The organism is Mesorhizobium sp. WSM4832 (assembly GCF_055811115.1).
This window is the reverse complement of sequence record NZ_JBVVQH010000004.1, coordinates 247,039-302,288: the sequence shown is the minus strand read 5'-3', so window position 1 is coordinate 302,288 and position 55,250 is coordinate 247,039. Positions and strand designations below refer to the sequence as shown.

The 55,250-nt window shown below is 64.6% G+C and carries 55 protein-coding genes, 1 tRNA gene, 1 pseudogene and 1 riboswitch (1 of these 58 running past the window's edge); of the genes and pseudogenes, 32 read left to right on the top strand and 25 right to left on the bottom strand.

All coding sequences use genetic code 11. The features are described 5' to 3' along the window. The first annotated feature begins 46 nt into the window (after positions 1-46). From ilvN to AC0L2L_RS08430, 9 genes and pseudogenes are all read left to right on the top strand, one after another. Positions 47-622 (top strand): acetolactate synthase small subunit, encoded by a 576-nt coding sequence (gene ilvN / locus AC0L2L_RS08470; protein WP_027169049.1) that lies wholly within the window; start codon positions 47-49, stop codon positions 620-622. A 111-nt stretch (positions 623-733) separates the two neighbouring features. After that, on the top strand, positions 734-1,330 hold the full coding sequence (locus tag AC0L2L_RS08465) for a LysE family translocator (RefSeq protein WP_473577481.1): 597 nt from the start codon (positions 734-736) through the stop codon (positions 1,328-1,330). 213 nt (positions 1,331-1,543) lie between these two features. After that, positions 1,544-2,830, top strand: a complete 1,287-nt coding sequence (locus AC0L2L_RS08460) for an efflux RND transporter periplasmic adaptor subunit (RefSeq protein ID WP_473577479.1) — start codon at positions 1,544-1,546, stop codon at positions 2,828-2,830. Beyond that, entirely contained in the window at positions 2,827-5,985 is a 3,159-nt protein-coding gene (locus AC0L2L_RS08455) for an efflux RND transporter permease subunit (RefSeq protein WP_473577478.1), read from the top strand. The genes AC0L2L_RS08460 and AC0L2L_RS08455 overlap by 4 nt, the downstream gene beginning before the upstream one ends. A 64-nt stretch (positions 5,986-6,049) precedes the next feature. Beyond that, the gene (gene nthA / locus AC0L2L_RS08450) at positions 6,050-6,655 is read left to right on the top strand and encodes a nitrile hydratase subunit alpha (protein ID WP_473577476.1); all 606 of its coding nucleotides are present in this window, start codon (positions 6,050-6,052) and stop codon (positions 6,653-6,655) included. Next, the gene (gene nthB / locus AC0L2L_RS08445; protein WP_473577474.1) at positions 6,652-7,311 is read left to right on the top strand and encodes a nitrile hydratase subunit beta; all 660 of its coding nucleotides are present in this window, start codon (positions 6,652-6,654) and stop codon (positions 7,309-7,311) included. The genes nthA and nthB overlap by 4 nt, the downstream gene beginning before the upstream one ends. Beyond that, positions 7,280-7,645: a nitrile hydratase accessory protein gene (locus AC0L2L_RS08440; protein ID WP_473577472.1), complete on the top strand. Its 366-nt coding sequence runs from the start codon at positions 7,280-7,282 to the stop codon at positions 7,643-7,645. Before nthB ends, AC0L2L_RS08440 begins: the two co-directional genes overlap by 32 nt. 132 nt (positions 7,646-7,777) lie before the next feature. Then, positions 7,778-8,653: pseudogene (locus AC0L2L_RS08435) on the top strand (translation factor GTPase family protein); the annotation flags it as partial. A 167-nt stretch (positions 8,654-8,820) separates the two neighbouring features. Then, entirely contained in the window at positions 8,821-9,948 is a 1,128-nt protein-coding gene (locus tag AC0L2L_RS08430) for an ATP-dependent DNA helicase (RefSeq protein WP_473577470.1), read from the top strand. Between the two features lie 12 nt (positions 9,949-9,960). Here the strand turns inward: AC0L2L_RS08430 and AC0L2L_RS08425 are convergent, their stop codons facing one another. Further along, positions 9,961-10,362 carry a SpoIIAA family protein gene (locus AC0L2L_RS08425; protein WP_473577468.1) on the bottom strand — a complete coding sequence of 134 codons (402 nt, stop codon included), beginning with the start codon at positions 10,360-10,362 and terminating at the stop codon, positions 9,961-9,963. Between the two features lie 103 nt (positions 10,363-10,465). On the opposite strand from AC0L2L_RS08425, the gene AC0L2L_RS08420 reads away from it, so the two are divergent. The 4 genes from AC0L2L_RS08420 (at position 10,466) to AC0L2L_RS08405 (ending at position 16,401) form a co-directional block, all read left to right on the top strand. Beyond that, the gene (locus tag AC0L2L_RS08420; protein WP_473577467.1) at positions 10,466-11,206 is read left to right on the top strand and encodes a pyridoxine 5'-phosphate synthase; all 741 of its coding nucleotides are present in this window, start codon (positions 10,466-10,468) and stop codon (positions 11,204-11,206) included. A gap of 86 nt (positions 11,207-11,292) precedes the next feature. Further along, positions 11,293-13,206: a potassium transporter Kup gene (locus AC0L2L_RS08415; RefSeq protein ID WP_027169039.1), complete on the top strand. Its 1,914-nt coding sequence runs from the start codon at positions 11,293-11,295 to the stop codon at positions 13,204-13,206. Between the two features lie 145 nt (positions 13,207-13,351). Next, complete coding sequence (locus tag AC0L2L_RS08410) at positions 13,352-15,268, top strand: potassium transporter Kup (RefSeq protein WP_473577466.1); 1,917 nt, start codon at positions 13,352-13,354, stop codon at positions 15,266-15,268. A 92-nt stretch (positions 15,269-15,360) separates the two neighbouring features. Continuing rightward, a complete protein-coding gene (locus tag AC0L2L_RS08405) occupies positions 15,361-16,401 on the top strand; it encodes an SDR family oxidoreductase (RefSeq protein WP_473577465.1) in 1,041 nt (346 codons plus the stop codon). Between the two features lie 35 nt (positions 16,402-16,436). On the opposite strand, the gene AC0L2L_RS08400 is transcribed toward AC0L2L_RS08405, so the two are convergent. After that, the gene (locus AC0L2L_RS08400) at positions 16,437-17,330 is read right to left on the bottom strand and encodes an SDR family oxidoreductase (protein WP_473577463.1); all 894 of its coding nucleotides are present in this window, start codon (positions 17,328-17,330) and stop codon (positions 16,437-16,439) included. A 134-nt stretch (positions 17,331-17,464) separates the two neighbouring features. On the opposite strand from AC0L2L_RS08400, the gene AC0L2L_RS08395 reads away from it, so the two are divergent. Both AC0L2L_RS08395 and AC0L2L_RS08390 read left to right on the top strand, forming a co-directional pair. Then, entirely contained in the window at positions 17,465-17,875 is a 411-nt protein-coding gene (locus tag AC0L2L_RS08395) for a winged helix-turn-helix transcriptional regulator (protein WP_473577462.1), read from the top strand. Positions 17,876-17,921: 46 nt separating this feature from the next. Continuing rightward, positions 17,922-19,178 carry an FAD-dependent oxidoreductase gene (locus tag AC0L2L_RS08390; RefSeq protein ID WP_473577461.1) on the top strand — a complete coding sequence of 419 codons (1,257 nt, stop codon included), beginning with the start codon at positions 17,922-17,924 and terminating at the stop codon, positions 19,176-19,178. Here AC0L2L_RS08390 and AC0L2L_RS08385 read toward each other — a convergent pair. Together AC0L2L_RS08385 and AC0L2L_RS08380 are read right to left on the bottom strand one after the other, a co-directional pair. Then, complete coding sequence (locus tag AC0L2L_RS08385; protein ID WP_473577460.1) at positions 19,132-19,866, bottom strand: glutathione S-transferase family protein; 735 nt, start codon at positions 19,864-19,866, stop codon at positions 19,132-19,134. The genes AC0L2L_RS08390 and AC0L2L_RS08385 overlap by 47 nt on opposite strands. A 1-nt stretch (position 19,867) precedes the next feature. Next, positions 19,868-20,173: a Rieske (2Fe-2S) protein gene (locus tag AC0L2L_RS08380; RefSeq protein ID WP_473577459.1), complete on the bottom strand. Its 306-nt coding sequence runs from the start codon at positions 20,171-20,173 to the stop codon at positions 19,868-19,870. Positions 20,174-20,269: 96 nt separating this feature from the next. Between AC0L2L_RS08380 and AC0L2L_RS08375 the strand changes: the two genes are divergently transcribed. From AC0L2L_RS08375 to AC0L2L_RS08360, 4 genes are all read left to right on the top strand, one after another. After that, positions 20,270-20,725 carry a MarR family winged helix-turn-helix transcriptional regulator gene (locus tag AC0L2L_RS08375; protein WP_473577458.1) on the top strand — a complete coding sequence of 152 codons (456 nt, stop codon included), beginning with the start codon at positions 20,270-20,272 and terminating at the stop codon, positions 20,723-20,725. A 133-nt stretch (positions 20,726-20,858) separates the two neighbouring features. Further along, positions 20,859-21,530, top strand: a complete 672-nt coding sequence (locus AC0L2L_RS08370) for a TetR/AcrR family transcriptional regulator (protein WP_473577535.1) — start codon at positions 20,859-20,861, stop codon at positions 21,528-21,530. A gap of 18 nt (positions 21,531-21,548) precedes the next feature. Further along, the gene (gene ilvC / locus AC0L2L_RS08365; protein WP_473577457.1) at positions 21,549-22,568 is read left to right on the top strand and encodes a ketol-acid reductoisomerase; all 1,020 of its coding nucleotides are present in this window, start codon (positions 21,549-21,551) and stop codon (positions 22,566-22,568) included. Between the two features lie 237 nt (positions 22,569-22,805). Beyond that, a complete protein-coding gene (locus tag AC0L2L_RS08360; protein WP_473577455.1) occupies positions 22,806-23,078 on the top strand; it encodes a hypothetical protein in 273 nt (90 codons plus the stop codon). 18 nt (positions 23,079-23,096) lie between these two features. On the opposite strand, the gene AC0L2L_RS08355 is transcribed toward AC0L2L_RS08360, so the two are convergent. Then, the gene (locus AC0L2L_RS08355) at positions 23,097-23,381 is read right to left on the bottom strand and encodes a PilZ domain-containing protein (protein WP_473577453.1); all 285 of its coding nucleotides are present in this window, start codon (positions 23,379-23,381) and stop codon (positions 23,097-23,099) included. A 172-nt stretch (positions 23,382-23,553) separates the two neighbouring features. Further along, on the bottom strand, positions 23,554-24,141 hold the full coding sequence (locus AC0L2L_RS08350; protein WP_473577451.1) for a BA14K family protein: 588 nt from the start codon (positions 24,139-24,141) through the stop codon (positions 23,554-23,556). A 179-nt stretch (positions 24,142-24,320) separates the two neighbouring features. Between AC0L2L_RS08350 and AC0L2L_RS08345 the strand changes: the two genes are divergently transcribed. Together AC0L2L_RS08345 and AC0L2L_RS08340 are read left to right on the top strand one after the other, a co-directional pair. Then, positions 24,321-25,433, top strand: a complete 1,113-nt coding sequence (locus tag AC0L2L_RS08345) for an endonuclease/exonuclease/phosphatase family protein (RefSeq protein WP_473577449.1) — start codon at positions 24,321-24,323, stop codon at positions 25,431-25,433. Positions 25,434-25,437: 4 nt separating this feature from the next. Next, positions 25,438-26,154: a hypothetical protein gene (locus tag AC0L2L_RS08340; RefSeq protein ID WP_473577447.1), complete on the top strand. Its 717-nt coding sequence runs from the start codon at positions 25,438-25,440 to the stop codon at positions 26,152-26,154. A gap of 23 nt (positions 26,155-26,177) precedes the next feature. Here AC0L2L_RS08340 and AC0L2L_RS08335 read toward each other — a convergent pair whose 3' ends face one another. From AC0L2L_RS08335 to AC0L2L_RS08325, 3 genes are read right to left on the bottom strand one after another with little or no spacing between them, the layout of a single operon-like run. Continuing rightward, positions 26,178-27,395: an ABC transporter permease gene (locus AC0L2L_RS08335; RefSeq protein WP_473577445.1), complete on the bottom strand. Its 1,218-nt coding sequence runs from the start codon at positions 27,393-27,395 to the stop codon at positions 26,178-26,180. Then, positions 27,392-28,096: an ABC transporter ATP-binding protein gene (locus tag AC0L2L_RS08330; RefSeq protein ID WP_473577444.1), complete on the bottom strand. Its 705-nt coding sequence runs from the start codon at positions 28,094-28,096 to the stop codon at positions 27,392-27,394. Before AC0L2L_RS08330 ends, AC0L2L_RS08335 begins: the two co-directional genes overlap by 4 nt. Positions 28,097-28,099: 3 nt before the next feature. After that, positions 28,100-29,386: an efflux RND transporter periplasmic adaptor subunit gene (locus tag AC0L2L_RS08325; protein WP_473577442.1), complete on the bottom strand. Its 1,287-nt coding sequence runs from the start codon at positions 29,384-29,386 to the stop codon at positions 28,100-28,102. A gap of 132 nt (positions 29,387-29,518) precedes the next feature. Here AC0L2L_RS08325 and AC0L2L_RS08320 point away from each other — a divergent pair, with 132 nt between their 5' ends. After that, the gene (locus AC0L2L_RS08320) at positions 29,519-30,421 is read left to right on the top strand and encodes a PhzF family phenazine biosynthesis protein (protein ID WP_473577440.1); all 903 of its coding nucleotides are present in this window, start codon (positions 29,519-29,521) and stop codon (positions 30,419-30,421) included. 103 nt (positions 30,422-30,524) lie between these two features. Next, a tRNA-Lys gene (locus tag AC0L2L_RS08315) sits at positions 30,525-30,600 on the top strand. 176 nt (positions 30,601-30,776) lie between these two features. On the opposite strand, the gene AC0L2L_RS08310 is transcribed toward AC0L2L_RS08315, so the two are convergent. The 8 genes from AC0L2L_RS08310 to cbiE all read right to left on the bottom strand — a co-directional run bounded on the left by AC0L2L_RS08310 (position 30,777) and on the right by cbiE (position 37,786). Next, positions 30,777-31,109, bottom strand: a complete 333-nt coding sequence (locus AC0L2L_RS08310; RefSeq protein WP_473577438.1) for a hypothetical protein — start codon at positions 31,107-31,109, stop codon at positions 30,777-30,779. A gap of 242 nt (positions 31,110-31,351) precedes the next feature. Further along, positions 31,352-32,377, bottom strand: coding sequence for a nicotinate-nucleotide--dimethylbenzimidazole phosphoribosyltransferase (gene cobT, locus AC0L2L_RS08305; protein ID WP_473577437.1), 1,026 nt, complete (start codon positions 32,375-32,377; stop codon positions 31,352-31,354). Between the two features lie 23 nt (positions 32,378-32,400). Then, a complete protein-coding gene (locus AC0L2L_RS08300) occupies positions 32,401-33,168 on the bottom strand; it encodes an adenosylcobinamide-GDP ribazoletransferase (protein ID WP_473577435.1) in 768 nt (255 codons plus the stop codon). After that, the gene (locus tag AC0L2L_RS08295; RefSeq protein ID WP_473577434.1) at positions 33,165-34,481 is read right to left on the bottom strand and encodes a cobyrinate a,c-diamide synthase; all 1,317 of its coding nucleotides are present in this window, start codon (positions 34,479-34,481) and stop codon (positions 33,165-33,167) included. The genes AC0L2L_RS08300 and AC0L2L_RS08295 overlap by 4 nt, the downstream gene beginning before the upstream one ends. Next, positions 34,478-35,293 (bottom strand): uroporphyrinogen-III C-methyltransferase, encoded by an 816-nt coding sequence (gene cobA, locus AC0L2L_RS08290; protein WP_473577432.1) that lies wholly within the window; start codon positions 35,291-35,293, stop codon positions 34,478-34,480. The genes AC0L2L_RS08295 and cobA overlap by 4 nt, the downstream gene beginning before the upstream one ends. After that, positions 35,290-36,054 carry a precorrin-4 C(11)-methyltransferase gene (cobM, locus tag AC0L2L_RS08285; protein WP_473577431.1) on the bottom strand — a complete coding sequence of 255 codons (765 nt, stop codon included), beginning with the start codon at positions 36,052-36,054 and terminating at the stop codon, positions 35,290-35,292. The genes cobA and cobM overlap by 4 nt, the downstream gene beginning before the upstream one ends. Beyond that, positions 36,051-36,548 carry a cobalamin biosynthesis protein gene (locus AC0L2L_RS08280; protein WP_473577430.1) on the bottom strand — a complete coding sequence of 166 codons (498 nt, stop codon included), beginning with the start codon at positions 36,546-36,548 and terminating at the stop codon, positions 36,051-36,053. The genes cobM and AC0L2L_RS08280 overlap by 4 nt, the downstream gene beginning before the upstream one ends. Continuing rightward, a complete protein-coding gene (gene cbiE, locus AC0L2L_RS08275; RefSeq protein ID WP_473577428.1) occupies positions 36,545-37,786 on the bottom strand; it encodes a precorrin-6y C5,15-methyltransferase (decarboxylating) subunit CbiE in 1,242 nt (413 codons plus the stop codon). Before cbiE ends, AC0L2L_RS08280 begins: the two co-directional genes overlap by 4 nt. Position 37,787: 1 nt before the next feature. On the opposite strand from cbiE, the gene AC0L2L_RS08270 reads away from it, so the two are divergent. Then, positions 37,788-38,555, top strand: coding sequence for a cobalt-precorrin-6A reductase (locus tag AC0L2L_RS08270; RefSeq protein WP_473577426.1), 768 nt, complete (start codon positions 37,788-37,790; stop codon positions 38,553-38,555). Here AC0L2L_RS08270 and AC0L2L_RS08265 read toward each other — a convergent pair. The 8 genes from AC0L2L_RS08265 to AC0L2L_RS08230 form a co-directional block, all read right to left on the bottom strand. Continuing rightward, positions 38,519-39,283 carry a precorrin-3B C(17)-methyltransferase gene (locus AC0L2L_RS08265; protein ID WP_473577424.1) on the bottom strand — a complete coding sequence of 255 codons (765 nt, stop codon included), beginning with the start codon at positions 39,281-39,283 and terminating at the stop codon, positions 38,519-38,521. The two genes, AC0L2L_RS08270 and AC0L2L_RS08265, sit on opposite strands and share 37 nt — an antisense overlap. Beyond that, a complete protein-coding gene (locus AC0L2L_RS08260; protein WP_473577423.1) occupies positions 39,280-40,038 on the bottom strand; it encodes a precorrin-2 C(20)-methyltransferase in 759 nt (252 codons plus the stop codon). The genes AC0L2L_RS08265 and AC0L2L_RS08260 overlap by 4 nt, the downstream gene beginning before the upstream one ends. Further along, complete coding sequence (locus AC0L2L_RS08255) at positions 40,035-40,667, bottom strand: precorrin-8X methylmutase (protein WP_473577421.1); 633 nt, start codon at positions 40,665-40,667, stop codon at positions 40,035-40,037. Before AC0L2L_RS08255 ends, AC0L2L_RS08260 begins: the two co-directional genes overlap by 4 nt. Positions 40,668-40,669: 2 nt before the next feature. Continuing rightward, positions 40,670-42,160 (bottom strand): precorrin-3B synthase, encoded by a 1,491-nt coding sequence (cobG, locus tag AC0L2L_RS08250; protein ID WP_473577419.1) that lies wholly within the window; start codon positions 42,158-42,160, stop codon positions 40,670-40,672. Beyond that, positions 42,157-45,741 (bottom strand): cobaltochelatase subunit CobN, encoded by a 3,585-nt coding sequence (cobN, locus tag AC0L2L_RS08245; protein WP_473577418.1) that lies wholly within the window; start codon positions 45,739-45,741, stop codon positions 42,157-42,159. Before cobN ends, cobG begins: the two co-directional genes overlap by 4 nt. Before the next feature lie 17 nt (positions 45,742-45,758). After that, positions 45,759-46,811 (bottom strand): cobalamin biosynthesis protein CobW, encoded by a 1,053-nt coding sequence (cobW, locus tag AC0L2L_RS08240; protein ID WP_473577416.1) that lies wholly within the window; start codon positions 46,809-46,811, stop codon positions 45,759-45,761. 2 nt (positions 46,812-46,813) lie between these two features. Then, positions 46,814-47,239, bottom strand: coding sequence for a DUF1636 family protein (locus tag AC0L2L_RS08235; RefSeq protein WP_473577414.1), 426 nt, complete (start codon positions 47,237-47,239; stop codon positions 46,814-46,816). Between the two features lie 41 nt (positions 47,240-47,280). Beyond that, positions 47,281-47,485: riboswitch (cobalamin riboswitch) on the bottom strand. Between the two features lie 27 nt (positions 47,486-47,512). Further along, positions 47,513-48,712 (bottom strand): winged helix-turn-helix domain-containing protein, encoded by a 1,200-nt coding sequence (locus tag AC0L2L_RS08230; RefSeq protein ID WP_473577412.1) that lies wholly within the window; start codon positions 48,710-48,712, stop codon positions 47,513-47,515. A gap of 334 nt (positions 48,713-49,046) precedes the next feature. On the opposite strand from AC0L2L_RS08230, the gene AC0L2L_RS08225 reads away from it, so the two are divergent. From AC0L2L_RS08225 to nuoG, 8 genes are all read left to right on the top strand, one after another. Continuing rightward, on the top strand, positions 49,047-49,412 hold the full coding sequence (locus AC0L2L_RS08225; protein ID WP_027169002.1) for an NADH-quinone oxidoreductase subunit A: 366 nt from the start codon (positions 49,047-49,049) through the stop codon (positions 49,410-49,412). After that, positions 49,403-49,984 carry a NuoB/complex I 20 kDa subunit family protein gene (locus AC0L2L_RS08220; protein WP_126054018.1) on the top strand — a complete coding sequence of 194 codons (582 nt, stop codon included), beginning with the start codon at positions 49,403-49,405 and terminating at the stop codon, positions 49,982-49,984. Before AC0L2L_RS08225 ends, AC0L2L_RS08220 begins: the two co-directional genes overlap by 10 nt. Positions 49,985-49,988: 4 nt before the next feature. Continuing rightward, complete coding sequence (locus tag AC0L2L_RS08215) at positions 49,989-50,591, top strand: NADH-quinone oxidoreductase subunit C (protein ID WP_027169001.1); 603 nt, start codon at positions 49,989-49,991, stop codon at positions 50,589-50,591. Next, on the top strand, positions 50,592-51,782 hold the full coding sequence (locus AC0L2L_RS08210; RefSeq protein WP_473577410.1) for an NADH-quinone oxidoreductase subunit D: 1,191 nt from the start codon (positions 50,592-50,594) through the stop codon (positions 51,780-51,782). Beyond that, positions 51,782-53,107 (top strand): NADH-quinone oxidoreductase subunit E, encoded by a 1,326-nt coding sequence (locus AC0L2L_RS08205; RefSeq protein WP_473577409.1) that lies wholly within the window; start codon positions 51,782-51,784, stop codon positions 53,105-53,107. The genes AC0L2L_RS08210 and AC0L2L_RS08205 overlap by 1 nt, the downstream gene beginning before the upstream one ends. Positions 53,108-53,117: 10 nt before the next feature. Continuing rightward, the gene (gene nuoF / locus AC0L2L_RS08200; protein ID WP_473577407.1) at positions 53,118-54,422 is read left to right on the top strand and encodes an NADH-quinone oxidoreductase subunit NuoF; all 1,305 of its coding nucleotides are present in this window, start codon (positions 53,118-53,120) and stop codon (positions 54,420-54,422) included. Between the two features lie 75 nt (positions 54,423-54,497). Further along, the gene (locus tag AC0L2L_RS08195) at positions 54,498-55,172 is read left to right on the top strand and encodes an NADH-ubiquinone dehydrogenase (RefSeq protein WP_473577406.1); all 675 of its coding nucleotides are present in this window, start codon (positions 54,498-54,500) and stop codon (positions 55,170-55,172) included. 73 nt (positions 55,173-55,245) lie between these two features. After that, positions 55,246-55,250, top strand: the 5' portion of a protein-coding gene (gene nuoG / locus AC0L2L_RS08190; protein WP_473577404.1) for an NADH-quinone oxidoreductase subunit NuoG. It continues 2,077 nt past the right edge of the window; 5 of the gene's 2,082 nt are visible here — the first part of the coding sequence; its start codon is at positions 55,246-55,248; its stop codon lies off the right edge, out of view.

The following is a 55,250-nucleotide window of genomic DNA, read 5'->3' as shown; positions in this document are numbered from 1 at the left end:
CGCAAACAGAGAATTAGCTCAAAAGTCTGAAATCGAGATTCACCTCATGAACGCACAGCACCTTCAACCGACCGGTTCCGCCTACTTCATCGCCAAGGAAACCGAGAAGCCGGAAACGCACACGCTTTCCGTGCTGGTCGATAACGAGCCGGGCGTGCTTGCCCGCGTTATCGGCCTGTTCTCGGGCCGTGGCTATAACATCGAAAGCCTTACCGTTTCCGAGACCGAGCATGAGAAGCATCTGTCGCGCATCACCATCGTGACGCGCGGCACGCCGCATGTGATGGAGCAGATAAAGCACCAGCTCGAACGCATCGTGCCGGTGCACCGGGTCGTCGACCTGACCGTCCGCTCGCATGAGCTTGGGCAGGAGCGGCCGCTGGAACGCGAGCTCGCGCTGGTCAAGGTCGCCGGCACGGGCGATGCCCGCGTCGAGGCGCTCCGCCTTGCGGATGCTTTCCGCGCCTCGGTCATCGACGCCAACACCGAGCATTTCATCTTCGAGATCACCGGCAAGGGCTCGAAGCTCGACCAGTTCATCGCCATCATGAAGCCGCTTGGCCTGGTCGAGATCTGCCGCACCGGCGTGGCCGCGATGAATCGCGGTCCGCAGGGAATGTGATCAGGACGATCGGCACCAGCCGTTTTCAACTTTTGGCCCGGCGGTTGCTTGCTTCTGGCTTTTGCGCGTTTGCTAACAGGACAGTAAGCCTGACATATCTGGGAGGATACCATGTCGGTTGACGCATTCCTCGCACTGTTGGTCTACGCCTTAGTGACTTCGATCACGCCGGGGCCGAACAACCTGATGCTGCTGGCTTCCGGCGTCAATTTCGGCATCGCCAGGACGGTTCCGCACATGCTCGGCATCAGCATCGGCTTCCTGGTCCTGCTGCTGGCCGTTGGCTTGGGGCTCGGCGCGGTGCTGACGGCCGTCCCGGCGCTGCATACGGCGCTGAAAATCGCGGGCGCCGCCTACCTGCTCTACCTCGCCTGGAAGATCGCCATGTCGCGCTCGATGAGCGATGGAAAAGGGGCGGAAGGGCAGCCGATGCGCTTCATCGATGCCGCGGCCTTCCAGTGGGTCAACCCCAAGGCGTGGGTGATGGCGATCACCGCCATGGCCGTCTACACCAATCCCGATCACCCGTTCGTCTCGGTGGCGCTGATCGCGATCGCCTTTACCATCGTCAACCTGCCCAGCGTGTCCATCTGGGCCGGCTTCGGCACGGCGCTGCGCGGCTTCCTGTCGGATCCGGCGCGGCTGAAATGGTTCAATATCGCCATGGGTGTGCTGCTCGCCGCGACGCTGTGGCCGATGCTCCGCTGAGCTCATTTTCGGACCGATGGGCGGCCCGGTTGCGGCACGCTAGCCGGCTGCCCAACGATTGTGCACTGCACATTAAATCTTCGTAATGCCGCGGTTTGACCCTTTTCCGCCAAAGCCTTGTCCTATCTATTCGGCGAAAATCGCGGCACAGGGTCGTGAATCGAGCTAAAATGGACCACCGGGATCGGCGTGTCGGTTAGAGGGCTGTTGTCGATGCGCGGAAAAATCGCCTTTGCAGTTGTAGCGGTCGCCTGCCTGGCGGGCGCCGGCCTCTACTTTTCGCCGACGACGTTGGCCAAGGTCCAGCAGCTGGTTTCGGGCAAGCAAGCTGACGCGGCCAGCACGGACAAGGCGGCGAGCGGCGACAAGACGGCCAACGCCTCGGATAATGCGAAAGGCGGCGGCGCGCGCTCCGCCTCGATCGTTTCCGCCACCGCAACGACCGCCGATTTCCCGATCCGCCGCTACGCCATCGGCTTCGTCTCTTCCCCGGCGGTGGTGAGCATCAATGCCCGGGTTTCCAGCCAGATCGTGTCGATCGCGGTCAAGGACGGGCAGATGGTCAAGGCGGGCGATGTCCTGCTTTCGCTCGACGATCGCGCGCTGAAGGCGCAACTGGCCAAGGACCAGGCGGCGCTGGCCAAAGACCAGGCGATGCTGGTGAGCGCCCAGGCCGATCTGCAGCGTGCCAAGGATCTCGTCGCCAAGCAGGCGGGCACGCAGCAGACTTACGACCAGGCGCTGGCGGCGCAAAAGTCCGCGGCCGCGACCATCGATGCCGACAAGGCCACGATCGATGCTGACACCGTGCAATTGAGCTATGCGACCATCCTGGCGCCGATCTCGGGCCGGTTGGGCGCCGTCAACGTCTCGGTCGGCGATCTCGTCACCACCAGCAACGGCAACTCGAGCAGCACGACGCCGCTTGTCACCATCACGCAGATGGATCCGCTGCAGGTGAATTTCACTCTGCCGGAAAGTGACCTTGCCTTGCTGCACAAGGCGCTCGCCGACCCGCAGCAAGGAGGCGTGACGCTGACCAAGGACGGCGATCCGACGCCGATAGGCAAGGGCGCGCTCGACTTCGTCGATTCCAGCGTCGATACGGCCTCCGGCACCATCGCCACGCGGGCGAGCATACCGAACGCGGATCTTTCGCTGTGGCCCGGCCAGTATGTGAACGTCGTGCTCGACGCCGGCACGATGCCGCAGATGACCTCGGTTCCGACGGTTGCGGTGCAGCCCAGTCAGAAGGGGCCGTTCGTCTATGTCGTCAAGCCGGACAACACCGTCGAGATGCGTCCGGTACAGGTGGCGCTGACGGACGGCGCGAACAGCGCCATCAGCGGCGGCCTGAAGAGCGGCGAGAAGGTCGTCGTCGAGGGCCAGACCAGATTGAAGAACGGCGCGCCGGTGCATGAAGGCAACGCATCCGGATCCGGTGACAAGGCATCGCCCAAGGTTGCGGAGGCCGACAAGGCCGGCGGGGCTGCCCAATGATCTCTGCATTCTGCATCCGCAAGCCTGTCGCCACCCTCCTGATGTCGTTCGCCCTCGTGCTGGGCGGAATCTTTGCCTACAAGTTCCTGCCGGTCGCAGCGCTGCCGAGCGCCGAGTTTCCGGTGGTCAACGTCTCGGCCCAACTGCCCGGCGCTTCGCCGGAGACGATGGCGACTTCCGTGGCGACGCCGCTGATCAAGCAGTTCTCCACCATCGCCGGCATCGATTCGATCTCGACCACCAACTCGCTCGGCCAGACCTCGATCGCCATCCAGTTCGTGCTCAACCGAGACATCGACGCGGCGGCCGCGGACGTGCAGGCCGCGATCGCGCGCACGCAAAGATCGCTGCCGCCCGAGATGACCGCGCCGCCAAGCTATCGCAAGGTCAATCCGGCCGACGCACCGATCCTTTTGATGTCGCTGGTCAGCGACACGGTTCCGCTCACCGATCTCGACGCCTTTGCTGAAAACGTCATCTCGCCGTCGCTGTCGACCATCGACGGCGTGGCGCAGGTCTCGATCTTCGGCCAGCAGAAATACGCGGTGCGCATCCAGATCGATCCGACAGCGCTCGCCGCGCGCGGCATCTCGATCGATCAGTTGCAGGCGGCGGTCGCCTCGGCCAACAGCAACACGCCGCTCGGCGTGCTGCAGAACGACAAGCAGCAGCTCACCATCACCGCCAACACCCTGCTCGACAATGCCGCCGGGTTCTCCAACCTGATCATCGCCACCAAGAACGGCCACCCGGTGCGGCTGGGCGAGGTGACCCGTGTCGTCGATTCGGTGCAGACCACGACGACCGCAAGTTGGTACGACGGTACCCGCGCGATCATCATGGCCGTGCAGCGCCAGCCCGACGCCAACACTGTCGACGTCGTCGACAAGGTCAAGGCGATGCTGCCCACCTTCCAGGACCAGATGCCGGCCGCCGCCCAGATCAAGCTGCTCAATGACCGCTCGACCTCGATCCGCCAGGCTGTCGATGACGTTCAGTTCACGCTGCTTTTGACCATCGCGCTGGTGGTGATGGTGATCTTCGTATTCCTGCGCAGGGTAACGGCGACGATCATCCCGGCAGTCGCGGTGCCGATCTCGCTGATCGCCACCCTCGGCGCGATGTTCCTGTTCGGCTTCTCGATCGACAATATCTCGCTGATGGGCCTGACGCTCGCGGTCGGCCTCGTCGTCGACGACGCCATCGTCATGCTCGAAAACATCTTCCGCCACATGGAGGAGGACGGGCTGTCGGCCTTCGACGCATCGCTGAAGGGCGCGCGCGAGATCGGCTTCACCATCATCTCGATCTCGATCTCGCTGGTGGCGGTGTTCATCCCGGTGCTTCTGATGGGCGGTGTCATCGGCCGCATCTTCAACGAATTCGCGGTCGTTGTGACCGTCGCCATCCTGGCCTCCATGTTCGTATCGTTGACGCTGACGCCGATGCTGTGCTCGCGGCTGTTGTCGGTGACCAAAGCCGATCGCGAGGCGCATGGCGCGGGCCACAGGCACGACATCGTCACCCGCATTTATGACTGGCTGCTGAGCTTCTGCCTGCGCCACACCTTCCTGATCTTCCTGGTCTTCATCGCGACTGCCGCGGCGTCGGTGTGGGTGATCCAGGTCTCGCCGAAGGGCTTCTTCCCGCAGGAAGATATCGGCCAGATATCGGTGACCACCATTGCGCGCCAGGACATCTCGTTCGACGCCATGGCAAAGCTGCAGGGGCAGGTGGCAAATGTGTTCTCGAAGTCGCCCTATGTCGACCACGTGGCCTGGTCGGCAGGCAGCGGCAACAACGCGCTCAACCAGGGCCAGCTCTTCGTCCAGCTCAAGGGTAAGGATCAGCGTCCCAACATCGAGAAGGTGCTTTCGGATCTGAGGCGCCAACTGGCCGGCGTGGCGGGCATCGAGGCTTATATGCAGCCGGTTCAGAACCTGAGGCTGGGTTCGCGCTCGTCCGCCAGCGCCTACCAGCTTGTGGTTCAGGGCCTCGATACCGGGCAGACCGATATCTGGGCGCAGAAGCTCAATGACGCGATGGCGGCGGACCACACGAATTTCACCGACGTCACCAGCGACCTGCAGAACAATGCCTTGCAGGCGAGCCTGGTGGTCGACCGCGACAAGGCCGCGCAGCTTGGCGTCGACACCAGCACTCTGCGCTCGGCCCTCTATGGCGGATTCGGCACCGACCAGGTTTCGACCATCTTCGGTTCGGCCGACAGCTATGAGGTCATCACCGAGCTCGATCCGAAGATCGCGTGGTCGCCGGAGCGGATGCTGGCCATCCAGGTGAGGACGGCGAGCGGCAGCCTGGTGCCGCTCGGCGCCTTCGCGCATGTCGATCGCACGGCAGGCGCGCTGACCTTGAACCAGCTCGGCCAGCTGCCGGCGGTGACGATCTCCTACAATCTGCCGCAGGGTGTCTCGCTCGGCGACACGGTGACCCGCATCGAGCAGTTGAAAGAGCAGATCGGCATGCCGACGGCGATCTCGACGACCTTCGCCGGCACCGCCAAGACCTTCCAGGATTCGCTGGCCAACCAGGGCCTGTTGATCGGCGGCGCCATCCTGACGATCTACATCGTGCTCGGCATACTCTATGAGAGCTTCATCCACCCGCTCACCATCCTTACCGGCCTGCCGTCGGCGGTGCTGGGGGCAGTGGTGGCGCTGCGCTTCGCCGGCATGGATCTGTCGGTGATCGCGGTGATCGGCATCCTCATGCTGATCGGCATCGTCAAGAAGAACGGCATCATGATGGTCGATGTCGCGCTGGAACTCAGGCGACAGGGCATGTCGGCGAAGGAGTCCATCCACAAGGCCTGCCTGATGCGCTTCCGGCCGATCATGATGACGACGCTGGCGGCGTTGATGGGCACGTTCCCGATCGCGCTCGGCACCGGCGCCAGCGCCGAATTGCGCCAGCCGCTGGGCGTTGCCGTGGTCGGCGGCCTGCTCGCCTCGCAGGCGCTGACGCTGTTCGTCACGCCGGTGATCTACGTCTATTTCGAGAATTTCTCCGGCTGGCTGCTCAGCTTCTCGTCGAGGAAGAGCCGGCCCGCGTTGCACGCGGTCGAAAGCAGCGAGCAGGGTTCGCTGTTCGATGCCGAGGAAGAAGCCGAACCGAAAAAGATTGCGGCCGAATAGGCAGCTGCTTCTGGCCTAAGGCGCGGCGCTTGCGAGGGCAGGCCGGCAATCGTAATCTTGCGTCATGTCGCACGATCATGACCACGACAACGAGCTCGACCTGTTCGCGGCGCGCGTGCGCGCGCTGGAGACGATCCTGACCCAAAAGGGCCTGATCGATCCAGCGGCCATCGACGTCATCGTCGATACATACGAGACGAAAATCGGTCCGCGCAACGGCGCACGTGTGGTGGCGAAGGCGTGGAGCGATCCGGCTTACGCCGACTGGCTGAAACGCGACGCGACGGCGGCGATCGCCTCGCTTTCCTATACCGGCCGCCAGGGCGAGCACATGCAGGCCGTGTTCAACACCGAGGAGACGCACAACCTCGTCGTCTGCACGCTCTGCTCCTGCTATCCGTGGTCGGTGCTCGGCCTGCCGCCGGTCTGGTACAAGGCGCCGCCTTACCGTTCGCGGGCGGTGATCGACCCGCGTGGCGTGCTGGAGGAATTCGGGCTGACATTGCCTAGGTCCAAGAAGATCCGCGTCTGGGATTCGACCGCCGAGCTTCGCTATCTCGTGGTGCCGATGCAGCCGAAGGGCACGGAGGGCTGGAGCGAGGAGCAACTTGCCGATCTGGTCAGCCGCGACGCGATGATCGGCACGGCGCTGGCCAAGGAGCCGATATGAACGGGCCGCAGGATCTCGGCGGGCAGATGGGTTTCGGGCCGGTCGCGCCCGAGAAGGACGAGCCTTATTTTCACGCCGCATGGGAGAGACGCGCGCTTGGCGTCACGTTGACCGCCGGCGGCATGGGGGCGTGGAATATCGACGAGAGCCGGCATGCGCGGGAATCGCTGCATCCCGCCGATTACTATTCCTCGAGCTACTACCAGATCTGGATCAAGGCGCTGGAAACGCTCCTGAAGCGCCACGGCTTCGTCACGGAGCGCGATCTTGCAGCCGGCAAGGCCGTCGATCCTGCCGCGACGCCGAAAAGGGTGCTGAAAGCGGCCGACGTGCCTGAGGTGCTGGCCAAGGGCGGGCCGTGCGACCGGCCCGTCGCCACGCCGGCGCGTTTTCGCGCTGGCGACCGCGTACGGACGAAGAACTTCAACCCGACCGGGCATACGCGCCTGCCGCGCTACGCGCGCGGCAGGAACGGGACGATCGAGGCCGTGCGCGACGGCTTCGTCTTCCCCGACAGCAACGCGCACGGCCGGGGCGAGAACCCGCAATGGGTCTATACGGTGGTGTTCGACGGGGCCGAAATCTGGGGCGAGGGCGCCGACCCGACGCTCAGCGTCTCGATCGATGCCTGGGAGAGCTATCTTGAGCCAGCGTGAGGCCGAATTGCCGGCGGGTTTCGACGAGCCGGTGTTTTCTGAGCCGTGGCAGGCCGAAGCCTTCGCCCTGACCGTGGCGCTGCACGACAAGGGCCTGTTCTCGTGGAGCGAATGGGCCGAGGCCTTATCCGCCGAAGTGAAGAAGCCGGGCGCGGCGAGCGACGGGCATGACTATTACGAGCATTGGCTGGCGGCGCTGGAAAAGCTTTTGTCCAGGAAGGGTGTCGTCCGCAAGCGCGAGGTCGATGAACTCGCCGCCGCCTGGGAACGCGCCGCGCATGCGACGCCACACGGCAAGCCAATCCTGCTGGAGAATGATCCAGGGCCCGGATAACAGGCTGCGGCAGCCGGCCCAAATAGGTCAGTTTAGCCTTCTGTTACCTCAGTCCGGATTTCGTTCTGGCACTTGGTTGCAAATATTCGGACCGCCTGCGACCATGTATTCATGACAAAAATATCTGGCGCACCATGGCCTTTGCTGCAAATCGCGATCGAGCCGAAGTCTAAGGCCGACGAGGAAAAGACGCGTATTGCCTTGTCGAAGCTAGCCGACGAGGACCCCGACTTCCGCGTTACATGGGACGAGGAATCCGGCCAGACGATCATCGCCGGCAGGGATGAAGATCAGCTGGGTATCATCGTCGACCGCCTGCGCGATGAGTTCGAGATAGGCGTGAATGTTGGTGCTCCGCAAGTGGCCTATCGCGAGACGATCACCCGCGCCCGCGAACAGGATTACACGCACAAGAGGATATTCGCCGGCCAGAGACAGTTCGCCCGCGTCAAGATTGCGTTCGAGCCGAACGGGCAGAATGCTGACCTCGTCTTTGGGTCCAAGATCGTCGGTGGTGCGGTTCCCGCCGAATATGCAGCAGGGGTCGAGACCGGGCTGCGAACCATGCTGCGCGCGGGTCCTTTCGCGGGCTTCCCGATGATCGGCATCAAGGCGACGTTGGTTGACGGCGCCTGTCAGGATTCCGACTCTTCGGCTTCCGCTTTCGAGATAGCCAGCCGCGCCTGTTTCAAGGAGGCAGCGCCGAAGCTTGGCGTGCAGTTGCTGGAGCCGATAATGAGGGTCGAGGTGGTGACGCCGCAAGATTATGTCGGAGACATCGTCAGCGATCTCAAGAACTGGCGCGGCAAGATCGAGAGCCAAGAAACCAGGGGCATGGAGATCGTCGTCGATGCGCTTGTGCCGCTCGCAAACATGCTCAAGCTCGAGGATACGCTCCGGTCGCGTTCGCAAGGGCAAGCGCGTTTGATTGTCAGCTACGCCGGATACGCTCCGGTTCCCCTGCCGCCCGACGATCGCGACCCGCCGGCCGCGATGGTTGTTGCCTGATTTCCACGCCGCTCGAATCCAACTCACGCACGACAAGGTTCGTTCCCTTTACGTTCTCGCTGGCGCCTGATAGTTTAAGGCGTCGGAGGCGCTGAGTTCGCCACCGGCGGCGGCCGATATGGTGGGGCTGTCTTGTCTTTCCTTTGCGAATCCGGTCTCTCGCGCTGATGGAATTCTCTCCCCAACAGGACGAGGCTTTGAAAGCGGTCGCCCGCTGGCTCAAGGAGGGCCAGCCGCAGGTCTTCCGTCTGTTCGGCTATGCCGGCACCGGCAAGACGACGCTGGCGCGCTATTTCGCCGAGCATGTCGACGGGCAGGTGCAGTTCGCCGCCTTCACCGGCAAGGCGGCGCAGGTGCTGCGTTCGAAGGGCGCGGTCAACGCCCGCACCATCCATTCGCTGATCTACCGGCCAAAGGGCGAGGAATCGGTTGCCGACGAGGTCACCGGCAAGACCTCGATGTCGCCGACCTTCGCGCTCAACCGGCAAAGCCCGATCGCGCGCGCCAAGCTCGTCGTCATCGACGAGTGCTCGATGGTCGACGAGCAGCTCGGCCGCGACCTCCAGAGTTTCGGCACGCCGATCCTGGTGCTTGGGGATCCGGCGCAGCTGCCGCCGATCTCGGGCGGCGGCTTCTTCACCGAGCATGAGCCTGACGTTCTGTTGACCGAGATCCACCGCCAGGCGCGCGACAATCCGATCATCCGGCTGGCGCTCGACGTGCGCGAAGGCCGCGAATTCATGCGTGGCGATTACGGCACGGCGCAGGTGATCGGCAGGGAAGACGTCAACCAGGAGCTGGTGCTCAAGGCCGACCAGGTGCTGGTCGGCACCAACCGCACGCGCCGGCGCTACAATCAAAGGCTGCGTGAGCTGAAGGGGTTCAATGCCGATTTCCCCCAGGCCGGCGACAAGCTGGTCTGCCTGCGCAACGACCCGGCCAAGGGACTGCTCAACGGCTCGCTGTGGAAGGTGATGACCTCGTCGCGCGAGACGGTGAAGCCCGGCATCAACCTTCTGGTTTCGCCGGAAGAGGACGATCCCGATCGCGGCGTCGCCAAGATCAAGCTGCTCAAGGCGGCCTTCGAGGATCCGGATGCCGAGATCCCGTGGCAGCAGAAGAAGCGTTTCGACGATTTCGACTATGGCTATGCGCTGACCGTGCACAAGGCGCAGGGCTCGCAGTGGAACGATGTCGTCCTGTTCGACGAGAGCTGGGCCTTCAAGGAGACCAGGCAGCGCTGGCTCTATACCGCCATCACCCGCGCCGCCGAGCGGCTGACGGTCGTGCGTTGACGTTTGCCGATGTCATGTTGGCCTCGCGCCAAGCCACTGCCAGGCGGCTTCCTCATCGTCCACGCCAAAGCGTCTGAATTCGAAAGGCAGCGTTTTCGGAAAGATGCCGGCGACGATAGAAGTCCATCCCGGTTCTCCTATGACCGCGCAACGAACGACATGTTGCAGCGCGTCGGCGACGCCTTGGCGAAGCGTGTCTTTCGAAATATTGGCCCAGTCCACGCTTTCCTCGTCGGTCAGTCGCACCAGCACGTCGATCCTGGGATGGAGCGCGTAGGCGGCCTCAAGCAGGCCGAACAGGTTTTCCGCATCGGCCGGCGTGACATCGCCGACGACGTCGATGGCGAAGAGCGCGTCGCGATTGGTCTCGATGCGGCGGATCGCCGGCACGGCTTCGAGGAAATTCAGTGGCAAATCCTTACGTTAGCCTCCATCTATCCCCTGGAACACCCGAAACCCTCTATCTGTTCCCTGCAAAGGCGGTATAGATGCCCGCCGATCCACTGGACCCCAGTTCATGCCCGCCAAGCTTTCGGTCAATCTCAACGCCGTCGCCATGCTGCGCAACCGCCGCGACCTGCCATGGCCGAGCGTCACCGGGCTTGGCCGCATCGCCCTTGCCGCCGGCGCGCACGGGCTGACGGTGCATCCCAGGCCTGACGAGCGGCACACAAGGCATTCCGACCTGCCCGAGATCAGGGCACTGATCGACGATGAGTTTCCCAAGGCGGAATTCAACATCGAGGGCTATCCGACCGAGGATTTCCTGGCGCTTGTCGAGAAGAACCAGCCCGAGCAGGTGACGCTGGTGCCGGACGACCCGGCGCAAGCGACATCGGACCACGGCTGGAACTTCGTCGCCCAGGCGGCGTTCCTGACACCGATCGTCAAGCGGCTGAAGAAAGGCGGGTTCCGTGTGTCGCTGTTTTCCGACGCGGATCCTGCGGGTGTGAATGCGGCTCGCGACACCGGCGCCGACCGCGTCGAGCTCTATACCGGCCCGTATGGCGGCTTCCATTCCGATTCCGCAAAGGCGGCGAAAGAATTGGAAAGACTGGGAAAAGCCGCTGATGCCGCATTCGCGGCCGGGCTTGGCGTCAATGCCGGCCACGACCTGACCGTTGACAACCTGCCGGCACTGGCCAAACGCATTCCGGCATTGGCCGAAGTATCGATTGGACATGGGTTGACAGCGGATGCGCTGGAGTATGGCATGGCCGGCACGGTTGGGCGGTTCTTGAAGGCCTGCGGATGGTAGGGTGCCTTGCGTAGCTCCGGCTGTTTCGGCGGATCCCGCGCGTTGTGGCGACCTCGGAGCGTGGCGAATCTGATAAAATGGGGTTCATGGTGCTAGCCAACGCCAGCGAAACAGAATCCCTCGAACGCTCGAGCCATGCCGAGACCGAGCGGCAGCACAGCACCAAGGTGCTCATGCTTGGCGCGCTGGGCGTCGTCTACGGTGACATCGGCACGAGCCCGATCTACGCCTTCCGCGAGGCGCTGCATGCGTCGTCGAGTTCGGTTGCCCGCCATGATGTGCTCGGCGTGCTGTCGCTGATCGTCTGGGCGCTCACCATCATCGTCACGATCAAATATGTCGCCTTCGTGCTCAGGGCCGACAATAAGGGCGAGGGCGGCACGCTGTCGCTCATGGCGCTGGCGCGCAGCGCCTACCCTCCAGGCTCCAAACTCATCCTGGTGATCGGCCTTTGCGGCGCGGCATTGTTCTTCGGCGATTCGATTATCACGCCGGCGATCTCCGTGCTGTCGGCGGTTGAAGGCCTGAAGGTCGTCACACCGGCGCTCGATGCCTTTGTGGTTCCGATCACGCTGGTCATCCTGGCGGTGCTTTTCGCCGTGCAGCGCTTCGGCACGGGCAAGGTGGCGGCGGTATTCGGACCGATTACGGCGATATGGTTCGTGGCGATCGGCGCCGCCGGCCTCTACCACATCGTCGATGATCCATCGGTTTTCCTGGCGATCAATCCGTATTACGCGATCTATTATCTGGCCACCACGCCAACCGGGGCCTTCGTAACCGTCGGCGCCGTTTTCCTGGCGGTCACCGGCGCCGAGGCGCTCTATGTCGACCTTGGTCATTTCGGCCGCAAGCCGATCGTGATGGCCTGGTTTGCAATCGTTTTCCCTTGCCTGCTGCTGAATTATTTCGGGCAGGGCGCCTTCGTGCTCTCGCATGGCGGCAAGCCCACCAATCCGTTCTTCCAGATGCTGCCCGAATGGGCGCTGATGCCGATGGTCGGCCTGGCGACGGCGGCCACCGTCATCGCCAGCCAGGCCGTCATTTCCGGCGCCTTCTCGCTGACCCGGCAGGCGGTGCAGCTCAATCTTCTGCCCCGCATCGAAGTGCAGCACACTTCCGAGATGCAGAGCGGGCAGATCTATATGCCGAGGGTCAATCTGCTGGTCGCGCTCGGCGTGATGCTTCTGGTCGTCGGTTTCGGCAGCTCGAGCGCGCTTGCCGCCGCCTATGGCATTTCGGTGACCGGCGAGATGCTGATGACGACGATCCTGTTGTTCGTCGTCATGCGCTGGCTGTGGAAATGGCAGCTGGCGCCGGCACTGGCGCTGGCGATGCTGTTCGGCGTCATCGATCTCGGCTTCTTCTCGGCCAATGTCGTCAAGATCGTCGAGGGCGGCTGGGTGTCGATCACGGTCGCTTGCCTTATGGGCCTGATCATGTGGACCTGGATCCGTGGAACCCGCTACCTTTTCGATAAGACGCGCCGCAACGAGATCCCGCTCGACTTCCTGGCGACGAATCTCCTGAAGAAGAAGCCGCAGCTCGTATCGGGCACGGCCGTGTTCCTGACCAGCGATCCGCTCAGCGCGCCGACCGCGCTCATGCACAGCCTGAAGCACTACAAGGTGCTGCACGAAAAGAATGTCATTCTCTCCGTGGTGACGGCGCCGCAGCCGGTGGTGCCCGACAGCGAGCGCGTCAAGATGGAGACGGTCAACGAGCTGTTCATGCGGGTGACGCTGACCTTCGGCTATATGGAGCAGCCCAACATTCCACGGGCGCTGGCGATATGCCGCAAGCAGGGCTGGAAGTTCGACATCATGACCACGTCGTTCTTCCTGTCACGGCGCTCACTGAAGGCTTCGCCCAATTCCGGCATGCCGGTCTGGCAGGACCGGCTGTTCATCGGCCTGGCGCGCTCGGCTGCGGATGCGACGGAATATTTCCAGATCCCCACCGGGCGCGTGGTAGAGATCGGCACACAGGTCGCCATCTGACGAGCCGGATTTGCGCCGGATGAAGAGGCCGGCTGTTCCGTGCACGGAAAGCCGTGCGTCGGCGACATGGGAGCCCTTACGTCAGGGCACTTGATATTGCACTGCAGCAAGCGTAGAGCACCGCGCGTTTATCGGAGTGTCGTCCATGGCCCTTGCCAATGGCGCTGAGGCAGAACCCGTCGACCAATCGAGCCACCCGGAAATAAAGCAACACAGCACCAAAGTGCTGATGCTGGGTGCGCTGGGCGTCGTCTATGGCGATATCGGCACCAGCCCTATTTACGCGTTTCGCGAGGCCTTGCATGCCTCGTCCGGCGGCGATGTGGCCAATCGGGCCGACATCCTTGGCGTTTTGTCGCTGATCATCTGGTCGCTGACGATCACGGTTACCGTCAAATACATCATGTTCGTGCTGCGCGCCGACAACCGCGGCGAGGGCGGCGTGCTGTCGCTGATGGCGCTGGCGCGGGGCAGTTTCTCGACGCGCTCGGCGATCATCCTTGGCATCGGCATCATCGGCGCGTCGCTGTTTTTCGGCGATGCCGTTATCACGCCCGCGATCTCCGTGCTGTCGGCGGTTGAAGGCATGAACGTCGTCACACCTGCCTTCCAGCCCTATGTCGTGCCGCTGACACTGGTCATTCTGGCCATGGTGTTTGCCGTGCAGAGGTTTGGCACCGGCGGCGTAGGCCTGGTGTTCGGCCCAGTGACAGCGGTCTGGTTTCTCGCCATCGGGCTGTCCGGGCTCAAGCACATCATCAATGACCCTGAAATCCTCTTGGCAATCAGCCCGCATTATATCGTCGCCTTCCTGATCAATTCGCCCGACGTGTCCTTTGTAACCATCGGTGCCGTCTTCCTGGCCGTCACCGGTGCCGAGGCGCTCTATGCCGACCTCGGCCATTTCGGCCGCAAGCCGATCGTGCTGGCATGGCTGGCGATCGTTTTTCCCTGCCTGCTTTTGAACTATGCCGGGCAGGGCGCCTATGTGCTGGCCAAGGGCGGCACGGTTGGCCATCCCTTCTTCGAAATGAACGAGGGCTGGGCGCTCATCCCCATGGTGGTGCTGGCGACGGCAGCGACCGTGATCGCCAGCCAGGCTGTCATTTCCGGCGCCTATTCGCTGACCAGGCAGGCGGTGCAGCTCAACATGCTGCCTCGGCTCGAAATCCTGCATACGTCGGAAAGGCAGTCCGGGCAGGTTTATATGCCGCGCGTCAACATGCTCCTGGCGCTGGTGGTGATGCTGCTGGTGGTCGGCTTCGGCGAGTCCAGCAGGCTCGCGTCGGCCTATGGCATCTCGGTCACCGGCAACATGCTGGTGACGACGGCGCTGTTGTTCGTCATCATGACCCGGATCTGGAAATGGCCGCTGTGGCGCGCTGTGGCGCTGACGGTGCTGTTTGCCTTCATCGACATCGGCTTTTTCGCTTCAAACATCGTCAAGGTGTTCGAAGGCGGCTGGGCTTCGCTGGCGGTGGCTTTCGCCATCATCCTCGGCATGTGGACCTGGGTGCGCGGCAGCCGCTATCTGTTCGACAAGACGCGCCGCAACGAGATCCCGCTCGACTTCCTGGCGGCGAATCTCTTGAAGAAAAAGCCGCAGCTCGTCTCGGGCACGGCCGTGTTCCTGACTAGCGATCCGCTGAGCGCGCCGACGGCGCTGATGCACAGTCTCAAGCACTACAAGGTGCTGCATGAAAAGAACGTCATCCTGTCGGTGGTGACGGCGCCGCAGCCGGTCGTGCCCGACAGCGAGCGCGTGAAGCTGGAGACGGTCAACGAGCTGTTCATGCGGGTGACGCTGACCTTCGGCTATATGGAGCAGCCCAACATTCCCCGAGCGCTGGCGATATGCCGCAAGCAGGGCTGGAAGTTCGACATCATGACGACGTCGTTCTTCCTGTCGCGGCGTTCGCTCAAGGCCTCGCCCAATTCCGGCATGCCGATCTGGCAGGACAGGCTGTTCATCGGCCTGGCGAAAACGGCGTCGGACGCGACGGAGTATTTCCAGATTCCCACCGGGCGCGTGGTGGAGATTGGCACGCAGGTCGCGATCTGAAAGACTGCGCCGCATAGGGTAGTTCAGCGTTACGCAATCCCTGACGGACAGCGCTGCGCGCCGCCCCCGGATTGCCCTGGAGGGAGGCGGGCATGAGCGGCGAATTGGTGCTTGTCACCGGCGGGTCCGGCTTCCTCGGAGCTCACTGCATCCTGGCGTTGCTCCAAGCGGGCTATCGCGTGCGCACCACGGTGCGCTCCGCCAAGCGCGAGGCCGATGTTCTTGCGATGTTGAAGGTTGGCGGCGTCGAGCCAGGCGATGCGCTTTCATTCGCCCATGCCGATCTGATGACCGACAAGGGATGGCCGGAAGCGGTGGCCGGATGTCGGTACGTCCTTCACGTTGCCTCGCCGTTCCCGCCCGGTGTGCCGAAACATGAGGACGACCTGATCGTCCCGGCCAGGGAAGGGGCGTTGCGCGTGCTGCGGGCCGCACGCGATGCCGGTGTCGAACGCGTCGTGCTCACGTCTTCCTTTGCCGCCATCGGCTATGGCCAGGCGCCGGTCGCCGGCCATCCGTTCACGGAAGAGAACTGGACCAATCTGTCGCAGAAGGTGAGCGCCTATGTGAAATCGAAGACGCTTGCCGAGCGGGCGGCTTGGGACTTCATCGCCAGCCAGGACGGCGCGCTGGAACTGGCGGTCGTCAATCCGGTCGGTATCTTCGGACCGGTCCTGGGGCCGGATCATTCGACGTCCACCGAAATCATTAGGCGCCTGATGAATGGCGAGATGCCGGGCCTGCCGCGCATGGTGTTCGGTGTGGTCGACGTGCGCGACGTCGCGGACCTGCATCTGCGCGCCATGACCAATCCCGCCGCCAAGGGGGAGCGGTTCCTGGCCATCAGCGGCGATTTCATGACGATGCTTGAGATCGCGCGGACGCTGAAAGCGCGGCTGGGCAATGCGGCGTCACGGGTTACGACCAGGGTGCTGCCGGACTGGCTGGTCCGGATCGTCGGGCTGTTCGACGGGCAGGCGGCCCAGATCGTGACGGAATTGGGCAAGCCGAGGAACGCGACGAGCGCCAAGGCCATGCACATGCTCGACTGGACGCCACGATCGCGCGAGGATGCACTGGTTGCCACCGGCGAAAGCCTGATCCGGCTTGGGCTGCTGAAAAAGTCGAGATAGCGCGCCCCGGACGAGATGCCCAAGGCGCGCTGATTTTAGCCAGCCAATGCGGCCTTGTTGGCCTCGAGGAACTGCTTCAGCGTCTTTGGCGTCCTGCCGGAAAGCGTCTCGATCGCGTCGGTCACCATGGCGATGCGGCCGGAGCGCGTGTTGGCGTCGAAGGACACGACGACCTCGGCGAAATCCTCGGGAACGCCTGATGCCTTTACCCCTTCGGTGAGCGCTTCATCCGGAACCTGCACGACATCGAGCGGTTTGCCGGTGACCTCGCTCACCAAGGCGGCGATTTCGGCCGTGGTGTAGGCGTGCGGACCGGTCAAGGTGTAGGTCCTGCTTTCGTCTGAGGCGCCAGCGAGGCCGGCGGCGATCGCCGCTGCCATGTCATCGCGTGCGCCGTGCGCAATGCGGCCTTCGCCGGCGGACGTATACCAGCGTCCCGAGGCAATTGCGTGCGGCAGCGCCAGGAACAGGTTCTCCTGGTACCAGCCGTTGCGGAAGATCGTGTAGGGGATGCCGCTCGCCTTGATGGCCTGCTCGGTGCTGTAGTGGTCATCGGCAAACAGGACCGGCGACCCCGGCTCCGGATTGGGCATCGAGGTGTAGAGCAGATGCGAAATGCCGGCGTTTTTGGCCGCGGCGACGGCGTTTTCGTGCTGCTTCAGGCGCCTGCCGCTTTTGAGATCGAGATCGCCGGTCGAGATGATCAGCACCTTGTCGGCGCCCTTGAATGCGGTTTCCAGCGAGGCCGCGTCGTTGAAGTCGGCGGCCCTGACGACGACGCCGCGCAGCGCCAGATCGGCAACGCTTTCTGGATTGCGTGTGGTGGCGATGATCATTGCCGGCGGAACTTTGTGCGTGTCCAGGAGATGGTTGATGACGCCGCGGCCGAGCTGGCCGGAGGCGCCGGTAACGAGGAGGGTTTCGGTCATGGGGGATCCTGACATTGCGCCGCAAAAGCGGTCGAGTGGTAGTCTCAGAAAGAGACCAGCACTAAAATAGGAATTGACCCGGTGCCGTAAAGAAGGCAGTTTTTCGGGAGGTAGGCACAGACAGGGAACCAGCCATGGACGGCAAGATCATCAATCTGAAATCGAAGATGGAGATCTACAAAGCGATAAGCGGGGGCGGCAACATTGCCAATTGTCCGGTTCGTGAAGTCATCCAGGGCGTCAGCGGCAAATGGAGATCGCTACTGATGATGGCGCTGGCTGAAAGACCCTATCGCTTCGGCGAGTTGAGGCGCCTTGTGCCCGACATTTCGCAGCGCATGCTGACCCAGACGCTGTACGATCTCCAGCGCGATGGCTACGTGCATCGTGAGGTGTTCCCGACCAAACCGCCGAGCGTCGAATACAGCCTGACCGATCTCGGGCGCTCGATGTTCGGCGCCTTTCATCAATTGATTCTGTGGGCCGAACTCAACCATGATGCGGTGCGCGCGGCGCGCGCCGATTTTGATGCCGCCCAAGCGTAAGCCTCTGGACGGCGCCGCGACTTGATTTCGCCCGTTGGCTGAAGGATTGTCCCGGCCGGTTCGGCTTGGGGGCATCGGCATTTCCTACGATATCGCAATTGCAGGCGCGGGTCCGGCAGGGCTCGCCATGGCGCTCTATCTCAAGCGTGCCGGGCACAGGGTCACCATCTTCGAGCGCTTCGAAGAGCCCAAGCCCGTCGGCTCCGGGCTGATCCTGCAGCCGACCGGCTTGACGGTTCTGGCCGATCTCGGCCTGCTTGACGACATAGTTGCGCTCGGCGCTCGCATCGATCGCCTGCATGGCGCTGATGCCTCGACCGGCCGCACCGTGCTCGAAGTCCGATACGACGCGCGGCGCGGCCGCCGCTTCGGGCTCGCGGTACACCGGGCGGCATTGTTCGGCGTGCTCTTTCGCGCCGTCCGGCGCGAGGCGATCGCCATCGAAACCGGCGTCGAGATCGAAACCGTGGAGGCCGGCGAACGGGCAACGGTGATTTTTGGCGAGGGACGAAGGGCAGGACCGTTCGATCTGGTCATCGACGCCAGCGGTTCGCGCTCGAAGCTGCGGCAATGCGCGGGCAATGCAGGCGTACCACGACCGCTCGCCTATGGCGCGTTCTGGGCCTCGCTCGGCTGGCGCGAAGGTTTTGACGAGCACGCGCTCCTGCAGCGCTACGACCGAGCCAGCGTGATGATCGGCGTGCTGCCGATCGGCCGGCCGGAACCCGGTGCCGGAACGATGGCAGCTTTCTTCTGGAGCCTGAAGCCGGCCGATGCCGACGCGGTGCGCAGCCTTGGCCTTGATGCCTGGAAGGAGAAGGTGGTCCGCCTGTGGCCGCGGAGCGGGGCATTCACCAGTCAGATCGACAGTTTCGACCAGCTTTCGCTGGCACGCTATGGCCACCACACGATGAAGCTTCCGATGGGCCGCAGGCTGGCCGTCATTGGCAATGCCGCCCATTCGACCAGCCCACAGCTCGGGCAAGGGGCCAACATGGCGCTGCTCGACGCGGCGGCGCTCAGCCATGCACTGGCGCGGGCGGATAGTGTCGAGGCAGCGCTTGAAACCTATGCCAAGGCGCGTCGCTGGCATGTGCGTGTCTTCCAGGCGCTGTCGCTGTCGCTGACACCGTTCTACCAATCGGACTCCCTAACCTTGCCCTTCGTCCGCGACCGTATGGTGGCGGCGCTGGCGAGAATTCCGCCGGGACCACAATTCCTCGCCGCCATGGTCGCCGGGACGGTGATCGACCCGTTCAGGCGGATCGGGCTTGCGGAGTTGCAATGGCCTGCCGCCGAATGATCTCGGACAGATAAGAGCTTTTTGCCCGAAGGAAGGCATTCAGCCGCCGGGGATAATCCGTGCCGACGGCTTCCTTCACCGATCGGCGTTCGCCCAAGGCCTTGCGCCAGGCCTGGACGAGCGGCTTGCCGTCGAGGATGCCGAAATCGCCGATACGGTCGAAAATGTCGAAGTAGCGGAAGATCGGCCCGTAGACGGCGTCGACCAGCGAGAAGCGCTCGCCGGCGAACCACGGACCACTTTGCCTTGCCGACAGTTCGGCCTCCACGCGCGCGAACATCTCGGACAGAGCTTGGCTTTCCTTGAAGAACGCAGCTTCATCAGAGGCGGAATAGAAGCGGCCGATGGCATTGAGCATGGCCGAGCCGAATTCGATCCAGGAGCGATGCCTTGCCCGTTCCAACGGATCGGCGGGGTGCAGCGGATTGGCCTCCGTCTCTTCGAGGAATTCGAGAATGACGGCGGATTCAAAAATGACCTCTTCACCCCCATCGCGTCGAACGCGGAGCAACGGCACTTTGCCGAGCGGCGAGATCGCCTTGAACCAGTCGGGCTTGCTGGAAAGATCGACATCGACCCGCTCGAACGCCACGCCCTTCTCGGCAAGCGAGATCGCCGCGCGCTGGACGTAGGGGCACAGGTGATGGCTGACGAGGGTGAGCTTTGCGAGGGTGAACTTGGCGGTCATCTCACTCTCCCCAGACATAATTGAGCGCGCCGTCCTCGACCCGGGTCGACAGGAACATCAGGCGCGAGCCCTTCGGCGCCGGGCCTTCGAGGCGCTCACCGTTTTCGATATTGAAGCGGGCGCCGTGCCACTGACAGACGAAGGCGCCGTCCTTGCAGTCCAGCGGTCCGCCGAAATGCAGGCAGACATTGGCCGCGGCGCGGATGCGCTCGCCGCTGCGCCAGACATGGACCTCACGACCGAAGAAGGGCGCGATCAGGCTGCCGGTTTGCGGGATATCGGCGATCTTGCAGATTTCGTGTTTCATAGGGCTGTTCCATATCAATGCATTTGCATCTATATAGATGCATCTGCATCGATCGTCAAGCTTGATGCAATTGCATCTATCGCTTAGGCTGCCCGGATGACGAAAACATCCCCATCACCCGAAGCCGTCACCGCCTGGGCGCGCCTGGTGCGCGTGTCGCGCCAACTGGTCGAAAAGACCGAGGATGCGCTGAAGGCAAACGGACTGCCGCCGCTTGCCTGGTACGACGTGCTGCATGAACTCGCCGAAGCGGGCGAGGGCGGCTTGCGTCCCTTCGAGCTGATCGATCAAGTGCTGTTGGCGCAGTACGGCGTATCGAGGCTGCTGGCCCGGCTCGAGGCGGATGGCCTGGTGGAGAGGCTGCCTGTTTCCGATGACGGCCGCGGCCAGACCGTGCGCATCACGGTAAGCGGTCGCGAGATGCGCCGCCGCATCTGGGCGATCTATGGAGCCTCGATCGGCGACCTGATGGGGGACAGGCTTTCAGCCCAGGAACTGAAGACATTGGCCAGCCTGCTCGGACGACTGCGCGACCCGACGGCCAACGATTAGCTGGCGAGCTTTTCGCTGTTCCGCCGGGTCATTTTTCGCCGCAGCCCCTTGCGTCGGAAACCGAAATACGCAATAAGCCGAACCGTAACGTACGGTACGCCCCTAAGCGACCGGGAAAACAGGACAGAGCGTGCTGCAGGCCGGCGCCGACATCGACACAAGCGAAGCGCTCACCGAGCGGCAGCAGGCCGTGCTGGATGCAGCACTTCGCCTTTTGGTCGAGGAGGGCGACAACCTGACCATGACCGCGGTGGCTCGGCGGGCAAGCTGCTCGAAGGAAACGCTCTACAAATGGTTCGGCGACCGCGACGGGCTGCTGACGGCGACAGTGCAATGGCAGGCTTCCAAGGTGCGTGTTGCGCCGGTCGATCGCAAAGGGCTCGACCTTGCTTCGCTGACGGCGAGCCTCGAACGCTTTGCGTCCGACTGGCTGAAGGTGATTTCCAGCGATACGTCGATCGCGCTCAACCGCGTGGCCGTCGGCCATGCCGGGCCAACTAAGCGTAAAGAGGGCAAGGACGATCTCGGCGCGGTCGTGCTGCAGCATGGCCGCTTCGCCCTTGCCAGGCGCCTGAAGCCGGTGTTGGAAGCAGGCCGGCAGGCCGGGCTGCTCGATTTCGAGGACGCCGAGACGGCGTTCCGGACGTTTTTCGGCCTGGTCGGCCGGGACGTGCAGATCCGTCTGCTGCTCGGCGACCGGGTGGAATTGACTGATGCGACGATCGGCGGCGACGCCGCGCGGGCGACGCAACAGTTTCTCGCTCTTTTCGGAGCAAAAGCCGGCCACAGGGCCACTGAACTATAAACGGGAAGGAAGACCAAAATGCGTGTCTACTACGATCGTGACGCCGATCTCAATCTGATCAAGGGCAAAAAGGTCGCCATCATCGGCTATGGCAGCCAGGGCCGTGCGCATGCGCTTAACCTCAAGGATTCCGGCGTCAAGGAGATCGCCATCGGTCTGAAAGTCGGTTCCGCCACCGCCAAGAAGGTCGAGGCCGACGGGCTCAAGGTGATGAGCGTGGCCGACGCCGCCAAATGGGCCGACCTGATGATGATGGCGACGCCCGACGAATTGCAGGCCGACATCTACAAAAACGAAATCGCCCCGAACATCCGCGACGGCGCCGCGATTGCTTTCGCGCATGGCCTCAACGTGCATTTCGGCCTGATCGAGCCGAAGGCTTCGGTCGACGTCGTCATGATCGCGCCGAAAGGCCCGGGCCACACCGTGCGCGGCGAATACCAGAAGGGCGGCGGCGTGCCGTGCCTGGTCGCCGTCAACCAGGACGCTTCGGGCAACGCGCTCGACCTCGCGCTGTCCTACGCCTGCGGGGTCGGCGGCGGCCGTTCCGGCATCATCGAGACCAATTTCCGCGAGGAATGCGAGACCGACCTGTTCGGCGAGCAGGTTGTGCTGTGCGGCGGTCTGGTCGAGCTGATCCGCGCTGGCTTCGAGACGCTGGTGGAAGCCGGCTACGCGCCGGAAATGGCCTATTTCGAGTGCCTGCACGAAGTGAAGCTGATCGTCGACCTGATCTATGAAGGCGGCATCGCCAACATGAACTACTCGATCTCGAACACCGCCGAATGGGGCGAATACGTCTCGGGTCCGCGCATCATCACCGCGGAGACCAAGGCCGAGATGAAGCGCATCCTGAAGGACATCCAGACTGGCAAGTTCACCTCGGAATGGATGCAGGAATACCGCGCCGGCATGTCCCGCTTCAAGGGCATCCGCCGCAACAACGACAGCCACCAGATCGAGGAGGTTGGTTCGAAGCTGCGCGCAATGATGCCGTGGATCGCCAAGAACAAGCTGGTCGACAAGGCGAAGAACTAAGGCGATCCACATCTTCTCGCCTGCGCGTCCTCGGGCTTGGCCCTGCGGTCGCGCGGGTGATCGCCAAGAACAAGCTGGTCGACAAGGCGAAGAACTAGTTCGTAATTTCATAGTTGCTTGGAGAGGCTGGCGGAGCGATCCGCCGGCTTTTTCTCGCCCGGCTGTTTCATTCCGATACGATTATGCTGGCACGCAATTCGCTTCGCATGGCCCAGAACAGTGATGGGGAGACTGGCGATGGAAACCACGGATAATGGCGCTGCATTTGTTGGCGAACGCCGGATAGAGCGACGCAGGCGTGTGCTCAGGGGCGCAACCTTGCGGTTCAACGGCGGCTTCGGAGCGGTCGAAGGATTGATGCGCAACGAGTCCGAACACGGCGCACAACTGAGCTTCGGCGATGCGACCGGCGTGCCGCACAGTTTCGAGCTGGTGGTCAATGGCGCTGCGCGTGCCGCGCTTGTACGCTGGCGCTCGGCGAGACTGGTCGGCGTTCAATTCGTCACTTGAGAAGACGCGATCCGCCGTTCAGCCGTAGTGCCAGTGAGGCTTGGGCTCGGTGCCGGTGAACTCGACGCCGATGCGATCGTCGCGGCGCCAGCGCACCACGGCCTTGTAGCCGATGCCGTCGATCGGCACGTAGAGAAGGAACTCGTCCGGCACGCGTGCATCGATCGGCACTTTCAACTCCGCGCCGTTCTCATGCATGTTGCGCACCGTGCATGTCACCTCGGAATTGGTGATGCCGGTCAGGATCGTCGCGCCTTTCAGCACGCGTTGCCTGCGTTGGATCCTGAGCTCGTTTTCGGCCATTGCGGGTACGCTCTGCGGATTTCGCCGCGAATCGGCATGTGGGGCACCAACATGGATGAATAGGCGCCGTTGATAAATATAGGATTATATCACGGTCGCGGGGCATAGGGTTGCCGCAAAATAAAACGGCGCCTCGAGGGGCGCCGTTTCCCTGCCTGTGTTGGCGGGCAACTCAGCTATAAGGCGACCAGCACTGCTTGCGGGGCCCATAGTTGGGCTGGAAAGTATTATCCCAGGCGCGATACGACCGGTAGCGGTCGTAGCACCACTGGACATGCGCGCTGGACAGCCGCTCGGTCCGGTAGATGCGCCGCGGGTGGTAGTAGCGCGGATAGGGATCGTAATAATTGCCGTAGGCCAGGCTGCCCAGGCCCAGGCCGAGACCCAGCCCCAGAAGGGCTGCCTCACCACCACCGAAATGCCGATGATGGCGGTGATGCCGCCAGCGCCAACCGTCGTCCCACCCGCCGCCATCCCAGTTGCGGGAGAAATGACGGCCGCGGAAGTCGCCGCCGCGCCATCTGAAATCGCGGCCGCGCCAGTCGCCGCCGCGGCGCCAGCGCCAGTCATACATCCGCGGCGAGTAGTTGTTGCCGCCGGCCCAGCTGTCGCGGACGGGGATGACCTTGGGGGCCGCCGTGCTCGTCGCGGTCGAGAGATCGGGTTGCAGGATCGGGCCGGCGATCGAGGGCGTCGTCACGCCGGCCGCAAGACCCAGGACCAGGAGCCCGGATCTGAGGGAAGAAAAGAGCGGTTTCATTTCACTCTCCAAGAAGTAAGGCCCCACGCCCAGCATATCCCGGGAAGAGGCCTATTGATGGAACTTTCCGTCTGAACGGAGGATGAACGGAAAGGTTCCGTCAACCATGATGGATCAACCATAGCGGGTAGGGATCAGGCTCTTGTCTTCGTGCCAGCTTGCGGGCAAAGGTCACGGCCATGTCGCTGCGCCTCGCCACCTTCAATGTCGAGAACCTGATGAACAGGTTCGATTTCTCGGGCTATCGCAACCAGCTCAATGAAGACCGCGCGCTGGCGCTGTTCGATATCCAGAGCGAGGCTGAATACCGGATCCTCGAGCAGGCCCGCGCGATCGCCCAGTCCGACGACACCCGCCAGTTGACGGCACTCGCCATCGCGGCCACCCACGCGGATATCATCTGCATGCAGGAGGTCGACAATATCGAGGCGCTGAAGGCGTTCGAATATGGCTATCTGTTCAAGATGGTCGGGCAGGGCTACCGGCAGAAATACACCACCGCCGGCAACGACACGCGCGGCATCGATGTCGCCCTGATGATGCGCAACGAGACCGCGCAAGGGCAGCCGATCGAATTCGTGCGCATGACCAGCCATGCCTATGTCACCTTCGAACAGTTCGGCCTGTTTACGCCGGAACTCGCCGCGCTCGGCTATCTTCCCAATGAGCGTATTTTTCGGCGCGACTGCCTGGAAATCGACCTGAAGGTCGGCAACGCGCCGCTGACGCTCTATCTCGTGCATTTCAAATCGATGGGCCCGCCGCGCAACGGGCTGGACGGCCGCGAGGCGACGATGGCGCTGCGTATTGCCGAGGCGCAGGCGGTGCGCCGCATCATCGAGGAACGCTTCGGCAAGGACCATGCCGCCGACAAGCGCTGGGCGATCTGCGGTGACCTGAACGATTACCGGCAACGCGTGAAGATCGACGGCGACGCCGTCGACGGCTACCGGTTCGAGGTTGTCGACGAGGCCCGGTCCTCGATCAACACCCTGACCGCCGGTGGTTTTTGCGAGAACGTCGTCGAACGGCGGCCGGAGATCGACCGCTGGAGTTTCTACCACACACGCGGCCCGGAGGAGCGGCATCTCTGCCAGCTCGATTATATCCTCCTGTCGAAGGCGCTGGCCGCGAAGAACGCCACCGCGGTTCCCGACATTATTCGCAGCGGCCAGCCCTGGCGCACCATCTTTCCGCCCGGACAGGAGGTCGAACGTTTTCCGCGCGCCGGCTGGGACAGGCCGAAGGCGTCGGACCATTGCCCTGTGGCGATCACTCTGGATATGGCGTGACCCGATGAGTTTCGATCTGCCACGCAACATCATCCTGCCGGTCGACGCGATCGACGTCCGCCTGGATCCCGGCCCGCACCCGTTCGCGGTGCGCAATGCAGAGGCGATCGCCGAGAACTGGCGGCAGGAGATCGCGGCCAATCCGGCGCTGTTCGACGGCACCGTGGTGCTGCTTTCAGAGCTTGCCTACCGAGACAATCGCCTCGTTGGCCGCTGCCATGCGGTGAAGTATTCGACCTTCCTGCTGTGGCGTAAACGGCGTGAGAATTCCGGCGCCGAGCATGCCTATGCGCATGCCATGCTGGTCGCCGGCGACAATGCGCTGGTGGCGATCCGCATGGGTTTGCATACGGTCAATGCCGGACGCGTCTATTTCGCCGCCGGCTCGTTCGAGCCGGTCGACTTCCGCGACGGCCTTGTCGATGTCGACTTCAACATGATCCGCGAGGTGGGGGAAGAGACCGGGCTCGACCTGTCGCAGGCTGAACGTGGGCAGCGCTATCATGCTCTATCGACGGCGAGCGGCACCGTGATCGTCCGACACTATCGGGTGGCCGAGCCGGCAGACGAGCTGGCGCGCCGCATCAGCGCCTTCGTCGCCACCGAGTCGGAGCCCGAGATCGAGGGGCCGGTTATCATCCGCAATGCCGTCGATCTGCCGGACGGGTTGATGCCGCACATGAAGCCGCTGGTCGAGTGGCATTTCGCCAACGGCAACTAGGACGGTCCTGGCTCTGTTGCCCTCTATTCATGCCGCAGCGCGTCGATCGGATCGAGACGTGCGCCGCGCAGCGCCGGGAAGAAGCCGAACACCATGCCGATCAGCGCCGAAAAGCCGACGGCGAGCAGGATGACGGCGGGGCTTGGCGCGAAGGGTATCGTCAGCGCCATCGAGGCGAGGCCTGCCAGCGAAAGCCCGATCAGGATGCCGATGATGCCGCCTAAGAGCGACAGAACCGTCGCCTCGACCAGGAACTGGATGAGGATGTGTTTTTCATGCGCGCCGATGGCCAGCCTGATGCCGATCTCGCGCGTGCGCTCGGTGACCGAGACCAGCATGATGTTCATGATGCCGATGCCGCCGACCAGCAGGCTGACGCCGGCCACCGCGCCCAGCATGCCGGTCATGGTGGTGGTGGCGCTGGTCATCGCATCGGCGATCTGGGTCATGTCGCGGATGGCGAAATCGGCATCGCGGTCAGGCGTGATGCGGCGCGTGTCGCGCAAAATGTCCTCGACGCGCGGCTGCAGCTCGGTGGTCGGCGTGCGGTCGTCGGCGGCGATGTAGATGTTGTCGATGTCACGGTTGCCGGCGATGCGCCGCTGATAGGCGTGCAATGGCATCAGGACGACATTGTCCTGGTCCTGGCCGAAGCCGGTATAGCCCTTGGGCTCGAGCAGGCCGATGATCTTGCAGGAGGTGCGGTTGACGCGGATGATCTCGCCCTCCGGATCGCCGGCGCCGAAGAATTGCTGGCGCACTGTTTCGCCGATCAGGCAGACACCGGCGCCGGCGCGCGTTTCGGAATCGCTGAATGGCCGTCCGGAAACCAGCTTCCAGTCGCGGGCGTCGAGATAGGCGCTGTCGGTGCCGGTCACGCCCGAGGTCAGGCTTTCGGTGCCGAAGATGACGCGGACCTGTTTTTGCGAGGCGGGCGAAACCGCGCGCGCGCCGCTCAGATGCGCGACCAGCGCGGCGACGTCCTTTTCGGCCAGCGGCCGTACCGCCTGGTCGAGACCTCCTGGGCCACCGGGTCCAGCCGGGCGGCCGGCGCGAACGACCAGCAGGTTGCTGCCGAGCTTCGAAATATCGGCCTTCACCTTCTCCGTCGTGCCGGAACCGATGGTGAGCATGGCAATGACGGCCGCGACGCCGATGACGATGCCAAGCAACGTCAGGAATGAGCGCAGCACGTTGCGGCGGATCGAGCGCAGCGAAAGGCGGACGGTTTCCCAGATCATGCCGCCTCCGCCTTCATCGTGTCGGAAGCGACATGGCCGTCGAGGAAACGGATGGTGCGGCCGGCATAGCCGGCGACATCGGCCTCATGCGTGACCATGACGATGGAGAGCCCGAGCTCGACGTTGAGCCTGGTCAGCAACTCCATGATCTCATGCGTGCGCGCCGTATCGAGATTGCCGGTCGGTTCGTCGGCGACGAGCAGCGTCGGCCTGGTGACGATGGCGCGGGCGATCGCCACGCGCTGCTGCTGGCCGCCCGAAAGCTCGGCCGGCGTGTGGTGCTCGCGCCCGACAAGACCGACCTCGGCCAGCGCCTGCATGGCGAGATCGCGGCGCTTGCGCGCGGCAACGCCGCGATAGATCAGCGGCAGCTCGACATTTTCCGCCGCCGTCGTGCGCGGCAGGAGATTATAGCCCTGGAAGACGAAGCCGACATAGAGGTTGCGCAGCAAGGCACGGCGGTTGCGGTCGAGCCGGCCTGCGTCGATGCCCATGAAAGAGTAGGTTCCGACGGTCGGTGTGTCGAGGCAGCCGATGATGTTCATGGCGGTCGACTTGCCCGAGCCGGACGGACCCATGATGGCGACGAATTCGCCGCGCCGGATGGCGAGATCGACGCCGGCCAGCGCATGCACGCGGGCCTCGCCCTGGCCATAGCTCTTCCAGACCTTGTCGAAAGTGATGAGCAGGGGAGCCGACACGGGTCAGCTCCGCTGCTGCGCGCCGGTGATGATCTGCGCGCCCTCGTCGAGGCCGGACGTGATCTCGGTCAACTCGCCGTCGGTCGAACCGATCTTGACGTTGACCGGATGCGGCCGGCCGTTCTCCAGCACATAAAGCGTGCGCGAGCCGTCGGTCGGCGCCTTCGTCGCTTCTGGCTGCCGGTTGGGGCGGCCCATGCGCCCGGTGAAGAGGTCGCGCAGGCTCCAGCCGCGGTCCGCCCGTTGCATCGGGCGATAGCGGAAGGCTGTCGAGGGAACGGTAAGCACGCCCTTGGCCTGCCGGGTGACGACGGAGACCGTCGCCGTCATTCCGGGCCTGAGCAGAAGCTCGCCATTGTCGACTTCGAGACGCGCATTGTAGCTGACGACGCCGTCGGTGGTGACCGAGGCGTAGGAGATGTCGCGGATCTCGGCGTCGAAGGGTCGGTCCGGGAAAGCGTCGACGGTGAAGCGGGCGTGCTGGCCGGGCTTCACCGCGCCGATATCGGCCTCGTCTACCGCAGCCTGCAATTCCATGTTCCTCAGGTCGGCGGCGATGACGAAGAGCACGGGCGCCTGCAGCGAGGACGCGACCGTCTGGCCGGGATCGACCGAGCGCGTGAGCACGATGCCGTCGATGGGCGCATAGATGGTGCTCTTGGCAAGGTCGGTCTGCTGCGCCTTGAGGTCGGCCTGGGCGATGGCCAGGTTGGCCTCGGCGCTGTCCAGCGCCGCCTTCGAACGATCGCGCGTCGCGGTCGCCGCTTCGAGCGACTGGTCCGTCGCCATGCCGCGCTTGGTGAGGGCCGCCGCGCGCACCACGGCGTTCTCGTTTTCCTGCAAGGTCACCTTGGCGGTCTCGACGGCTGCCGCCGCCGCCTTGGCGGAGGCGGTGGCGCGCTCGATCTGCACTTCCAGCTTGGCGGTATCGAGCGTCGCCAGCACGTCGCCCTTCTTGACCTGTTGGTTTTCATTGGCCGCGACCGAGCGGACGATGCCCGAAAGCTCGCTGGAGATGTCGACCTGGGTCAGCGGCTGCAGCGTGCCCGTGGCAGATACCGCGACGGTGAGGTCGGCGGTCGCCGCAGGCACAGTGGCGTATTCGATCCTGGGCGGCGCGGCGGCGTACCATTGATAGAAGGCAATGCCGGCTGCGACGATCGTTATCGCCAGCAGAGCGTAGAGCCAGAAGCGGCGACGCTTGCGGCTAACGCCCTTACGGTCGAGCCCAAGCGCGGCCTCTATGGAAGTATCGGATTCCGCGTTTGGCGGATTGACAAGCTGGTCCACGCTGGACCCCTATGCTGGAAATTGAAGTCCCTATCCGTGCACAAATCAGGCCTTAAGGTTCGAATTTCAAATTAAATTTCCCTCATGTTTGGATTGAGGCAGAAATTCGAGGCGGGGCGAAAGGTTTTCTCCATGGCGCGCAATTACTTGCTTTACGATGTGTTTACCACCGAAAGGCTGGCCGGAAATCCGCTTGCGGTGGTGCTCGACTGCGATGGGCTGGACACTGCCGCCATGCAGGCGATAGCGCGCGAATTCAACCTTTCCGAGACGGTGTTCGTGCTGTCTCCCGACAATCCAAAGCACCGCAACCGTATCCGCATCTTCACGCCCGATTATGAAATGCCTTTCGCAGGGCATCCGACAGTCGGTTCGGCGATCGCGTTGGCCGAACTGGCCGGCGAGGCGACCGGCATTTTCGTGCTGGAGGAGAATATCGGACCAGTGCGTTGCGCGGTGAGCAAGCATGGCGACTCGACCTTCGCCGAGTTCGATCTCGCGAAACTGCCGGAGCCGCTGGAACTCAAGTCCGATCCCGAAGCGATCGGCGCGGCGCTCGGACTTGCCCCGCACGAGATCGGCTTCGAGAATCACCGCGTCGCCTTCTGGTCGGCCGGCGTACCTTATGTGACGATTCCCGTTGCCGGACTGGAGGAGGCGGCCAAGATCAGGCTCGACAACCAGGCGTGGTCGGAGCTTGCGCCGCGCAAGAGCGAATGGGCCATGGCCAGCCCGTATGTCTATTGCCGCGAGCGGGTCCATCACGACAGCGCTTTTCATGTGCGTATGATCGTGCCCGGCAATCCGTCCTACGAAGACCCCGCAACCGGTTCGGCCGCGGCGGCCTTCGCCGGCGCCATCATGCATTTCGATGCCCCGACCGACGGCACCTCGCAGCTCTGGATCGAGCAGGGGCTGGAAATGGGCAGGCCCTCGCGCATCCGGCTCGAGCTCAATGTCGAGGCCGGAAAACTGGCCTCCGCGCGCATCGGCGGCCATGCCGTGAAGGTGGCGGAAGGCCGGCTTTTCATCTGACCGGTGCGGCAATTGGGCGATTTGTCGGGAAATGATCCGGCAGGGCTGGACATCACCGAAAGCGGCGGCTATATGCCCGCCGACGCTGGGTTTCCGGCGGTGTGGGTGTGTAGCTCAGTTGGTAGAGCAGCTGACTCTTAATCAGCGGGTCCACAGTTCGATCCTGTGCACACCCACCATTTTTTCTCATGATATTTCTCCTTTTTGGCCCGCCTTCGCGGCGGATTGAGCTGTTCAAGCTCAAGACCTGCAACGATCGGCCGTCAGACAGCTCTCATGACGATTGATGCCCAACTGGCGATCGCAGGATCAAGCCGTATGTGCCAATGCCGCACTAGGCCGTGGAAGACGACCCCTACGCCTGGAAGAATTCCTCGATGTCATCCAGAACGGTGATGGTTGCAATGATGTCCAACGGGCTGTCCCAGTCGACATGAAGAAGGAATTCAACGCCTCCTGCTTCCCCGCCGGCCACGCCGTGGGGGCCAACATTGGTCACATAAACATTGGCGGAGCCAAGATTTGGGCGCCCAAGCGTCTTCGGTCCGCCACCAAAGCCACCGAAGGCAGGTATAAACTCCGCTGCTGTTATGATCACCACAGAGTCTAGGTTGATCGGGTCCCAATTGAAGTTCTGACGAATTATACCCTTCATTCCCCGGTAAAGTACTCTAATCGAACGAGCCATGCCTTCCTCCGTTTGTGAAGAAACCTCAATACTGGAATAGTGACGAGGTACGATTTGGCATGGCGTCGGAGTTTGATCTGTGATGATAGTCACAAATCATCCGCAATTATTGGTAATAGGATCTTTAACTGATCTTGCGTCAGATCAGTGCAGCTGCCAAATCCGCTAAATTTAGATAATTTTAAGCCGATTTGTAGAAACAGAAATTGCGCAAGGGCGGACCAATCCGTTGGGACGTCCCGTCATTTTTCCGAGACGCCTGCCTCGGCGAAGCTCGCCATCCTTGCATGGCATTCCAGCGCCGAGCGGACGATGTTGACGGCAAGGCAGGCGCCGGAGCCTTCGCCGAGCCGCATGCCGAGATCGAGCAGCGGCGGCAGTCCGAGCGCCTCGAGCAGGCGGCGGTGGCCGGCTTCGGCCGAGACATGGGCGGCGATGGTGTGGGCGAGGCCGGTCGGGTGGAGCCTCGCCAGAGGTGCTGCGGCGGCAGTGCAGACGAAGCCGTCGAGCAGCACCGGCACGTTGTTTTTGCGCGCGGCGAGCGTGGCGCCGAGGATCGCCGCAAGCTCACGCCCGCCAAGGGCAGCCGCGATCTTCAAAGGGTCGGAGAGCGAATCGGCGTGACGCTCGAGGCCTGCCTCGATAGCGGTGATCTTGCGGCTCAGGCCTGCGTCGTCGACGCCGGTGCCGCGTCCGGTCCATTTTTCCGCGCCGCCACCGAAAAGGGCGGTCGAGATCGCCGCCGCAGGCGTCGTGTTGCCGATGCCCATCTCGCCGAAGCAGACGAGGTCGAGATCGTCGGTCACGGCATCGTAGCCGGCCGAGACGGCGGCGAGGAACGCTTTCTCGTCCATAGCCGGCGCTATCGTGAAATCGCCGGTCGGGTGATCGAGATCGAGCGGGATGACGTCGAGCCTGGCGCCGGCGATGCGTGCGAGCTGGTTGATGGCAGCACCCCCGTCGGCGAAGTTCGCCACCATCTGGACAGTGACTTCCGACGGATAGGCCGACACGCCCTGCGCGGTGACGCCGTGGTTGCCGGCGAAGACGAAGACTTTCACGGCATCGAGCCGCGGCATGTCGCGGCCCTGCCAGCGCGCCAGCCAGGCGGCAATGGTTTCCAGCCGGCCGAGACTGCCCGGCGGCTTGGTCAGCGTTTCCTGGCGGCGGGCGACGGCGCTTGCCGCGGTGTCGCTGCCGGCAGGCAGATCGAGGCAGGCGGCGCGAAGGTCTTCGAGCGATTTGAACGAGGATGGTTGGGGGGACATGGGGGCAAGGTCTCCAAAAAGAATCAAGAAAGGCAAACGGAAGCGGTAAGCAGCACCGCGATCTCGCCGAGCTGCTGCAGCGCGCCGATCGTGTCGCCGGTTTGGCCGCCGATCTGGCTGAGGCAAAGCGTGCGGAACGCCATGAAGCTCAGGCCGAGCAAGATGAGCGCCGCGATTGCGCCGCCGAGGCCGAGCGCCAGCAGCGCCACAGTGCCGAGCGCAGCGCCGACAAAGGCGGTCTCGGCGGTGACGGTGCCGGCGCCTGCCGACAGGCCGTCGCTGCGGGCCGGGGGCAGAAGGTGCATGAAGGCGCCGAACAGGCCGCGCGAGCCGGCATGCGCGGCGAGCAATGCCAGAAAGACGTGGCCGGGGCCGGCCAGCTCCGAAAGCGCACTCCAGCGAATGAGCAGCGAGACGCCGAGTGCCGCGGCGCCATAGGCGCCGATGCGGCTGTCGCGCATGATCTCCAGTTTCCGGTCGCGTGTCCTGCCGCCGCCGAAGCCGTCGGCGATGTCGGAAAGCCCATCCTCGTGCAGGCAGCCGGTGACGAGCATTGTCGCGGCAAGCGCGAGTGCCGAGGCCGGTCCGGTGGCGAGGCCGAAGACAGTGGCGATGGCATAGACGAGCGCGCCGATGATCGCCACCGCAAGACCGGCAAAGGGCGCCGCCCAGATCGCGTCGGCAAGGCTGCGGCCGCCGAAATCGCTCGAGGGAAGCCTCAGCCTGGTGAAAAAGACGAGGCTGAGGCCGATATCGTCGAGCACTTGCCGGGGTGCGGAAGGACCTCTCATGCGCCCCTCGCAATGGCATGGAAGAAGGTGCCGCTGACATGGCCACGCCGGTAGCCGGAAGCGCCGAGCGGATTGCCCTGGCCGTCGGCAAGATCGGCCAGCGGCTCGTCATTGCCGGCAGCAAGCATCTGCGCGTAGTGGAATTCGTGGCCGCGGATCAACGTGCCTTCGGGCCCCAGCGGGCAGGCGGCGCGCAGACGCGCCTCGCGATAGCCGAGGTTCATCTTGCGCTTGGCGAAGCTGGTCGAATGTCCGAGCAGGCCGAGCATCTTGTGGCTTTGCCCGTCCGCATCCTCCAGCACTTCGCCGAGCACCATGAAGCCGCCGCACTCGCCATGAACCGGCTTTGTTGCGGCGAACCGCGCCATTCCGGCCTGCAGGTTCGTCGCGGCCGCGAGCTTGCCGGCATGCAGTTCGGGATAGCCGCCGGGGAGCCAGCAGACATCGCAGTCCTGTGAGGGGGCTTCGTCGGCAAGCGGCGAGAAAGGCACGATCTCGGCGCCGGCCTTGCGCCAATGCGCGGCGACATGCGGATAGAGGAAGGTGAAGGCGGCATCCTCCGCCAGCGCGATGCGCTGTCCCGGCGGCTGCAATGCATCGCCGAAGTCGCCAGCCGCCGGTTCCAGCGGTGTCGCCAGCGCCAGGATGGCGTCGATGTCGAGCGACTTCTCGACCATGTCGGCCAGCCGGTCGAGATGCGCCATCAGGTTCTCGTATTCGCCGGCCTGGACGAGGCCGAGATGCCGTTCCGGCAGGTTGAGCGTCGGATCGCGCAGGATGGCGCCGACCACCGGCAGGCCGATCGCCTCGATCGCATCGCCCGACAGTCGCCGGTGGCGTTCGCTGCCGAGGCGGTTGAGCACGACGCCTGCCATGCGTACGTCCGGATCGTAAGTGGCAAAACCCTTGGCGACGGCGGCGGCCGTGGTCGACTGTCCGGAAACGTCGAGCACCAGAAGCACCGGCAGGCCGTAGAGCCGGGCGAGATCGGCGGCCGAGCCGGAACGGCCTTGCGGCGCGGGGATGCCGTCGAACAGGCCCATCGCACTTTCGAGGATGACGTATTCGGCATCATCCGTTGCCTGCGTTGCCAGCGCGTTGAGCAGGGAAGGCGACATCGCCCAGCTGTCCAGATTGACGCCGGAGAGGCCCGTGGCGGCCGTGTGGAAGCCCGGGTCGATATAGTCCGGTCCGGATTTCGCGCCGCGCACCTTCAGTCCACGCCGGGCGAGCGCGCGCAACAGGCCGATGGTGACACTGGTCTTGCCCGAGCCCGAGCGCGGCGCGCCGATGATGATCGCGCGCGCCGTCATGTCTGACCCGCCAGTGCCGCGCGCATGGCGACGATGCCGCCGACGACGATCAGCGCCGGCGAGGCGAGCCCGGCGGCCGCAGCCTCTTCTGCGATGGTCGCCAGCGTCGCGGCGATAATGCGTTCCTGCGGCGTGGTCGCGGCGACGATTACCGCCGCGGGAGTTGACGGCGCGAGCCCGCCCGCGAGCAGGGCGGCAGCGATCAGCGGCAGATTGGCCATGCCCATGTAGACGACGACCGGCTGGCCGGTGCGGGCGATCGCCGCCCAATCGAGGTCGTCATCGGTGCCGGCGGCGTGGCCGGTGGCGAGGATGATGGCCTTGTTGATGCCGCGCATGGTGGCGGGAATGCCGGTGGCGGCAAGGGCGCTGAGACCGGAGGTCAGGCCGGAGAGCACGCGGAACGGAATTCCTTCGCCCGCGAGCGCCAAAGCCTCTTCGCCGCCGCGACCGAAAATATAGGGGTCGCCGCCCTTAAGCCGCACGACACGACGGCCTTCACGCGCCAGCCGCACCAGCAGGGTGTTGATGTCGTCTTGTTTCATCGAGGGCTGGCCGCCGCGTTTTCCGGCGTAGAAAAGCTCGGCGCCTTCGGCGACCGCGACGACATCCGGCGAGACCAGCGCGTCATAGACCAGCGCGTCGCATTGCCCGAGTGCGGCCAGCACCTCCAGCGTCAGGCAGCCGGGATCGCCGGGGCCGGCGCCAGCCAGCCAGACATGGCCGGGCTCAAGCTCTCGCGGCTTGAAGTTCAGCCGCGCCAGCGCCTGCTCGATCGTTGCCCGTCCGTTCGTATTGGCGCTGCCGTTCACAATCCGTCCCGTCCGCGAAAACGCCGCTGGTAGTGGGCGTCATAAAGTGAGCTTTCGCCGAAATCCTGCGCTGCAAGCGCGCTGCCGACGAAGATGATCGCCGTGCGTTCCATCGGGCTTTCCGCCAGTAGCGCTTCGATCGTACCAAGCGTGCCGATCAGGATGCGCTCGTCCGGCCAGGAGGCGCGGAAGACGACCGCGACCGGGCATTCGGCGCCGTAGAGCGGCGTCAGATCCGCGACGACACGGTCGATGGCGTGGATGGCAAGATGAATGGCAAGCGTGGCGCCGGTGCGGCCGAAGCCAGCGAGCGTCTCGCCCGGCGGCATTTTCGAGGCGCGGCCGGAAACACGCGTCAGCACCAGGCTTTGCGCGAGCTCGGGAATGGTGAGCTCACGGCGAAGTGCTGCAGCTGCCGCCGCGAAGGAGGGCACGCCGGGCGTGAGCGTGTAAGGGATGCCGTGTTTTTCCAGCCGCCTGATCTGCTCGGCCACCGCGCTCCACACCGAGAGGTCGCCGGAATGCAGGCGGGAGACGTCGTGGCCAGCTTTGTGGGCAGCGACATACTCAGCCTCGATCTCGTCGAGCGACATCGGCGCGGTGTCGATCAGTCTGGTGCCGGGTGCGCAATGTTCCAGCAACTCCGGCGCGACGATCGAGCCGGCATAGAGACACACGGGGCAGGTCGCCAGCAGGCGGCTGCCGCGCAAGGTGATGAGGTCGGCCGCGCCCGGACCGGCGCCGATGAAGTGGACGGTCATTGTGCGTCTCCGCTAACGGCGATGGCGCAGGTGACCGGGCCGAGCACCGTGCGCGGGCCAAGCAGCTTTGCGCCCTTACCGGCGACGGCAAGGGCCGAGGCTTCCGAAACCGACGGCATGCCGGCAAGACGCTGCGAGAGGTTGAGCGAGGCGGCCCCCTCATCCGGCCCTTCGGGCCACCTTCTCCCCGCTGGGGAGAAGAGGCCGGCGGCGGCGGCAATCTCCTCTCCCCTCGGGGAGAGGTCAGCCGAGCGAAGCGGAGGCTGGGTGAGGGGGAGCGGCGGTTCGGAACCAGCAACATCTACCACTATCACGGGAAGGTTGAGCTCACGGCCGGCAGCAAAAATGGCCTCTTCGTTGCGTTTGAACTCGGCCGTTGCCAGAGCCGAAAGCGCCGTCGTCGCCAGGCCATGCGCTTCGAGCGCGGTTTCTATTGCCGCCAGCACGTCTTCGACGCCAACGCCCTTTCGGCTGCCGATGCCCGCGACCATCATGGCTTCACCCAGCTCCACTGCGTAACCGGCATGGCCGGTCGCCACGCCTGCATGGAACCGACCGGCGAAACGCGCGAAAGGGCGATGCGGGTCAGATCGCCGCCGCGCCTGTTGTGCTGGTCGAGAAGCAGCGCCTCCATTTCCAGCGTCACCGCGTTGGCGACCAGCCGGCCGCCGGCACGCAGTGCCTTGATCGCCTTCTCCAGCACGCCGGCATCGCTGCCGCCGCCGCCGATGAAGATCGCATCCGGCTTTTCCAGTTTGGCGAGCGCCTTGGGCGCGGCGCCTTCGACCACGACAAGGCCGGGCACGCCGCAATGCGCGGCGTTGCGGGCGATGCGGACGGCGCGTTCGTCGTTGGCCTCGATGGCGATGGCGCGCAGCGAGGGGTGCGCCAGCATCCATTCGATGCCGATCGAACCGGAACCGGCGCCGATGTCCCACAGCAACTCACCGCGCCTTGGCGCCAGCGCCGACAGCGTGATGGCGCGTATCTCGCGCTTGGTGATCTGGCCGTCATGCTCGAACAGATGATCGGCAAGGCCAACCGTCAAAGGCAGGATGCGCGCATCGGGCGTCGGTTCAATTTCGAGCGCCAGCACGTTGAGCGGGTTGATGTTTTTGAGGTCGAAGGCATCGGCGCGGGAGCTTCGACGCGCTTCATCCGCACCGCCCAGCGCCTCAAGGACCGTCAACCGCGAAGGGCCGAAGCCGAGTTCGTCGAGCAGTGCTGCGATGGCTGCCGGTGCGTCGCCGTCCGATGTGAGGGCAAGGATACGCGCACCGGGGTGGAGCAGGGGCCGGATCAGATCGATCGAATGGCCGTGCAGCGAGATGGTCTCGACGTCCTGCAAGGTCCAGCCGAGACGGGACGCGGCCAGCGACAGCGACGACGGCGCCGGCAGCACCAGCATCTCATCCGGCTTGACCTTGCGGGCCAGCGTGACGCCGACACCGTGGAAGAACGGGTCTCCTGAAGCCAGCACGCAGATTTTCTTGCCTTTGAGCGCCAGCACGTCGCGCATTTCGGTGTCGAACGGCGTTGGCCATTGGCGCGCTTCGCCCTTGGCCAAGTTCGAGACGAGCGCGAGATGCCGCTTGCCGCCGAACACGACTTCAGCCTGCGCGATGCGCTGCTTGGCCTCCTCGCCGAGACCCGCTACACCGTCCTCGCCGATGCCGACGATGGTGAGCCACCTTGAGGCGAGCTTGGCGGCGCGCGGACCCTTAGCAGGCATGATGACCCACCGTATCCTGATCCTCGGCGGAACGACGGAAGCCCGGCAACTGGCGGGAAAGCTCGCCCATCGCACGGATTTCTCGGTCACGCTGTCGCTGGCCGGGCGAACCGAAAGCCCGGTCGCGCAAGGCGTGCCGGTGCGTACCGGCGGCTTTGGCGGCGCGGAGGGATTGGATGCGTATCTTCGCGAGGAGCATGTCCATCTGCTGATCGACGCCACGCACCCCTACGCCGCTCGTATCTCGGCCAATGCCGCCGAAGCGGCGCGGCAATCCGGCGTGCCGATTCTTGCGCTGCGGCGTCCTGGCTGGGAGCCTGTCGCGGGCGATCGCTGGACGCTGGTGAACAGTGTCGCGGAAGCGGTTGAAGCACTTGGCACGCCACCGCGCCGCGTGTTCCTCGCAATCGGCCGGCAGGAGGCCGGCGGTTTCGAGGCTGCTCCGCAGCACCGCTATCTGATCCGCAGCGTCGATCCGGTCGAGCTGGAGCTCGCGGTGCCGGATGCGCAGTACGTCCTGGCGCGCGGGCCGTTTGCCGAAGCGGATGAACGGGCGCTGCTCGAAAAATACAGGATCGACGCGGTCGTTTCCAAGAACAGCGGCGGCGCTGCTACCTACGGCAAGATCGCCGCGGCGCGGGCGCTCGGCATCGAGGTGGTCATGATCCGCCGCCCGATCTTGCCGGACGTTTCCTCGGCTGAAACCGTCGATGCTCTGGCCGCGGTGGTCGATCATCTGTTCGACCCCGTTGCCGAACGCGGCGTGTAGACCAGCGCGGGTTTTTCGCGGCGCTTGATGATGCGGGTCTCGGGTGAACCGATAATGATGCAGGTCGCCATATCGGCCTTTGCCGCATCGGCATCCGCCAGCAAAAACACCTCGATGCGCTCGTCCGGCCGGCCGGCGGCGCGGCCGAAGATCACCGGCGTGGTGCCGGGCAGGATCGCCTTCAGGCATTCGAAGGCGCGGCCGAGCTGCCAGGGGCGCGCCTTGCTGATCGGGTTATAAAGCGCGATGACGAAGCCGGCGCCGGCCGCCGCCAGCAGGCGCAGCTCGACCAGCTCCCAGGGCTTCAGATTGTCGGAGAGCGAGATAGCGCAGAAATCATGGCCGAGCGGCGCGCCGATGCGGGCGGCAACCGCAAGCATGGCGGTGACGCCGGGAACGACCACAAGGTCAACGGCTCGCCACTCGGGAGGCCCGGCTTCGATCGCCTCGCAGACGGCCGCAGCCATGGCGAAGACGCCGGGATCGCCGCCGGAAACGACGGCGACGTTGTAGCCTTCGGCTGCCTTGGCCAGCGCTTCGTTGGAACGGGCAAGCTCCTCGCGATTGTCGGAAGCAATGCGGGTCTGGTCAGGGCGCAGCTCAAGCCGGTCGAGATAGGGCTTGTAGCCATAGAAGAAGGAAGCCTCGGCCACGGCATGGCTTGCCTGCGGCGTGACCTGGTCGGCATTGCCGGGGCCAAGGCCGATGACCGTGAGGCGGCCGCTCATGGCTTTGCTCCGGGGGCTCCGGGCCTGGCCGACCAGCCTGCGACCAGCACGATGGCGAAATAGGGCGCCTTGTCGTCCGGCTTTTCGGCAAGCCGCATCGAGACGCTGCCTGGCATGGTGCCGCGCTCGACATAGACGGCCTTCGCCAGCTTGCCGGTTGCTTCCAGAGCGCGGCGGATCTTCGGCAGATTGCGGCCGACCTTCATGATCACGGCGGCATCGGTGTCGGCGAGGCGTCGCGTCAGCTCGAACTCGCTCATCGTGCCGGGCAGCACGGTCAGCACATCGTCGCCTTGGACGATCGGCAGGCCGGTCGCCGACCAGCAGCCGGACATGGCGGTGATTCCGGGAATGACCTCGGTCGGGAAGCGGTGCGCGAGGCGCACGTGCAGGTGCATGTAGGAGCCATAGAACAGCGGGTCGCCCTCAGACAGCACCGCGACCATCTTGCCGGCGCTGAGGTGTCCGGCGACCTGTTCGGCCGACTGCTCATAGAAATCGGTGATCTGCGCGCGGTAGTCGTCGTGATCCTTGTCGATCTCGGTCGTCACCGGGTAGAGCAGCGGCAGCTCGATCATGTCCGGCCGGAAGCGCGCCTCGACGATGGCGCGCGCATTGCTGTTGTTACCGCGCTTGGCGAAATAGGCCACGACGTCGGCCTCGGCCAGCGCGCGCGCCGCCTTCAGCGTCAGGAGTTCGGGATCCCCAGGACCAGTGCCGACGCCGACGAGCCTGCCTTTAGGAAGAGCGTTCACAGGCCCGGCCTCGCCAATGCGTTGAGCGCGGCCGCCGTCATGGCGCTGCCGCCCAGCCTGCCGCGCACGATGGCGTAGGGCACGCCGTAGGAATTCTCGGCCAGCGCGTCCTTGGATTCGGCGGCACCGACGAAGCCGACCGGCATGCCGATGATCGCGGCCGGTTTCGGCGCGCCGTCGCGCAGTTTTTCCAGCAGATAGAAAAGCGCGGTCGGCGCGTTGCCGATGGCAAGGACCGATCCGGCTATCCGTTCGCCCCAGAGGTCGATGGCCGCGGCCGAGCGGGTGTTGCCGATTTCCCTGGCGATTTCGTGTGTGCGCGGGTCGCGCAGCGTGCAGATCACCTCGTTGCCGGCCGGCAGGCGGGCGCGCGTGACGCCGTGAGCGACCATCTCGGCATCGCAGAAGATCGGCGCGCCGGCGGCAAGGGCCGCGCGGGCAGCATCGACGAAGCCGTTCGAGAAAACGAAATGGCTGGCGGCCTCGACGTGGCCGCAGGCATGGATCATGCGTATCGCGACATCCGCTTCCGCCTCGGAAAAGCGCGACAGGTCCGCCTCGGCGCGGATGATGGCGAAAGAGCGCTCGTAGATCGCCGTGCCGTCGTGGATGTAGTCGTAGGCGGCCATGCTCAGTTCCGTCGATAGAGTTCAGCGATGGCGGCCGCGCCAAGCCTTGCCAGGCAGGCAGCCGCGGTTTCGCCTTGATGTCGTTCACTGCGGACTGCCGCCGCGATGCCGGCGACCCCGCGCGCGGCGTCATAGCCCGGCCTGTATCCGGCAGGAAGGGCCTTTGCCGTCCCGTCCACGACAAGTCCGGCTCCGTTTTCGTCGCCGACCAATGTCAGCGCTGCTGCACCCGGATGCGCGCAGCCCTTGGCGCAGCCGGAAATGTGCAGCGTGAGCGAGGCGTCGAAGAGATCGGCGCTTTGCGCTGCAATTGCCTCGGCGATGGCGCGGGTGGCGATGCGGCCGGAGGCGCAAGCCGGCGTGCCGGGACAGGCGGCGATGCGGGTGCGAGGGTCGATGGGGGAGGTGACGAAGCCGAGCGTGGCGGCGGAGGCTTGCAGGGAGGAGGGGGCGGAGAGACCGAGGAAGAGCAAGGCGCGGCCTGGGGCGAGGCGGATTTCGGTGGCACCGAGGTGCGAAGCTTGGCTGGCGAGATTGATGAGGGATTGCGCCGGCATGCTGCCGAAGGGTAGGCCGATGCCGAGGGCTTGGCTTTTGCTGAGTTTGAACGCGCCAATAGGACTTCTCGCAGGCCGGCGTTCCTGCGCCCCCCCCTCTGTCCTGCCGGACATCTCCCCCGCAAGGGGGGAGATTGATCTCTCATCTGGGCTTTCGCCGATCGCGGACGTTGCGCCAATTGCCATGTTTGCAGAAATGGAGCCTGCGGCAGAACTGCTGATCTCCCCCCTTGCGGGGGAGATGTCCGGCAGGACAGAGGGGGGGGTGACGGAGTGCCAACTTGCGAGTGAATTGAGCTGTCGCTCAGATAAGTCCCGTGTGTGTGCCTCCCGGCCCTTTTCGGCGACCATCCGGAGTGCGGCAACTGTAATGTCGCGCCCCGCATCCGCATCGACAGTGGCTAGAGGCTTCGCACTTCGCGCGTCGCCGGCAACCGATACGTTCCACTGGATGCCCGCATCGGCCCGCACCGCCTTCAGCCGCACGTCGGCCGTCACGGCATCCATCGTCAACTGTCCGCTGCCGTCGATAACCACCGACACCTTCGGCCCCAGTCTCGCCGTCAGCCCAACCTCGTCGATCGCCACCCGTATCCCCTCAGCCAGCACGCGCGGATCGGCAATCTCCTGCGGATCGATCCCCGCCAGCGGACCGGTCTCGACGGGCATCCCGCTGCGTACCGCGATGCCCAGCGCATCCACCTCACCTGCCAGCAGCCTCGCACTTTCCGCCGTCAGGCCGCGGATCTGCAGGCTGCCGCGCGCGGTCACTTCCATGATGCCATTGCCGTGGCGCAAGGCGGATTCGGCGAGTCCGATCAGTGACTTGGGCAAAAGTCCTCCAGCGACCGGATTGAGCCGCACGAGCAGTCCGTCGCCGGTCTGCATCGGCGCGCTGAGGGCAGGGCAGGCGCCGCGCCGCGAAAAGGCGTTCATGCCGCCACCCCGCTTGCCTGGGCCTCGGCGATCAAGGCCGCGAGATCGTCGTCGATGGAATTCCTGAGCGGGTGCCAGAGGCCGCGCCGCCGTGCCGACAGGAAGCGCTCGGCGATGACCTTCGCTGCCGCCGGGTTCTCGCGCAGGATAAAGGCGCGGACGTTCGCGTCGCCGAGATAGGCGTCGTGAACCGCCTCGATCAACGCGCCCGATATGGCGTGCGTGGTCTCGGCGAAGCCGACAAGACGGTCGACCGTCTCGGCGAATTCCGAGGCGCCGCGCGGGCCGTGGCGCATCTGGCCGGCGATGAAGCGTGGATTGACGGCACGGGCGCGCACCACGCGGGAAACGGCTTCGCCGACCGAGCGTGGCTTCGGTTTCTTCGGATCGGTCGTGTCGAGCACGATAACGTCGGCGTTCCTGCCGAGCGCGGCAAGCGCTGCCGAAAATCCGCCGATGAAGGCGACGTCGGCCGAGCCTTCGAGGATGTCGCGGCCCGGGTCGTCGCCGGTGTGGACGAGGAGATCGGCTTCGGCGATGCGGCCTTCGAAAGCGCCGGGCGCCGAAATGGCTTCGCCGTCTGCGCCGCCATAAGCGTGCGAGGTGGCATCGAGATAGGCGCGGCCGATTTCCTCGCGCACGCCCCATTCGCCGCGCGACAGCAAATCCTCGACACCGGCGCCATAGGTGCCGGGCGAGGTGCCGAAAATACGCGGGCTGACCTTGCCTTGGGCGCGGGTCGCGGCGGCGAGCGGGTTTTCGGAATCGTCCTCGTCACGGCAGGCGACCGCGTTGGCCGCCGCATCGATCAGCGCGATCTGGGTCGGGAACATGTCGCGGAACAGGCCGGAAATGCGCCATGTGACGTCGATGCGCGGGCGGCCGAGCGCTGCCGGCGGCAGCACCTCTATGCCGGTGACGCGGCCGGTGGCGGCATCCCATTGCGGGCGGCAGCCCATCAAGGCCAGGCCTTGGGCGATCTCCTCGCCGCCGGTGCGCAAGGAGGCCGAGCCCCAGAGGTCGATGACCAGCGAGCGCGGCCAGTCGCCGTGGCTCTGCATGTAGCTGCGCACCACTTCTTCCGCTGCCGCCTGGCCGAGCTCATAGGCGGTCGGCGTCGGCATGGTGCGCGGGTCGGAGGTGAAGAGGTTGCGGCCGGTGGGCAGCACGTCGGAGCGGCCGCGCGCCGGCGCACCGGCCGGTCCGGCCTTGATGTGGCGGCCGTCGAGCGCGGCGAGGAGGGCCGCCTTTTCGGCCGCTGCGCTTTGGCGGCGCAGCGGATCGGCTTCGTCTTCCGGCGCACGGCCATAGACATGAAGCCCGTCCTTCACGGCGAAATCCTTGAGGTCGCAAAGCCAGGCGTCGATGCGGCGCAGCGCTTCGTCCGGAGCATCGGCGCCGGCAACGCCGGCTTCGGCCGCCAGGCCGGACTTCAGCGCGGTGTCGACAATGAGCCTGGCCAGCCGATCGCGGCGGCGGCGGTCTAGGCCGTCGGCCTGAGCGTATTCGTCGACCAGCCTTTCCAGCCTCTGCTGGGCCTCGTCGAGGCCGGCGCCGGTCAGCGGCGGCGGCAGATGGCCGAGCGTGACGGCCGAAATGCGGCGCTTGGCCTGCGCCGCCTCGCCCGGATTGGAGACGATGAACGGATAGATGACCGGCAACGAGCCGGTGACGATCTCCGGAAAGCAGGCGTCGCAAAGCGCCACCGTCTTGCCAGGCAGCCATTCGAGCGTGCCGTGCGCGCCGACATGGACGATGGCGTGAATGGCGAGCGATTTCTGGAGCCAAAGGCCGAAGGCGATCAACTCGTGGCGCGGGGGGAGGGTCGGGTCGTGATAATCGGCGCGGCGGTCGGCGGAGCGGCCGCGGTCGGGAGCGAGCGCCACGGTGATATTGCCGAAGGTCGCAGCGCGGAAGGGGAAAGTTGCGGTGGTCGTTTGTGAAGGTTGGCGCAAACCTGTCTCTTCTGCCTTCCCCCATGCGGCTTCTACCGCGGCGGTAGCCTCTACCGGCAGGTCTTTGGAGAAGTCGAGATAGTTCTCCAGTCCCATCCCGCAGCCGCTGCGCTCCAGCACATCCAGTAACGCGCGCGGCGATTGCGGAATCCCGTCAACCGCATAGCCCTGTTCCTTCAGGTCCTGCAACATGGCGAGCACGCTCGACGGCACATCAAGCCCGACAGCGTAGCCGGTCCGTCCGGGCGCGCTCGGATAATCCGGTATCAGGATTGCCAGCTTGCGCTTGGCCCGTGCCGTCCGCTGCAAGCGGATAAACGCCGCGATACGCCGGGCAACTTGCGCAACCCGGTCTGCTTCCGGCCGGTTGGCGAAGGCGCGGAAGGCCAGCGCCGGATCGGTCTCGACCTCGCCCTTGAAGGAGATCGCACCGGCAAGGATACGGCCGTCGAGCTCGGGCAGGACGACATGCATGGCGAGATCGGCGGGCGCCAGGCCACGCTTGTTCTTTTCCCAAACCTCGCGCCTTGTCGTGGCGACAATCACCTGGAAGACCGGCACGCCGGCGCGGTCGAACACGGTCTCGGCGCCGGGTTCCGCTCCGGAGGCGAAGGCCGTGGCGGTGATGATGGCGGATGGGTTCAGTGAGGCGAGGGCGTTTTCGACGAAGGCCAGGGATGCTGGGTCCTTGAGGCTGGAGACGAAGATCGGGACCGGTGCCAAGCCTTCCGAGCGCAGCGCCTCCACCAGTGCGTCTATGGGCGCCACGTCGGCAGCAAGCAGCATCGAGCGGTAGAAGAGGATGGGGATGACCGGGGTGAGGTTGCCAGCGTCGCGTTCGGTCGCCCCCCTCTCTGTCCTGCCGGACATCTCCCCCTCAAGGGGGGAGATTGCTCTGTCGTTGACGGTTTCGCCAATCGCGGATGTTGCAGATGGCTCTTTTCCTGCAGATGAAGAAAAAGCGCCAGGCCCGGTGCCGGCCGATCTCCCCCCTTGCGGGGGAGATGTCCGGCAGGACAGAGGGGGGGGCGAAGGATCGCCAACGCTCGATAGGACTGGTTTTTCCACGACGCCCAACCCCGGCTCATAAAACCCGGCTTTCGGCACACCGACCGGCGCGGCCACGGCCGCATCCGACCCCGCCAGCCTCGCCAATCTTTGCACCAGCGCGCTCATATTGGCCGGGCCGCCTTCGCGGAAATAGCCGAGCAAGGCGTCCAACTCGGCGCGCGGCAGCGTCGAAGCTTCAATCAGGCGGTGGTCCTCGTCATGGCTTTCGCCGGGCAACAGCGCGAGCTCGATGCCGCGCTCGCGCGCCACCGCCGCCAGCTGGTCGCAGCCATAGCGCCACCAGTCATAACCACCGAGGATGCGGACCAGGATGACCCTGGCGTGGCGGGCGACGCTGTCGATCCACAGGTCGACCGACATCGGATGGCGGAGATCACGCAGTGCTGCGAGCCGCATCGAGGGCAGTCGTCCGGCGTCGGCTTTCCAGGCGGCGGCCAGTCCGGCGAGGTCGCTGTCGGTGAAGGACAGCGCCACGATATCCGCAGGCGTCTGCCTGAGATCGATCGGCTCGGCGAGATCGTCGAGCGAAGCGGATGTCGTGGTGAGGATATGCATCGTTGTTCGTGTTGGCCTCAGCCTGCAAGGATACGTTCGATCGCGGGGCGGTTCAGCCCCTTGAGGCCGATGACGACGAGCCGCGAGCGGCGGTCGTCCTCAGCCGCCCAGGCGCGGTCGTAATAGTGGTTGACGCGGGGGCCGACGGCCTGCAGCAGAAGCCGCATCGGCTTGCCGCCGACTTCGACGAAACCTTTGACGCGCAACACGTTTTCCTGCTCGGCCGCGGTGGCGACGCGCTTTGCCAGTTCGTCCGGGTTCGAGATCGACGGGATGTCGATGACGAAGGAATCGAAATCGTCATGCTCGTGGTCGAGCTCGTTGTCATGGTGGGTCTTGCGGTTCTCGATGTCGTCCTCGACGGCGAGCCCGAGGCCGAGCAGCACGGATGGATCGACCTTTCCCTGGGTGGTCGGCACGACCTTGACCGCGCGCGCCACATGCTTACCGATGACGGCGTTGGCGCGAGCCGAGCCCGCCGCGTCCATCAGGTCGCTCTTCGACAGGATGATCAGGTCGGCGCAGGCGATCTGGTCCTCGAACACCTCCTCGACCGGATCGTCATGGTCGAGCGAGCCGTCCGCGGCGCGCTGGGCCTGCAGCGCATCCATGTCGGAGGCGACGCGGCCGTCGGCCAGCGCCGGGCCGTCGACCACGGCGATGACACCGTCGACCGTGACGCGGCTCTTCACCGTCGGCCACTGGAAGGCCTGGACGAGCGGCTTCGGCAGGGCCAGACCCGAGGTCTCGATCAGGATGTGGTCGACCCTCGGCGTGCGCGACAGGATCTGGTCGAGCGCCGGTACGAAGTCGTCGGCGACCGTGCAGCAGATGCAGCCATTGGCAAGCTCGACGATGTTTTCCTCCGGGCAGGCGTCGACGCCGCAGCTTTTCAGGATCTCGCCGTCGATGCCGACGTCGCCGAACTCGTTGACGATGATGGCTAGCCGCTTGCCCTTGGCGTTTTCGAGCAGGTTACGGATCAGCGTCGTCTTGCCGGCGCCGAGGAAGCCGGTGACGACGGTACAGGGAACACGGGAGAGGTTGGCGGACGAATCTGGCGCGGTCATGGTCAGTCCTTCAGCAGGTCGAGGGGAGGGATACGGGCAACGAGGCCGCGCTTGAGGGATTCAGGCCGGCCGCGCCACGGGATGAGGCCATCGGTCGAGGTGGCGAAGAGTTTTGCGCCGGCGACGAGGTCTGGGCCGCTGGTCGCCTCCAGATCGCCGAAGACATAGCTCCAGCAGCCGTCGCGCAGAAGCGCCGCGCTCAGGCGGCGCTTGCAATTGCCGAGGCATTCTACCGTGCGGATGCGGATGTTTTCGCCCGAGGCGGCGCGGCGCGTGCCTTCGGCCAGCAGGGCACCGGCGCGCGGGTGCGCGTCCGAGCCGGTCTCGTCGCGGCATGACGAGCAGACGATGACGGTCACGCCGGCCAGCGGGTCGGGCTCGGTTGAAATATCCGCATTGTTTGCCGGAAAACTGCCGTTGCTGTCCAAAACCAGGGCTCCTTGCCCGGAAAACCCGCCGGGCATTCGGATACTTTAAGTCTCAGACGGCAGGTCTCCTGGCTCGCGAGTCGTCGCCTTGAATGCCGCCTTCCCGGGAACATCCCAGTGGTTTTCGGCCGAGGCTCGTCGCTTACAGTTGCGGGGACAGCCGCGGATTTGGGCATTCTTGCCCGCACCGCATTCCCTCTTGGCTCCTCCCTTTGCCGGGAGAAGACCGTCTGCTGCGGATTTAGGCTTACGGCTGGGTGCCTGTCAACGCGGCTACGACATCTCGATGTCGGCCAGCGCTGGACCAAGGTCGCCGGCCGGCGTGACTTCGATCGCCTCCAGGCCGAGCCATGCCTGCATCTGCTTCAACTCGTCGAAGAGCTGGGCGGCTGTCTCAGGCGGCGCGCCGCCCTCGGCATAGGCGGCATGGACGCGCAGCACGCTCGCCGGCCGATCGGCCCTGAGATCGACGCGCGCGACGATCCGGTCGCCGAGCAGGAACGGCAGCACATAGTAGCCATACTGGCGCTTTGCGGCCGGCGTGTAGATCTCTATGCGATAGCGGAAGTCGAAGAGTTTCTCCGTTCGGGTGCGTTCGAAGACGACCGGATCGAAGGGCGCGAGCAGGGCGCGTGCCTCGATACGGCGCGGGATGCGCGCGTCCTTGTGGAGATAGGCGGTCTTGTCCCAACCTTCGACGCGCACCGGCAGCAATTCGCCCGTTTCGACCAATTCCTCGATGCGGTCCTTCGTATCGCCGGGCGCCAAGCGGAAATAGTCGCGCAGGTCGCCATAAGTCGCGATGCCATGGGCGCGGGCGGAAATGCGCAGCAATTCGCGATGCGCGTCCTCGACCGATGGCACGGGCAGATCGAGCACCGCCTGCGGCAAAACGCGCTCGGGCAGGTCGTAATAGCGTTCGAAGCCGCGCCGGTGGGCGGTGGTGATGCGGCCGGCCCAAAACAGCCATTCAAAGGCGTGCTTGGCCTCGCTCCAGCCCCACCAGCCGCCATTGCCCTTATGGCCTTCGATATCGGAGGCGGCGATCGGCCCGCGTTCGGCGACCTGCGCATAGATCTCGTCGATCATCTCCTTGCGTTCACGACCCCATTTCGCGAGACCGAGATACATCTCGTCGCCCTGCTCGGCGCGCTGCATGCGCCAGCGCATCAGGGGATAGGTCCCGACGGGCAGGAAAGACGCCTCATGCGCCCAATATTCAAAGACGGTGCGCTTGCGCGTGACCGCGGCGTTATCGAGCAGCGCAAGCGGGTAGGGGCCGAGGCGCGAATAGAGCGGCATATAATGAGCGCGCACCACGGCGCTTACGGAGTCGATCTGCAATAGACCGGTTCGCGAAAGCACGCGCGCAAGGTGGCGGCGATCCGGAACTCCACCGGGCCGGGGGTCGTTAAACCCCTGGGCGCCGAGCGCGATGCGCCTGGCCATGGCGAGCGAGATTTTCTCCTTCATCAAGGTGCCTTTGCCCCGATCATTTGTTGGCTTTTCAGCCGGTGATTCCGGCGATGCTAGCAGGCAAATGGCGGGAGATGTGTCAGGAGAGAAAAGTGGAGTAAAAAATGAAGGGAATCAAACAGGAGCGGATGAGACCAGTTTCTTCCGATATGGCGTCCAAGGCCGGATTTTGAACAAGGTTTGACTTGCGTCACCGAAACCGCTGCGCTAACCCTCGCCGCGTTGCAGCATAGGCCCCCTAAAACGGTTCAGCGGTTAAACTGTCACGCTTCCGCATTAGAGTTCGTTGCTGTAATCAAAGTGAACTGCCCCGCCGAAGGAAAGTCGCCGCATGAGCGCACTCCTGAGTTCCTATCTGCCCATCGTCCTGTTCATCGCCGTGGCGATGGTCGTTGGTCTGGCGCTTATCGTCGCCCCCTTCCTGGTGGCCTACCGCAATCCCGACCCGGAAAAGCTTTCCGCTTACGAATGCGGGTTCAACTCGTTCGACGACGCCCGCATGAAATTCGACATCCGCTTCTATCTGGTGTCGATCCTGTTCATCATCTTCGATCTCGAGGTCGCCTTCCTGTTTCCATGGGCGGTGTCCTTCTCCAAGCTCGGCATGCTTGGCTTCTGGTCAATGATGGTGTTCCTGGCGGTGCTGACCATCGGCTTTGCCTATGAATGGAAAAAAGGAGCGCTGGAATGGGATTGAACGATAGTTCAGGCACCCTCGTCGCGCCGAAGCCCAAGGGCATCATCGACCCCAACACCGGCAGGCCGGTGGGGCAGGACGATCCCTTCTTCCTTGAAATCAACAATGAACTGGCCGACAAGGGTTTCCTTGTCACCTCGACCGAAGCGCTCATCACCTGGGCGCGCAGCGGCTCGCTGATGTTCATGACCTTCGGCCTTGCCTGCTGCGCGGTCGAGATGATCCACACCTCGATGCCGCGTTACGACTCGGAGCGTTTCGGCGTCGCGCCGCGCGCGTCCCCGCGCCAGTCCGACATCATGATCGTGGCCGGCACGCTGACCAACAAGATGGCGCCGGCGCTGCGCAAGGTCTACGACCAGATGCCCGAGCCGCGCTACGTCATCTCGATGGGCTCGTGCGCCAATGGCGGCGGCTACTACCACTATTCCTATTCGGTGGTGCGCGGCTGCGACCGCGTCGTGCCGGTCGACATCTATGTGCCCGGCTGCCCGCCGAGCGCCGAAGCGCTGCTCTACGGCATTCTCCTTCTGCAGAAGAAGATCCGCCGCACCGGCACGATCGAACGGTGAGCCGATGACCCAGGCGTTGAACGAACTCTCCACCTATCTCGGCGAGAAGCTCTCCGGCCGCATCGGCGAAGCCGTGCTTGCCTATGGCGAGCTGACAGTGTCCGTCGATCCGGGCAATCTGATCGAGGTGGCGACCTTCCTGCGCGATGATCCGCGCTGCCAGTTCATCTCGATCATCGACGTTTGCGGCGCCGACTATCCGTCGCGGGCCAGGCGCTTCGACGTCGTCTATCACCTTCTGTCGCCGAAGCAGAATGTCCGCATTCGTCTCAAGGTCCAGGCCGACGAGGAGACGCTGGTGCCGTCGCTGACCGCCGTCTATCCGGGCGCCGACTGGTTCGAGCGAGAAACCTACGATCTCTACGGCGTGCTGTTCTCGGGTCATCCGGATCTGCGCCGCATCCTCACCGACTACGGTTTCGAGGGGCATCCGCTGCGCAAGGATTTCCCGCTGACCGGCTTCGTCGAGGTTCGCTACGACGACGAGGCCAAGCGCGTGATCTACGAGCCTGTGGAATTGAAGCAGGAATTTAGAAACTTCGATTTTTTGTCGCCGTGGGAAGGGACGGACTACGTCCTGCCGGGCGACGAGAAGGCAAAGCAGTAAATGGCTGAAACCTCCGTCCGCAATTTCAACATCAACTTTGGGCCTCAACACCCTGCAGCGCACGGTGTTTTGAGGTTGGTTCTCGAGCTGGACGGCGAGGTCGTCGACCGTGTTGATCCGCATATCGGCCTGCTCCACCGCGGCACCGAGAAGCTGATCGAGCACAAGACCTATCTGCAGGCGGTTCCCTATCTCGACCGGCTCGACTATTGCGCGCCGATGAACCAGGAGCATGCTTTCGCGCTTGCGGCCGAACGGCTCCTCGGTATCGAGGTGCCGAAGCGGGGCCAACTGATCCGCGTGCTCTATGCCGAGCTCGGCCGCATCATGTCGCACATCCTCAATGTGACGACGCAGGCGCTGGACATCGGCGCGCTGACGCCGCCGCTGTGGGGTTTCGTCGAGCGCGAAAAGCTGATGGTGTTTTATGAGCGCGCCTCCGGTTCGCGCATGCATGCGGCCTATTTCCGGCCGGGCGGCGTGCACCAGGACCTGCCGCAGAAGCTGGTCGAGGACATCGGCAAATGGATCGACCCGTTCCTGAAGTCGATCGACGATCTCGACGCGCTTTTGACCGGCAACCGCATCTTCAAGCAGCGCAATGTCGATATCGGCATCGTGTCGCTGGCGGATGCCTGGGCCTGGGGCTTTTCGGGCGTGATGGTGCGCGGTTCGGGCGCCGCCTGGGACCTGCGCAAATCGCAGCCTTATGAGTGCTATTCCGAGATGGATTTCGACATCCCGATCGGCAAGAACGGCGACTGCTACGACCGTTATCTCGTGCGCATGGAAGAGATGCGCCAGTCGGCCAGGATCATGCGCCAGTGTGTCGATCTGCTGCTCGGCAAGGAAAGCGCCGGCCCGGTGTCGAACCTCGACGGCAAGGTGGTGCCGCCGAAGCGCCAGGCGATGAAGCGCTCGATGGAAGCTCTGATCCACCACTTCAAGCTCTATACCGAGGGCTATCGCGTGCCGGCGGGCGAGGTCTATGCGGCCGTCGAGGCGCCGAAGGGCGAGTTCGGCGTCTATCTGGTCTCCGACGGCACCAACAAGCCCTACCGCTGCAAGCTGCGCGCGCCCGGTTTCGCGCATCTGCAGGCCATGGATTTCCTGTGCCGCGGCCATATGCTGGCCGACGTTACGGCCGTGCTGGGCTCCCTCGACATCGTGTTTGGTGAGGTCGATCGCTAATGTCAGTCCGCCGTCTCGCAGATGCCAGCGTCCAGCCAGCCTCCTTCGCCTTCAACAAGGCGAATGCGGCGGCGGCTGAGCAGTGGATCGCCAAATATCCGAAGGGACGCGAGCAGTCGGCCATCATCCCGCTGCTGATGATAGCGCAGGAGCAGGAAGGCTGGGTCACCAAGGCGGCGATCGAGACGATCTGCGACATGCTCGGCATGCCGCGCATCCGCGGCCTCGAGGTTGCGACCTTCTACACGCAATACCAGCTCAATCCGGTCGGCACCCGGGCGCATATCCAGGTCTGCGGCACCACGCCATGCATGCTGCGCGGCTCGGAAGCGCTGATGGATGTGTGCCGGTCGAAAATCCATCACGACCAGTTCCACACCAACGACAAGGGCACGCTGTCGTGGGAGGAGGTCGAATGCCTCGGCGCCTGCGTCAACGCGCCGATGGTGATGATCTTCAAGGACACTTTCGAGGACCTGACGCCTGAACGGCTGGCCGAGATCATCGATCTCTACGACGCCGGCAAGGACGCCGAGGTCAAGCCTGGGCCGCAGAACGGCCGTACCGGCTCCGAGCCGGCTACCGGCCTCACGACCCTGATCAGCGAAAAGGCTATCCTGAAGTCGACCCGCGACAAGGAAGCCAAGGCTGCAGTAAAGGCAGCCAAGGAAGCGGGTACCGCAGCACCGGCTGCCGCGACGGCGGCCGTGGTCTCGCAGGCACCCGCCGGCGCTCCGGCACCCGCTACGCCGCCGGCCTCGGGCCCGGTCGCGCCGTCCAAATCCAGCAAGCCGAAGACCGATGCGCCTGAGACCAGCCCGGCCTTGACGACGCCTTCGCCGGTCAAGGTCGCCCCGGCCACCGAGAAGGCGGCCAGCGTCAGGGCGCCGCGCCATTCGGCCGCCAACGCCAACCAGGCTTCTCCGGAAGTCGAGGCGGTTTCCAAGCCGCGCAGTGGGCCGAAGACGAAAGCCGAACCGGCCACTGCCTTCAAGGCGCCTGAAACCAAGCAACCCGTGGCCAAAACGGCGAAGCCTTCGCTAGAGGACAAGAACCGTCCGGCGAGCATCGAGCGCCCGGCAAATGTCGACGATCTCAAGCTGATCTCCGGCGTCGGGCCGAAGATCGAAGGCATCCTGCACTCGCTGGGCATCTATACTTTCGCGCAGGTCGCTTCGTGGAAGAAGGCCGAGCGCGAATGGGTCGACGGCTATCTCAACTTCCGCGGCCGCATCGAGCGCGACGACTGGGTGAGGCAGGCCAAGGCGCTCGCCAAGGGCGGCGTCGCCGAATACATCCGCGTCTTCGGCAAGAAGCCGGTCTGAGGGACGAAAAATGCTTCAGGACAAAGACCGCATCTTCACCAACATCTACGGCCTGTTCGACAAGTCGCTGGCCGGCGCGCAATCGCGCGGTATCTGGGACGACACGCCCGGCCTGGTTGCCAAGGGGCGCGACTGGATCGTCAACGAGATGAAGGCATCGGGCCTGCGCGGTCGCGGCGGCGCCGGCTTCCCGACCGGCTTGAAATGGTCGTTCATGCCCAAGCAGAGCGACGGCCGTCCCAGCTATCTGGTCATCAATGCCGACGAATCCGAGCCCGGCACCTGCAAGGACCGCGACATCCTGCGCAACGACCCGCACACGCTGGTCGAGGGCGCGCTGGTCGCCGGTTTCGCCATGGGCGCGATTGCCGCCTACATCTACGTGCGCGGTGAGTTCATCCGCGAGCGCGAGGCGCTGCAGCGCGCCATCGACGAGGCCTACGCGGCCAAGCTCATCGGCAAGGGCAATACCTCGGGCTACGACTTCGACGTCTATATGCACCATGGCGCCGGCGCCTATATCTGCGGCGAGGAGACGGCGCTGCTCGAAAGCCTGGAAGGCAAGAAGGGCCAGCCCAGGCTGAAGCCGCCTTTCCCGGCCAATGTCGGCCTCTATGGCTGCCCGACCACGGTCAACAACGTCGAATCGATCGCGGTGGCGCCGACCATCCTGCGCCGGGGCGCGGCCTGGTTCTCGTCCTTCGGCCGGCCGAACAATGCCGGCACCAAGCTGTTCTGCGTCTCCGGCCACGTCAACAACCCGTGCACCTTCGAAGAAGCGATGTCGATCCCGTTCCGCGAGCTGATCGAGACGCATTGCGGCGGCATCCGCGGCGGCTGGGACAATCTGCTGGCGGTCATCCCGGGCGGCGCTTCGGTGCCGCTGGTGCCGGCCGAGCAGATCATCGACGCGCCGATGGATTTCGATGCGCTGCGCGACCTCAAATCCGGCCTCGGCACGGCGGCTGTCATCGTCATGGACAAGTCGACGGACATCGTGAAGGCGATCGCCAGGCTCTCCTACTTCTACAAGCATGAGAGCTGCGGCCAGTGCACGCCGTGCCGCGAAGGCACCGGCTGGATGTGGCGGGTGATGGAACGGCTGGTGCGCGGCGAGGCGCAGAAGCGCGAGATCGACATGCTGCTCGACGTCACCAAGCAGGTCGAGGGCCACACGATCTGCGCGCTGGGCGACGCGGCGGCCTGGCCGATCCAGGGCCTGATGCGGCATTTCCGCGGCGAGGTGGAACGCCGCATCGACGAGTTTTCGCGCAACGCGCACCGGGTCGAGCCGGTGATGGTGGCGGCGGAATAAGACTTCGAAGTACGGGCTTGGCCCGAAGACTGAAAGCAGGGGCGGGGCATACGAAGAAACGACCAGGAGATCTCTATGGCGCCGTATTCGATACCCTATCCGTTCATGCCTGATTTGGACCAGCTCGAGAAGATGAACCAGGACCTGACCAAGATGATGCCGAAGGAGATGGCCAGCGCCGTCAACCTTCTGGCGCATCCAGTCGCGGGTGCTGCCGCAATGTCGGCGCTCAGCATCGGCCTTGCCAACCATGCCGTCGGCATGTGGATGGGCGCGTTCACCGGCGCTCTGGAAGCCTCGCAGCGCATGTTCCAGCCTTTCCTCGACGACCTCGAGGCACAGAGCGAGGCGGCGGCAAATTCGTCAAAGGCGCGCAAGGCCACCGAGACGCTGATCGCCAGGGCGCAGACCTTCGCCCGCGACGTGACCGATATCGCGGCGACCGCGACCGAGAAGGCGCTCGGCGCCGACGCAGTCGATGAGCCGGCCCCCGCCGCACTGATGCCCGAAGATTTCCGCCAGCCGAGGGCCGTCGACAAGCCGGCGAAGCCATCGGATCTGAAGGCGATTTCGGGTATCGGACCGAAGCTGGAGAAGGTGCTCAACGGTCTCGGCATCTGGACCTATAGCCAGATCGCCGCCTGGACGTCGAAAGAGATCGCTTGGGTCGAAGATTATCTGTCGCTCGCCGGCCGCATCGGCCGCGACGACTGGACTGCCCAGGCAGCGGCGCTCGCCGCGGCTAAGTGAATTGAATGTCGGGCGCGGCGTCGGTCGCACCCGGAGATAGAGATTGCGGGACATCCGCAGGGGTTTGAGGCGAATGGC

Coding starts and splice junctions, on each gene's coding strand:
- AC0L2L_RS08340 (WP_473577447.1), top strand. CDS start 25,438: ATGAGTTTCGATCTGCCACGCAACATCATCCTGCCGGTCGACGCGATC.
- nuoF (WP_473577407.1), top strand. CDS start 53,118: ATGCTTCAGGACAAAGACCGCATCTTCACCAACATCTACGGCCTGTTC.
- AC0L2L_RS08395 (WP_473577462.1), top strand. CDS start 17,465: ATGGACGGCAAGATCATCAATCTGAAATCGAAGATGGAGATCTACAAA.
- AC0L2L_RS08255 (WP_473577421.1), bottom strand. CDS start 40,667: ATGGCCGCCTACGACTACATCCACGACGGCACGGCGATCTACGAGCGC.
- ilvC (WP_473577457.1), top strand. CDS start 21,549: ATGCGTGTCTACTACGATCGTGACGCCGATCTCAATCTGATCAAGGGC.
- AC0L2L_RS08230 (WP_473577412.1), bottom strand. CDS start 48,712: ATGAAGGAGAAAATCTCGCTCGCCATGGCCAGGCGCATCGCGCTCGGC.
- AC0L2L_RS08465 (WP_473577481.1), top strand. CDS start 734: ATGTCGGTTGACGCATTCCTCGCACTGTTGGTCTACGCCTTAGTGACT.
- AC0L2L_RS08300 (WP_473577435.1), bottom strand. CDS start 33,168: ATGAGAGGTCCTTCCGCACCCCGGCAAGTGCTCGACGATATCGGCCTC.
- AC0L2L_RS08385 (WP_473577460.1), bottom strand. CDS start 19,866: ATGACCGCCAAGTTCACCCTCGCAAAGCTCACCCTCGTCAGCCATCAC.
- AC0L2L_RS08265 (WP_473577424.1), bottom strand. CDS start 39,283: ATGAGCGGCCGCCTCACGGTCATCGGCCTTGGCCCCGGCAATGCCGAC.
- AC0L2L_RS08415 (WP_027169039.1), top strand. CDS start 11,293: ATGGTGCTAGCCAACGCCAGCGAAACAGAATCCCTCGAACGCTCGAGC.
- AC0L2L_RS08320 (WP_473577440.1), top strand. CDS start 29,519: ATGGCGCGCAATTACTTGCTTTACGATGTGTTTACCACCGAAAGGCTG.
- AC0L2L_RS08280 (WP_473577430.1), bottom strand. CDS start 36,548: ATGATGGTCGCGGGCATCGGCAGCCGAAAGGGCGTTGGCGTCGAAGAC.
- AC0L2L_RS08215 (WP_027169001.1), top strand. CDS start 49,989: ATGACCCAGGCGTTGAACGAACTCTCCACCTATCTCGGCGAGAAGCTC.
- AC0L2L_RS08405 (WP_473577465.1), top strand. CDS start 15,361: ATGAGCGGCGAATTGGTGCTTGTCACCGGCGGGTCCGGCTTCCTCGGA.
- cobT (WP_473577437.1), bottom strand. CDS start 32,377: ATGTCCCCCCAACCATCCTCGTTCAAATCGCTCGAAGACCTTCGCGCC.
- AC0L2L_RS08335 (WP_473577445.1), bottom strand. CDS start 27,395: ATGATCTGGGAAACCGTCCGCCTTTCGCTGCGCTCGATCCGCCGCAAC.
- AC0L2L_RS08270 (WP_473577426.1), top strand. CDS start 37,788: ATGACCCACCGTATCCTGATCCTCGGCGGAACGACGGAAGCCCGGCAA.
- AC0L2L_RS08440 (WP_473577472.1), top strand. CDS start 7,280: ATGCCTGGGAGAGCTATCTTGAGCCAGCGTGAGGCCGAATTGCCGGCG.
- AC0L2L_RS08295 (WP_473577434.1), bottom strand. CDS start 34,481: ATGACGGCGCGCGCGATCATCATCGGCGCGCCGCGCTCGGGCTCGGGC.
- AC0L2L_RS08225 (WP_027169002.1), top strand. CDS start 49,047: ATGAGCGCACTCCTGAGTTCCTATCTGCCCATCGTCCTGTTCATCGCC.
- AC0L2L_RS08400 (WP_473577463.1), bottom strand. CDS start 17,330: ATGACCGAAACCCTCCTCGTTACCGGCGCCTCCGGCCAGCTCGGCCGC.
- AC0L2L_RS08455 (WP_473577478.1), top strand. CDS start 2,827: ATGATCTCTGCATTCTGCATCCGCAAGCCTGTCGCCACCCTCCTGATG.
- AC0L2L_RS08375 (WP_473577458.1), top strand. CDS start 20,270: ATGACGAAAACATCCCCATCACCCGAAGCCGTCACCGCCTGGGCGCGC.
- AC0L2L_RS08210 (WP_473577410.1), top strand. CDS start 50,592: ATGGCTGAAACCTCCGTCCGCAATTTCAACATCAACTTTGGGCCTCAA.
- nthB (WP_473577474.1), top strand. CDS start 6,652: ATGAACGGGCCGCAGGATCTCGGCGGGCAGATGGGTTTCGGGCCGGTC.
- cobG (WP_473577419.1), bottom strand. CDS start 42,160: ATGAACGCCTTTTCGCGGCGCGGCGCCTGCCCTGCCCTCAGCGCGCCG.
- ilvN (WP_027169049.1), top strand. CDS start 47: ATGAACGCACAGCACCTTCAACCGACCGGTTCCGCCTACTTCATCGCC.
- cobN (WP_473577418.1), bottom strand. CDS start 45,741: ATGCATATCCTCACCACGACATCCGCTTCGCTCGACGATCTCGCCGAG.
- cbiE (WP_473577428.1), bottom strand. CDS start 37,786: ATGCCTGCTAAGGGTCCGCGCGCCGCCAAGCTCGCCTCAAGGTGGCTC.
- cobM (WP_473577431.1), bottom strand. CDS start 36,054: ATGACCGTCCACTTCATCGGCGCCGGTCCGGGCGCGGCCGACCTCATC.
- AC0L2L_RS08195 (WP_473577406.1), top strand. CDS start 54,498: ATGGCGCCGTATTCGATACCCTATCCGTTCATGCCTGATTTGGACCAG.
- AC0L2L_RS08380 (WP_473577459.1), bottom strand. CDS start 20,173: ATGAAACACGAAATCTGCAAGATCGCCGATATCCCGCAAACCGGCAGC.
- cobW (WP_473577416.1), bottom strand. CDS start 46,811: ATGACCGCGCCAGATTCGTCCGCCAACCTCTCCCGTGTTCCCTGTACC.
- AC0L2L_RS08350 (WP_473577451.1), bottom strand. CDS start 24,141: ATGAAACCGCTCTTTTCTTCCCTCAGATCCGGGCTCCTGGTCCTGGGT.
- AC0L2L_RS08220 (WP_126054018.1), top strand. CDS start 49,403: ATGGGATTGAACGATAGTTCAGGCACCCTCGTCGCGCCGAAGCCCAAG.
- nthA (WP_473577476.1), top strand. CDS start 6,050: ATGTCGCACGATCATGACCACGACAACGAGCTCGACCTGTTCGCGGCG.
- AC0L2L_RS08430 (WP_473577470.1), top strand. CDS start 8,821: ATGGAATTCTCTCCCCAACAGGACGAGGCTTTGAAAGCGGTCGCCCGC.
- AC0L2L_RS08345 (WP_473577449.1), top strand. CDS start 24,321: ATGTCGCTGCGCCTCGCCACCTTCAATGTCGAGAACCTGATGAACAGG.
- AC0L2L_RS08205 (WP_473577409.1), top strand. CDS start 51,782: ATGTCAGTCCGCCGTCTCGCAGATGCCAGCGTCCAGCCAGCCTCCTTC.
- AC0L2L_RS08410 (WP_473577466.1), top strand. CDS start 13,352: ATGGCCCTTGCCAATGGCGCTGAGGCAGAACCCGTCGACCAATCGAGC.
- AC0L2L_RS08310 (WP_473577438.1), bottom strand. CDS start 31,109: ATGGCTCGTTCGATTAGAGTACTTTACCGGGGAATGAAGGGTATAATT.
- AC0L2L_RS08360 (WP_473577455.1), top strand. CDS start 22,806: ATGGAAACCACGGATAATGGCGCTGCATTTGTTGGCGAACGCCGGATA.
- AC0L2L_RS08460 (WP_473577479.1), top strand. CDS start 1,544: ATGCGCGGAAAAATCGCCTTTGCAGTTGTAGCGGTCGCCTGCCTGGCG.
- AC0L2L_RS08355 (WP_473577453.1), bottom strand. CDS start 23,381: ATGGCCGAAAACGAGCTCAGGATCCAACGCAGGCAACGCGTGCTGAAA.
- AC0L2L_RS08420 (WP_473577467.1), top strand. CDS start 10,466: ATGCCCGCCAAGCTTTCGGTCAATCTCAACGCCGTCGCCATGCTGCGC.